This is a genomic window from Ruegeria sp. CJ9 (genome assembly GCF_056536625.1).
Genome location: NZ_JBQFPY010000008.1, coordinates 172,009 through 212,968 on the forward strand (window position 1 = coordinate 172,009; position 40,960 = coordinate 212,968).

At 56.7% G+C, this 40,960-nt stretch carries 25 protein-coding genes, 1 pseudogene and 1 riboswitch; of the genes and pseudogenes, 16 read left to right on the forward strand and 10 right to left on the reverse strand.

What is annotated here, in order from left to right:
- Positions 1 to 153 precede the first annotated feature (153 nt).
- Positions 154 to 945 carry an inositol monophosphatase family protein gene (locus ACR0AJ_RS16730; RefSeq protein ID WP_170352087.1) on the forward strand — a complete coding sequence of 264 codons (792 nt, stop codon included), beginning with the start codon at positions 154 to 156 and terminating at the stop codon, positions 943 to 945.
- 3 nt (positions 946 to 948) lie between these two features.
- Here the strand turns inward: ACR0AJ_RS16730 and ACR0AJ_RS16735 are convergent, their stop codons facing one another.
- The 4 genes from ACR0AJ_RS16735 to ACR0AJ_RS16750 are packed head-to-tail and all read right to left on the reverse strand — an operon-like array spanning position 949 to position 5,825.
- Positions 949 to 1,515 (reverse strand): histidine phosphatase family protein, encoded by a 567-nt coding sequence (locus ACR0AJ_RS16735; protein ID WP_480664483.1) that lies wholly within the window; start codon positions 1,513 to 1,515, stop codon positions 949 to 951.
- Positions 1,516 to 2,586, reverse strand: a complete 1,071-nt coding sequence (locus ACR0AJ_RS16740; RefSeq protein ID WP_170362835.1) for an ABC transporter ATP-binding protein — start codon at positions 2,584 to 2,586, stop codon at positions 1,516 to 1,518.
- Entirely contained in the window at positions 2,583 to 4,799 is a 2,217-nt protein-coding gene (locus ACR0AJ_RS16745) for an ABC transporter permease (protein WP_480648290.1), read from the reverse strand. Before ACR0AJ_RS16745 ends, ACR0AJ_RS16740 begins: the two co-directional genes overlap by 4 nt.
- On the reverse strand, positions 4,800 to 5,825 hold the full coding sequence (locus ACR0AJ_RS16750) for an ABC transporter substrate-binding protein (protein ID WP_170352083.1): 1,026 nt from the start codon (positions 5,823 to 5,825) through the stop codon (positions 4,800 to 4,802).
- Between the two features lie 351 nt (positions 5,826 to 6,176).
- On the opposite strand from ACR0AJ_RS16750, the gene ACR0AJ_RS16755 reads away from it, so the two are divergent.
- The 6 genes from ACR0AJ_RS16755 to ACR0AJ_RS16780 are packed head-to-tail and all read left to right on the forward strand — an operon-like array spanning position 6,177 to position 11,404.
- On the forward strand, positions 6,177 to 6,986 hold the full coding sequence (locus tag ACR0AJ_RS16755; RefSeq protein ID WP_480648289.1) for a DeoR/GlpR family DNA-binding transcription regulator: 810 nt from the start codon (positions 6,177 to 6,179) through the stop codon (positions 6,984 to 6,986).
- Positions 6,987 to 7,045: 59 nt separating this feature from the next.
- Positions 7,046 to 8,020 (forward strand): phosphate/phosphite/phosphonate ABC transporter substrate-binding protein, encoded by a 975-nt coding sequence (phnD, locus tag ACR0AJ_RS16760; protein WP_170352081.1) that lies wholly within the window; start codon positions 7,046 to 7,048, stop codon positions 8,018 to 8,020.
- Positions 8,021 to 8,080: 60 nt separating this feature from the next.
- Positions 8,081 to 8,875, forward strand: coding sequence for a phosphonate ABC transporter ATP-binding protein (phnC, locus tag ACR0AJ_RS16765; protein WP_170352080.1), 795 nt, complete (start codon positions 8,081 to 8,083; stop codon positions 8,873 to 8,875).
- Complete coding sequence (gene phnE, locus ACR0AJ_RS16770; RefSeq protein WP_170352079.1) at positions 8,872 to 9,687, forward strand: phosphonate ABC transporter, permease protein PhnE; 816 nt, start codon at positions 8,872 to 8,874, stop codon at positions 9,685 to 9,687. Before phnC ends, phnE (ACR0AJ_RS16770) begins: the two co-directional genes overlap by 4 nt.
- Positions 9,687 to 10,502 carry a phosphonate ABC transporter, permease protein PhnE gene (gene phnE / locus ACR0AJ_RS16775; RefSeq protein WP_480741401.1) on the forward strand — a complete coding sequence of 272 codons (816 nt, stop codon included), beginning with the start codon at positions 9,687 to 9,689 and terminating at the stop codon, positions 10,500 to 10,502. The genes phnE (ACR0AJ_RS16770) and phnE (ACR0AJ_RS16775) overlap by 1 nt, the downstream gene beginning before the upstream one ends.
- On the forward strand, positions 10,409 to 11,404 hold the full coding sequence (locus tag ACR0AJ_RS16780; protein WP_480741402.1) for an HAD-IIA family hydrolase: 996 nt from the start codon (positions 10,409 to 10,411) through the stop codon (positions 11,402 to 11,404). The genes phnE (ACR0AJ_RS16775) and ACR0AJ_RS16780 overlap by 94 nt, the downstream gene beginning before the upstream one ends.
- 177 nt (positions 11,405 to 11,581) lie before the next feature.
- Here the strand turns inward: ACR0AJ_RS16780 and ACR0AJ_RS16785 are convergent, their stop codons facing one another.
- Entirely contained in the window at positions 11,582 to 12,217 is a 636-nt protein-coding gene (locus tag ACR0AJ_RS16785; protein WP_480648285.1) for a glutathione S-transferase, read from the reverse strand.
- A gap of 413 nt (positions 12,218 to 12,630) precedes the next feature.
- On the opposite strand from ACR0AJ_RS16785, the gene ACR0AJ_RS16790 reads away from it, so the two are divergent.
- The 8 genes from ACR0AJ_RS16790 (at position 12,631) to ACR0AJ_RS16825 (ending at position 21,431) form a co-directional block, all read left to right on the forward strand.
- Positions 12,631 to 13,587: an isopenicillin N synthase family dioxygenase gene (locus ACR0AJ_RS16790; protein WP_170352075.1), complete on the forward strand. Its 957-nt coding sequence runs from the start codon at positions 12,631 to 12,633 to the stop codon at positions 13,585 to 13,587.
- Between the two features lie 372 nt (positions 13,588 to 13,959).
- Positions 13,960 to 15,081, forward strand: a complete 1,122-nt coding sequence (locus ACR0AJ_RS16795) for an aromatic ring-hydroxylating oxygenase subunit alpha (protein WP_480648283.1) — start codon at positions 13,960 to 13,962, stop codon at positions 15,079 to 15,081.
- Positions 15,078 to 16,613: a choline-sulfatase gene (betC, locus tag ACR0AJ_RS16800; protein ID WP_170393428.1), complete on the forward strand. Its 1,536-nt coding sequence runs from the start codon at positions 15,078 to 15,080 to the stop codon at positions 16,611 to 16,613. Before ACR0AJ_RS16795 ends, betC begins: the two co-directional genes overlap by 4 nt.
- The gene (locus ACR0AJ_RS16805) at positions 16,610 to 17,404 is read left to right on the forward strand and encodes an SDR family NAD(P)-dependent oxidoreductase (RefSeq protein WP_170352072.1); all 795 of its coding nucleotides are present in this window, start codon (positions 16,610 to 16,612) and stop codon (positions 17,402 to 17,404) included. The genes betC and ACR0AJ_RS16805 overlap by 4 nt, the downstream gene beginning before the upstream one ends.
- Positions 17,404 to 18,336 carry a 3,5-dioxohexanoate:acetyl-CoA acetone transferase gene (kce, locus tag ACR0AJ_RS16810; RefSeq protein WP_170393431.1) on the forward strand — a complete coding sequence of 311 codons (933 nt, stop codon included), beginning with the start codon at positions 17,404 to 17,406 and terminating at the stop codon, positions 18,334 to 18,336. The genes ACR0AJ_RS16805 and kce overlap by 1 nt, the downstream gene beginning before the upstream one ends.
- 10 nt (positions 18,337 to 18,346) lie before the next feature.
- Positions 18,347 to 19,765 carry an aminobutyraldehyde dehydrogenase gene (locus tag ACR0AJ_RS16815; protein WP_480741403.1) on the forward strand — a complete coding sequence of 473 codons (1,419 nt, stop codon included), beginning with the start codon at positions 18,347 to 18,349 and terminating at the stop codon, positions 19,763 to 19,765.
- Positions 19,765 to 20,499: an SDR family NAD(P)-dependent oxidoreductase gene (locus ACR0AJ_RS16820; protein WP_170352069.1), complete on the forward strand. Its 735-nt coding sequence runs from the start codon at positions 19,765 to 19,767 to the stop codon at positions 20,497 to 20,499. The genes ACR0AJ_RS16815 and ACR0AJ_RS16820 overlap by 1 nt, the downstream gene beginning before the upstream one ends.
- A complete protein-coding gene (locus ACR0AJ_RS16825) occupies positions 20,499 to 21,431 on the forward strand; it encodes a 3-hydroxyacyl-CoA dehydrogenase NAD-binding domain-containing protein (protein ID WP_480741404.1) in 933 nt (310 codons plus the stop codon). Before ACR0AJ_RS16820 ends, ACR0AJ_RS16825 begins: the two co-directional genes overlap by 1 nt.
- Here the strand turns inward: ACR0AJ_RS16825 and ACR0AJ_RS16830 are convergent.
- A complete protein-coding gene (locus tag ACR0AJ_RS16830; protein WP_226688868.1) occupies positions 21,409 to 22,257 on the reverse strand; it encodes a GlxA family transcriptional regulator in 849 nt (282 codons plus the stop codon). The two genes, ACR0AJ_RS16825 and ACR0AJ_RS16830, sit on opposite strands and share 23 nt — an antisense overlap.
- 947 nt (positions 22,258 to 23,204) lie before the next feature.
- A riboswitch (TPP riboswitch) is annotated at positions 23,205 to 23,324 on the forward strand.
- Between the two features lie 108 nt (positions 23,325 to 23,432).
- On the opposite strand from ACR0AJ_RS16830, the gene thiC reads away from it, so the two are divergent.
- Positions 23,433 to 25,223, forward strand: a complete 1,791-nt coding sequence (thiC, locus tag ACR0AJ_RS16835) for a phosphomethylpyrimidine synthase ThiC (protein ID WP_480648276.1) — start codon at positions 23,433 to 23,435, stop codon at positions 25,221 to 25,223.
- Between the two features lie 61 nt (positions 25,224 to 25,284).
- Here the strand turns inward: thiC and ACR0AJ_RS16840 are convergent, their stop codons facing one another.
- The 4 genes and pseudogenes from ACR0AJ_RS16840 to ACR0AJ_RS16855 form a co-directional block, all read right to left on the reverse strand.
- Positions 25,285 to 25,764: an invasion associated locus B family protein gene (locus ACR0AJ_RS16840; RefSeq protein WP_170352065.1), complete on the reverse strand. Its 480-nt coding sequence runs from the start codon at positions 25,762 to 25,764 to the stop codon at positions 25,285 to 25,287.
- 18 nt (positions 25,765 to 25,782) lie between these two features.
- Positions 25,783 to 39,102 carry a hypothetical protein gene (locus tag ACR0AJ_RS16845; RefSeq protein ID WP_480741406.1) on the reverse strand — a complete coding sequence of 4,440 codons (13,320 nt, stop codon included), beginning with the start codon at positions 39,100 to 39,102 and terminating at the stop codon, positions 25,783 to 25,785.
- Between the two features lie 261 nt (positions 39,103 to 39,363).
- On the reverse strand, positions 39,364 to 39,876 hold the full coding sequence (gene thpR, locus ACR0AJ_RS16850; RefSeq protein WP_480664505.1) for an RNA 2',3'-cyclic phosphodiesterase: 513 nt from the start codon (positions 39,874 to 39,876) through the stop codon (positions 39,364 to 39,366).
- Between the two features lie 123 nt (positions 39,877 to 39,999).
- Positions 40,000 to 40,596: pseudogene (locus ACR0AJ_RS16855) on the reverse strand (LuxR C-terminal-related transcriptional regulator).
- Positions 40,597 to 40,960 lie beyond the last annotated feature (364 nt).

Genomic DNA, 40,960 nt, shown 5'->3' on the forward strand with positions numbered 1-40,960 from the left:
GGTTGTTTGCGGAAGAGATCATCAACACTAAACCTTTTAGGTTTGCAGCATGGAATTGGCTCTCGAAAACAAACGAAATGACTCTTTGATTGCTAGGCATTCGATTAGCTTGCAATGTTGCGTGGCAGCTCTTTAATCGGAAAAGGACCTCTCATGTCTCGACTTTCAAAACGCAGAGATTTTGCCATCGAAGTTTGTGAGGAGGCTGGGGCAATTGCCGAAGAGTATTTCGCGGATCGGGGTAATCTTGTCGTTGATCAAAAAGGCGCTCAGGACTGGGTTAGCGAGGCGGATAAGAATGTTGAAACCTTTATTCGTCAGAGGATTGCAGAGGTGTTGCCCAATGATGGAATTTTCGGTGAAGAGCACGGCGCTACTGTTGGTAAGAGCGGTTTTGACTGGGTGATTGACCCAATTGATGGGACAACGAATTTCGTCAACGGCATACCTGCATGGACTATTGTTCTGGCTGGCGTCACGGAAGGGCATACTGAGATCGGTGTGATACGTGATCCAAATGTGGATGAGACCTTTGTAGCGATTCGCGGAGAAGGTGCGACGCTTAACGGATCACCAATGCGCGTCGCGTCAGGGGTGGCGCTGCGGGACGGAACAGTCGCCGTGGGATATTCGAACCGGATTGAGACCCGGCATATTTTACCTATTGTCGAGAACCTAATCGAGTACGGGGCTATGTTTCACAGAAACGCCAGCGGAGCGCTATCATTGGCCTATGTCGCTGCTGGGCGACTCTTGGGATACATGGAAGAACACATGAATGCCTGGGATTGTCTGGCTGGGCAATTGCTGGTCTCGGAAGCCGGTGGCATTGTTGAGGATCAGAACGCCGATGTGATGATCCGCGAAGGTGGGCGCGTAATCGTGGGTACACCAGATGTGTTCGAGACCTTGGTTGAAATCGCAGAGAACGCTTGGAACGACTAGGGTCTATGCCAACGAAACCCAGCCCGAATAGGGTTTGAGTGTCAATAGATCTGCCTGCCAGAAATGGCCTTGTGAGGGCTGATCGTACTTGCGGTCTATCGAACAATCCGAGAGTGCGCACCACAGCAATGTGCCGACCGCGCCGTGTGTCACGATTGCAATATCTCCGGCGCCATGCATCCGGACAATCTCGGTGACTGTCCGATAAATACGAATCTGCGCCTCGACAGCTGTTTCCCAACCGCGATAGCGCGTTTCCGGTTGAGCAAAGAAAGCATTAGCTGCTGCCTCAAATTCGTCCCGAGGCAAATAACCGGTGCCGCTGCGGTCGTTCTCACCAAGACCCAAGTGGTAATTTACAGGTAGCGTTCGGGATGCGGCAAGAATCTCGCCTGTTTCGCGGGCCTTTCGCTCGCCACTGGTCCAAATTTGCGTGACTTTCGATAAGACTTCATTGGATGCAAATTCAGCAGCGCGTTTGCGGCCCGTCGCACTCAAGCACCACTCTGTTATCGGAATGACCGGATCGATAGAGACCTCGGGGTGTGTGATGATCGTAAGATTCGGCATTTAGTCAGGCAAAAGCACGGGCCCTTTGTCAGCAAAACCCATCATGATTTCAGTGCCGGGTTCTAGCGGTGCATCGACATCATCTTGAACGGCAAAAACCTGGCCGAATGCACCTTTCAATGTGTATTCCATCCGAACGCCAACATAGGTCGCCTTGGCCACTGAGGCTGGAATACCTTGATCTGAACCGATCACCAAACGTGAGGGTCGCACGGCGATGGTTGCCGGTCCTTCGGACAGACCGCGGCGTGGCAGCGTGTGGCGGTAGCCTTCGACTTCGATGGTTGCCATATCGCCATCAATACTTACGATTTGGCAGCTCAGAAGGTTTGCCTCACCTATGAAATCGGCGACAAACCGGTCATTCGGCGCATCGTAAAGCTGGCGCGGAGTGCCTATTTGAGCGATCGCTGCGTTACGCATAACAACTATCTCATCCGAGACTGCCAGTGCCTCTTCCTGATCATGGGTAACGTAAACAACTGTTAAGCCAAGGTCTTGCTGAATTGCCCGAATATCTTCACGAACTTGACGGCGAAGCTTGGCGTCGAGGTTGGATAGCGGCTCGTCGAACAACAGCACTTGCGGCTCAAGAACCAGTGCGCGCGCCACGGCGACACGCTGCTGCTGGCCGCCCGATAACTCTGAGGGAAGGCGGTTGTCGAACCCCTGAAGGCCAACCAGCTCCAAACCATACAAGGCGCGACTGCGGGCCTCGTCCTTCGCAAAGCCCGAGAATGTGAGGCCATACTTCACATTCTCCAATACGCTCATATGAGGGAACAACGCGTATGACTGAAACACCATAGATACATCACGGTCGGTGGCTGGCAGTTTGGTCACGTCCCGATCACCGATCAGGATCTTGCCCGAACTTGCCATCTCCAACCCTGCAATCATGCGCAGTGTCGTTGTTTTTCCGCAGCCTGACGGGCCAAGCAGCGTAACGAGTTTTCCTGCGTCTACGTGAAGGTTGATGTTATCGACGGCGACCACATCCTTGCCGAACACTTTCGACACGTTCTCAAACCGTACCGGGGCGGCCTTGGAACCGATTTTGGTGTCGGTCATGGCGATGTCTCCGTTCCGTGCTGGGTGCGTCGACCAATCTGAACCCGGCCAACGAGAAGTTGCAATAAGCCGACCGTCGCGAGCATCACGAAGATCAGCGTCGTCGAATAGGCGATAGCAAGGCCATAGTCGTTATTCTCGACCCGACCGATGATATAGCTGGTTGCCATGTCATACTCTGCGCTGACCAGAAAGATGACGGCTGAGATTGCCGTCATGGCACGAACAAAACTGTAGACAAGAGCAGCAAGTATCGCAGGGCGCAACAGCGGCAGGATGACATTCCGGAACGTCTGCCACGAGTTTGCGCCAAGGGTCAGCGAGGATTCATCAAGGCTGCGGTCAAGCTGTGACATGCTCGCAATGCCAGCGCGAACACCAACTGGCATATTGCGGAAGATGAAGCTGACAACGAGGATGACACCTGTGCCGGTGATTTCGATTGGCGGAACGTTGAAGGCAAGGATGTAGCTAACGCCAATTACCGTGCCGGGGATGGCGAAGGACAACATTGTTCCAAACTCAAAGGCGTTCTTGCCTGCAAAGCTTTGCCTGGTCAGCAGATAGGCAGTTACTAGCCCAACAGCGGCAGTCAATGGCGCTGCTATGGCCGCGATGGTTATTGTGGTCCAGAAACTGTCCCAAGCGGCTCCGGTCCAGCGTATACCCTCTTCTTCGAAGCGGACTGAGAATGCAGTGATGTAGTGCTTGATCGTCAGCGAATTATCGACTCCCCACAGCTCAACCACACTGCCGTAGATGATCATTGCATAGACAATAATTGTGAATAGTGCCCAGCCCAGGGCGATGAGCAGTACAGGCACCGAAAGGCCGGTTGGCATTAGAGGATGCACCCCCGCATCACCCTTGCCGGTGACGGTAGTGTAGCTCTTCTTTCCCAGCCAGACACGCTGCGCGTAAAAGGCGGAAAGGGTAAAGAACAGCAGCACCATTGCCAGAACCGCAGCACGGCCTTGATCGTATTGAGCGCCGACAATTGCGAAGAAAATCTCAGTCGACAGCACGTCGAAATTTCCACCCAATACAAGCGGGTTCCCAAAGTCGGCCATGCTTTCGATGAAGCCCAGAAGAAATGCATTTGCAAGACCGGGCCGCATCAGGGGCAAGGAAACCGTCTTGAACGTCTGCCATCTGCTGGCCCGGAGGGTCTGGGCCGCTTCCTCCATCGAAGGTGAAACACCTTCCACCACGCCTATTAGTACGAGAAATGCAATGGGAGTGAACGCGAGTGTCTGCGCGATCAGAATGCCTGGCATTCCGTAAAGCCAGCGTGTCGGTTGTGTGCCAAATAGCTCGGCAAAGAACCGGGTTACAGAACCGGACAAGCCAAAAAGTAGGATAAGCGCCAAGCCGATCACGAATGGCGGGGTGATTATTGGAAGAACAGTCAATGCTCGCAGCGCCCGCTTATAGCGAAAGCCTGAGCGCGTCACGACCAACGCGAAGCACAGACCCAGACCCGTGGTGATGACGCCTACAAGGATGGCTAGGAACAGTGAATTCCACGCAGCACCGCATCGCGCACCTTGTAAACACCCCAATCCCCACAACCGGTCGTCGAAGAACTTCGAGAAGAAAACCGCAATGGAATAAGCGCCGTCTTCGGTGATGAAAGCAGCAAAAAGCATCTTGGCGATGGGGAAAAAGACAAAAGCGGTAACGATGGTAATCACACCGCCAATAGCGCTTACGACGAAGACATCACCATTAATAGCACCCCTCGCCGCGATACCTTGAGTGAGCAGGAACAGAAAGCTTGATGCGCAGATCATCGCGCCATAGCCCATTCCGAACTGACGGTCGCCAAGCTCACCAAACAACGCATCCAACCAATCGAAGTTGAAGCCTCTGATACCGATGCTGAACCCCTGAGCGATCAGCCAGCTGAACCCCAGCGCGCCGGACAGTATCAGCATACGGGCGTAAAGCGGATCAGATTTGGTACGCTTCAACACCAAAAGCGGCAGGGCGAGGGCGATAAGGAGCGGAGCGAGCCACAGCTTCTCACCTTGTCCAATCAAAAACGCAGCGGGGGCATAATCCTCATCGAACGGGTAGCCGTCCACGAGCCACCCGAACGACCACAGGCCGCCGTCGACCATGTACCAGGGCAGCAGGCAGAATCCGACCCACCCGGCGATGATCCAGAAGATAAGGACCGGATGGGTCGTTTTTGATGTAGTGTCAGCCATTTACTGCGGCAGAACCGAAACCTCTTCATCCCATTTCTGCAACAGACGCTTCCGTTCGTCTGAGGAGCCATATTTTTTGAAGTCATAGTCGATCAGCTTGATCTGACTCATGTCAGGCGCGCTATCCGAAGTTTCCGCGCCCTTGTTCGATGGCACCTGAAACGCGTTAACTTGAAGAGCAAGGTTCTGAGCTTCGGGCGACAGGGCCCAGTCATAGAACTTCTTCGCTTCTTCTTCGTTACGAGCCCCGTCTATAATCGACATTGAGCCAATTTCGTAACCGGTGCCTTCGCATGGCGCGACGACTTTGATCGGGAACCCCGAAACGGCCTGCTTTACGGCGTCATGCATGAAGACGATACCAATCGTGTTCTCGCCACGACCGGCGGCCTTGATCGGCGCCGAGCCGGACTTGGTGTACTGGTTGATATTCGAGTGCAGGCCCTTCATGAACTCAAAGCCTTCATCCTCGCCGAAGATCTGCACCATTGAGGCCAGCGTCGTATAGGCCGTACCCGACGAGTTCGGGTTCGCCATCTGAACGTGTCCTTTGTATTCGGGCTTCAAAAGATCCTTCCAGCAGGCAGGTTCGGGCAGGTTGTTTGCAGCGACAAGGTCGGCATTGTAGCCATACCCAAGCGCGCCTGAATAGATGCCGATCGTCTTGTTGCCAGCACTTTCAGCCTGAGATATCGCCCAATCATGAAGCTGGTCGCGCATTGGGGACATGTATTCCATCGTCAGGCCTTCTTCAGCGGCCTGCAGATGCGGGTCGCCCGTACCACCCCACCAAACGTCACCTTTCGGGTTCGAGCTTTCGGCACGGATTTGCGCAAATGTCTCGCCCGAGGACTTTCGGGTCATGTTAACGTCGATGCCAGTTGCATCTTCGAAGCTACGTGCCATCAGTTGACACCAATCCTCTTGAGCTGAGCAATAGAAAGTCAGCTTATCGGCATGCGCTGCGGACAATGACGCGGTCAAGGCAATCAGTGATCCCACGGCAGTGGATGTCAATTTCTTCATTATTTTTCCTCCCTTAGGGTTTAATTCGTCCGGGTTTCCCGGATCTATTTTGCCCTTCCTCATGCAGCCTTACGAAATTTTTCTTAGAGTGTTGAGGCTTCCTAATTATCTGTCAAAACCTTTGGAAAATGCGTCCGGATACTTTTACAACCACCAACTTCACCAAGAGAAAACCGACGATGCGCCCGGCCTTTCTTTTTGAAATTGATCAGCCTGCGTATATTGCTCTGTCCCTTGAAATCTTTGATGTCATGTGAATTTTCACAACGGAATGAGGATTATGCAACAAAAAATATTGCAAAATGCCCGAAACCCCACAAAATTAAATTCTGAAAATATTCGAGTCGTTGAATGTCCAAAACCAAAACGCGCGGCAAGAAATCTGAAAAGAGTCCGGGTCGGGTAAAAAAATCCGACAGACGCCAGCAAATCCTGCTGGAATTGAAACTGCGCCCGCACGTTCGCATCAACGAGTTGGCACAGCGTTTCAACGTTTCGAATGAGACCGTGCGCCGGGATTTCGAAGCCCTGTCCAATGAAGGCCTGATCGCGCGTGCGCACGGTGGGGCATCAGCCCCAGTGCAAGGGCATTACCCAAGTCTGGAAGAACGGACCAGCGCGCAGATCGAGGAGCGCGAGCGTATAGGTATCAGCGCGGCGGGGCTTGTTCAGGACGGCGAAACAATCATGGTCGATTCCGGCTCGACGACTGTCGAGATGGCACGCGCGCTGGCATTTCTCGATATCCATTGCACGGTGATCACGAATTCAATCCCCGTAGCGATGACCCTTGGCCATGGTACTGCCCAGGTCTTGCTGTGCCCCGGAGAATACCTGGCAGCTGAATCTGCAACGATCGGAACCGAGACACTGGAATTCCTTTCTCGTTTCAACGTTGACAGGTGCATGATCGGTTCTTCGGGTTTCTCAGTAGAAGGCCCGTCAGAGACGGTAAGGGGCTTTGCGGCGATCAAGAGGATGATGCTGACGCGTGCTGCGAAACGCCACCTTCTTATCGATTCCGGGAAATTTGGCCGCAAGGGTCTGGCTCAGGTAGGCGATCTTGCCGAGTTGGATTCCATAGTCACCGACACAAAACCAACCGGGGAACTGCTCAATGTAATAGATGGTGCCGAGGTCGATATTCTCGTCGCCGGTTAAGAACGAAAAGGAATGACTAACAGCGGCTGATAAATGCTGCACATAACTGGGAGGAAAACATGAAGATTGACATCAAATTATTGGTTGGGGCTTCCGCAATTGCGCTATTGTCGCTGTCGGGGACAGCCTCGGCGCAGGATTGTCCACGCGGTGACCTAGACGAGCGTTTTTGTGACGCCGATGGGGATTTGATCGCGGATATTCCAACAGATGCCTCCGAGCAAATTGATCCAGACACCTTGATTTTTGCATATACACCAGTCGAAGACCCGGCCGTTTACAAAACCGCATGGTCAGACTTTCTTGAGCATTTGAAGGCGGAAACCGGCAAGGACGTCGTCTTTTTTCCGGTTCAGAACAACGCAGCTCAGATCGAAGCGATGCGTTCGGGGCGTTTGCATATTGCGGGCTTCAACACCGGTTCCAACCCACTGGCTGTAAACTGCGCCGGGTTCCGGCCATTCACGATCATGGCTTCGAAAGACGGTAATTTTGGCTATGAGATGGAGATTATTACCTTTCCTGGTTCGGGCATCGAAAAGGTTGAGGACATCAAAGGCAAGCAACTGGCCTTTACGTCCCCCACATCCAACTCAGGTTTCAAAGCGCCATCAGCAATTTTGAAGAGCGACTTTGATCTTCTGCCGGAACGCGATTTCGAACCTGTCTATTCGGGCAAGCATGACAACTCGATCTTGGGCGTGGCCAACAAGGATTACCTGGCGGCTTCGATTGCAAATTCGGTAAAATCACGGATGATCTTGCGTGATGTCATCAACGAAGACGACGTTGTTACGATTTATAAATCGCAGACTTTCCCGACCACAGGATTTGGCACCGTTTACAACCTGAAGCCCGAGCTGCAGGAGAAAATCCGCAATGCTTTCTTCAATTTTGACTGGGAGGGCACGACACTTGAAGCTGAATTCTCGAAGTCGAACGAAGGCCAGTTTCTTGAAATGACCTATCAGGAATTCTGGGATGTCATTCGTAAAATTGACGCAGCAAATGGCGTCTCCTACGCCTGCCAGTGACCCTTGGCCAATACTGCGGGCCCGAAAGGGCCCGTTATTCAACCTAATCTGGGGCATTTTATGCTGCGTCTTCAAAAGCTGACGAAAACATACAAGACCGGAGATCAGGCGCTAAAGGCCATCGATCTTGAGGTGCCCAAAGGACAGGTGCTTGCGTTGATCGGACCCTCGGGTGCAGGCAAGTCGACCATGATCCGCTGTATTAACCGCTTGGTCGAACCCACAAGCGGCGGCGTCCTTCTGGATGATGTGGACCTGACAAAACTCGGCTCGGGCGCTTTGCGGAAAGCGCGCCGCGAAATGGGTATGATCTTTCAGGAATATGCCCTGGTCGAACGCCTCACGGTGATGGAAAATGTTTTGTCCGGCAGGCTGGGATATGTGGGATTCTGGCGCAGTTTCCTACGGCGATATCCGCAGTCGGACGTTGACGAGGCTTTCCGCCTGCTTGATCGGGTGGGGTTGTTACACATGGCTGACAAACGCGCCGACGAGTTGTCAGGGGGGCAACGCCAAAGGGTTGGCATCTGCCGCGCCTTAATTCAAAACCCAAAATTGCTGCTGGTCGACGAGCCAACAGCATCGCTCGACCCGAAAACCAGCCGTCAGATCATGCGACTTATAACCGAGCTGTGTCAGGAGCGCGGATTGGCGGCGATTATCAATATCCATGACGTGGCACTTGCCCAGATGTTCGTTCCTCGCGTCGTGGGCCTCCGCTTTGGCGAAATCGTCTATGATGGTCTTCCAACAGGCCTTACCCCCGAAAAGCTGACCGAGATTTATGGGGAGGAAGACTGGGAAGCGACCATCGAAAAAGTGGACGAAGATGAAGATGTCGAGGCTGCAGAATGAGCCATCGAGAGTTAGACGACATGCTGGGAAAAGGCTGGCGTAAACCGGCCTTTGTAAAACACCCTTTGCTCCGCTGGGTATTGATCCTGGGCTTTTTCGCCTACCTGATCGCGGCCTTCATGACCATCGATGTTGATTGGGGCCGTGTCTATGAAGGGCTGGATCGGGGGTGGGCATTTGTACTTGCGTTTACCAGCCCGGACTTCGTTTCGCGGTGGTCAGACATTTGGAGCGGTCTTCTGGAGAGTATCATTATGACCGTGGCTGCGTCGGTCGTGGGTATCTTGATCTCGATCCCAATAGGGTTGGGCGCGGCACGAAATATCGCCCCTTTACCAGTCTACATGATTTGCCGGGGCATTGTTGCCATCAGTCGAGCCTTGCAAGAAATCATCGTGGCCATTTTGCTGGTGGCTATCTTCGGTTTTGGTCCGCTGGCCGGATTTCTGACCCTTTCCTTTGCGACCATCGGGTTTCTCTCAAAACTTCTGGCCGAAGACATCGAAGCGATGGACAAGGTTCAGGCCGAGGCGATCAAGGCTTCTGGAGCGCGTTGGCCGCAATGGATCAACTATGGCGTTCAGCCACAGGTTATGCCGCGACTTGTGGGCCTTTCCATGTACAGGATCGACATCAATTTCCGAGAAAGTGCAATTCTTGGTCTGGTCGGTGCCGGCGGGATTGGCGCGACGTTGAACACTGCGTTCGATCGATATGAGTACGACACAGCGGCGGCCATTCTCATCCTGATCATCGGGATCGTCATGGCACTTGAATACCTTTCGGGAATTATCCGCGCGAGGGTTCAGTAGTGCCTGTTCTTGAACAAAACGATACGCAGATCTGGCGCAGACGGACGACGGGTCAAAGTCTTGTTCGCTGGTTTGGCTGGCTTTTGGGTGTGGCTGTCTTTGTTTATTGCTGGCAGTTCATCTCGGAATCGACGACCTGGTTTTTCGTTTGGGATGCCCCCCGCATTGCCAACGATATCTGGACCCGCGCAACGCCTCCCAAATGGGACTACATCACACAGCTGGGCCGCCCGATTTGGGATACGCTGAACATCGCCACCCTAGGTACAATCATCGCCTTGTGCATGGCAGTGCCGGTTGCCTTCTTGGCCGCGCGCAACACCACACCGTCGACATTGTTCATTCGACCCATAGCGTTGTTGATCATTGTCTCGACCCGCTCTATCAACTCGCTGATCTGGGCGCTTCTATTGATCGCAATTATTGGCCCAGGCGTCTTTGCAGGTGTTGTTGCAATTGCCATCCGTTCAATCGGGTTCTGCGCAAAGCTTCTGTATGAAGCCATAGAGGAAATAGATCACACTCAGGTCGAAGCGATCACGGCGACCGGTGCGTCGCGCTGGCAGGTCATGGCTTACGGGATTGTTCCACAGATCCTGCCCGCTTTTGCAGGCATTGCCGTTTTTCGTTGGGACATAAATATCCGCGAGTCCACGGTTCTGGGTCTGGTTGGCGCCGGAGGTATTGGATTGCAATTGTCAGCTTCGCTCAACGTTCTGGCTTGGCCACAGGTCAGCCTGATCCTGATTGTGATTCTCGTCGCGGTTTTGATCAGCGAATGGGTCTCGGCAAAAGTTCGAGGGGCGATCATTTGACCGGGTTCTCTGCGCAGGAGGCTTTTGATGCCTATGAAGCTGTACGACATCGCCTTCCGGAAGCCAGACCTACTGAAGTGACATATCGTCAGGTTGAAACGCTTGATGACATAGCTCATGAGTTCGATGTATTCCTCCTCGACGCCTTCGGGGTTCTTAATATAGGCGACACGGCAATCCCGGATACACCGGATCGGGTCAGGTCACTGAAAGCCGCCGGCAAACGTGTTTTGGTCGTTTCAAATGCTGCTGGGTTTCCTCACACAACTCTGTTGGAAAAATATTCTAGGCTTGGTTATGACTTCGCGCCCCGAGACGTGATCACCAGCCGGGCCACGTTGCTATCAGAAATAAGCGGTCAAAGTGGGTTGCATTGGGGCTTGATGGCGACCCCCAGCGCCGGTCTTCGCGATTTGGAAGGGCTGAAACTATCCTACCTCGAGGATGACCCGAAGCCCTACGAAACCGTTGACGGGTTTCTAATGATAGGATCAGCGGTTTGGACTGAATCGCGTCAAGCTATGCTAGAGACTGCCTTGCTTGAACGGCGTCGCCCGGTAATGGTCGGCAACCCTGATATCGTCGCGCCCCGCGAGTACGGGTTTTCAAAAGAGCCCGGTCTTTTCGCGCACAGGCTGGCAGACCGGACAGGTGTTGTTCCTCAGTTCTTTGGAAAGCCTTTCGCCAACATCTATGACCTTGCTTTCCAACGTCTCGGGCACATCGACAGGTCCCGGGTTCTGATGGTTGGCGACAGCCTGCACACCGACATTCTGGGCGCATCCAGCGCTGGCATAGATTCGGCACTCATTTCCGGATATGGATTCTTCGCAGGGCATGATGTTGAAGCAGCGATCAAGAAGGCGGGGATAGTGCCAAACTTTGTAGTAGGCCGGCCTTGAGTTTAGAGCATTCGTTTTCGATAAGTATCCCGTTCAAATCGAATGTCCTGCAAGCCCGCATTTCGAACATGCTGACCATGGAAATACTGCGCTGTGCACCAACGGCAGCTTTGCCCCCTCGCGGCAAAGCGACCCCCGGTCTAAAGTCTGGATTGGGCTGGATGCGACGTGTCGGGCTCAGCCGTTGAACCAAATCGGAGCATCGCCTTCAGACCAAGTTGTGTACTTTCGCATCACCAGCAAAAATACTTCACTGTCCAGGAATTGATCTAGCCACGCCACTAAATTCGGCCACTCCTGTGCGTCAAACCACGCCCGGTCTATGTGCGCAAACTGGCGAACAAATGGTAGAAGCGCCAAATCGGCGAGAGTGGGGCGATCTCCAAAAAGCCAGGACCTCCCGACTAACCGCTCGTCGAGGTTGAGCAAGTAGCTCGCCGCTTTCCTGCGCTCCTTTTGGACGTCTAAATCCGGATACCGCACGACGTATTTTGTGTGATCTAATGCATCCTTGAATGGACCATCATTTGCCGCGATTAGGCCCCAACCTTCTTGAGGCATATCCAAAAGTCGCTGCGGATCATTTTGTTGAAGCGCCCAAATCATGATTTCCAGGCTTTCATCTATTACTTTGTCTGGAAGTCGAAGCGCGGGCACTGTTCCGGACGGGGATGTTTGTAAGAAAGCCTCTGGTTTGTCCTGCAAAAGAATCTCGCGCAGCTCGACTGTGACTCGTGAACTCGCCAATGCGAGACGGGCCCTTATGGCGTATGGGCAGCGACGGAACGACCATAAGATAGGGTATTGAGCCATACGAAGATATATCTCCAATCTACCAGCGTGGTTGAACCTCCCGTCGTTTCCCAACTGTTACTTCTGCTTGAACGCTGTCTGATACTATCGGATGGGCCATTGCTTCACAAACATCGGCCTCAGTAGCCGTCTGGTTTGGAGATTCGGAACGAGAATATGCGGAATTGAGTACAAGTGACTTGTCTTGTGAAGTTGCAACGCGAAAGTCCCCGAGATCTTAGAAATTGGCCCTGGGCCGGTCGCGGTGGTTATGGATTGATCGAAGAATTAGTCTGTCATAGCTTGCAGCATATGCCCAAGTTTCTCCATCTTGTCGTCTTAGAGCGCCACAGCGCTCATCGCCGAAAACGTTTTGCCGGATAGCTGGTCTTCCATTTGTGACCTAGCCAGTAAAACAATTTTGGAGACCTCAGATGACTGAATTCACTGAAATCCCGGTGCTTGATCTTGCACCGCTGATCAATGGAGAGGATACGTCCAACCTCGCCTTGGAATTCGCCGAAGCCTATGGAAAAACCGGATTTGGCTATGTTGTTAATCACGGCGTTGATCCTGACTTGCGCGCTGCCGTGTTTGCCGCCTCGACGGAATTTCATGCACTGCCGGAGATCGAAAAACAGGCAATTGCATTAAATAAATGTCATCGTGGCTACATCGCGATCAACACCTCCACGGACGTGAACTCTGACCTGGCCAAGGTGACTAAACCCAATCAGTCCGCATCGTTCATGATGATGCGCGAGGATGCCGAGGTCGACCCTGCCGTCTATCTGTCCGGACCAAATCAATGGCCCGCCCTGGAAGGTTTCCGAGAGGCCTGCGAGGCTTATGCCGACGCGATGACAAAACTGGGTTACAAACTCATGGGTCTTGCCCTTGACGCTGTTGGCGCCGCGGATCGTTCGATCCTCAGTGCATTCCAGACGCCAACGATTTGGCTGCGCCTACTCCACTATCCACCACAACCGCCACAGGCTTTGGGTGATCTTTACGGATCTGCACCCCACAAGGACTTTGGATGTCTTACATTGCTTGCACAGGACAATGTTGGTGGTTTGCAAGTCCAGACGCCTGAGGGTCATTGGGTGGATGCACCGCCTATCGACAATGCCTTCGTGGTTAATGTAGGCGATATGCTGCACAGACTCTCTAACGGAAAGTTGTTGTCCACCCCGCACCGGGTTATCAATGCGACCGGACAACAGCGCTATTCCGTACCGTTCTTCTTCGACCCACATGTCTCCGCTGAAATCGCGCCGCTCCCTGGGACAGGGACTGCGAGATTCGATCCCCTGAAGTTTGGACAGTTTTTGAGAGGAGAACTGGAAGCAAGCTACGACGCACATCAGGTTGGCCATTCGGATACCTAAAAGCACGCTGCGTTGGCAGTGACATTTCACTGACCGATATGAAACGAACGTCCGCATTGCAGTTGCTGCGACGCAGCTGTGCGGCTTCAGATCAAAATCCTCAATGGGCCGTTTCGGTACATGTGAGTAACGTCTGCCGTCCGGATGCTGCGTTCGGTCCGATGTCCGTATTGAGCCCATACTCACCGATGCTGCGCTTTGAACAAATGACCGCTCCGTAGTCACCAGTGAAATCTGGACCCGCAAATGCAACCAATGTCTTGACTATGATTTCGGCCGTCCGGCTCAATCCAAAAACATCAAAATTCTGACCAATTATGCATATCTCAGATTCGCAAATGGAATACTCTATGCCAACACTGGAGGAACCACATGACAGATTCTGATACGATTTCTCTTGGCTATGATCACGATCCATCGCGTTCCAGTTCACTGCGAGCGGAGGCCTACACGGAAGAAAAGTGGTTTGACGCTGATCTCAAGGTCATCATATCCAAGACTTGGCAGTGGGTCTGTCATGTGGAAAAAACCCGCGAGCCAGGGTCCTACGTTACAATCGAGATTGCAGGGAAGCCTATTGCCGTTGTGCGCGACAAGGAGGGCACGTTGCGCGCTTTCTACAACGTCTGCAAGCACCGCGCCCACGAACTGCTTTCTGGCGAAGGAAACACAACTCGGATCATGTGCCCTTACCATGCTTGGGTTTACAAGTTGGACGGGCAGTTGGCCCGCGCGCCCCACACCGAGAACCTAGAAGATTTTCGCACCGATGAGATTAGCCTCGACGCGGTGCAAGTCGAAGAGTTTTGCGGATTTGTATTCGTCAATCTGGACCCAAAGGCACCCTCTTTGGCGCAGCAGTCAGGCAATCTGGAAACTGAAGTGCGCCACTGGGCACCGGACGTGGATCAACTGACCTTCGGGCACCGATTGACCTATGACATCAAATCAAACTGGAAGAACGTCGTTGATAACTTTCTTGAGTGTTATCACTGCCCGACGGCGCATAAGGATTTCTGTGATCTTGTTGACATGGATACTTACAAGGTCACAACCTATGGCATTTATTCCAGTCACATGGCCGATGCGGGAAACAGCCCCAATGCCGCATATGACGTGTCGAACGCTACGGTCAAAACCCATGCGGTTTGGTGGCTTTATCCGACAACTTGTCTGATGCGGTATCCGGGTCGGTCCAGCATGATCGTGCTCAACGTCATCCCTGTCGGGCCGGACCGGACGTTGGAGACCTATGACTTTTTCCTCGAAACGCCTGAGCCCGACGCGATGGAGCTGGATGCCATTCGCTATTTGGATGAGGTGCTGCAGGTTGAAGACATCAGTCTTGTCGAATCCGTGCAGCGCGGTATGAGCACACCTGCTTTCACCCAAGGCAGGATCGTCAATGACCCGGATGGGTCGGGCAAATCCGAGCATGCGGTGCATCACTTTCATGGGCTGGTTCTGGATGCCTACGCCAGGGGTGCAACGTGACGCGGCCAAATATCCTTGTGATCATGGCGGATCAGTTGGCCCCGCATTTCACGGGGGCCTACGGACATAAGGTTGCCAAGACCCCGCATCTTGATGCGCTAGCGGCGCGCGGGATGCGCTTTGATGCGGCCTATTGTAATTCGCCGCTTTGCGCGCCGTCGCGGTTCGCCTTTATGTCGGGCCAACACATCTCCCGTATCGCGGCCTATGACAATGCATCAGAATTCAAGGCGTCTGTTCCTACCTTCGCGCATTACCTAAAGTCGCTGGGCTATCGCACGTGCCTGTCAGGTAAGATGCACTTTGTCGGCCCTGATCAGATGCACGGGTTCGAAGACCGCGTGACGACCGATATTTACCCGTCGGACTTTGCATGGACGCCCGACTGGGAAGCCCCCGATGAGCGGATCGATAAGTGGTATCATAACATGCAGACCGTCAAGGAAAGCGGTCTGGCGCATGCGACGTTCCAGATTGATTACGATGATGAGGTTGGCTTTGCCGCCAAACGGTGGCTTTTCGATGCGGCACGTGACAAAGCGCTAGGGCATGATGCGCCCTTTGCGATGGTTGCCAGCTTCATTCATCCGCATGATCCATATGTCGCCCGCCCCGAATGGTGGAACCTCTATTCAGACGACGACATCGACATGCCGGCCTTTACGCCTGCTTTGGATGATCAGGACCCGTTCTCGCGCCGCCTGATGGATGGGATCGAAGCGTCCTATGTGCCGCTGACAGAGGAAGAGGTGCGCCGCGCGCGCCGCGCATATCTGGCGAATGTCAGCTACTTTGACAGCAAGATCGGCGAACAGGTTCAAACGCTCGAAGAGATTGGAGAACTGGACAATACAATCGTGATCGTCACGGCAGATCACGGCGACATGCTGGGCGAACGTGGGCTGTGGTACAAGATGAATTTCTTTGAACATTCGGCCCGCGTGCCGTTGGTCATGGCGGGACCTGGCGTGGCGGTTGGGACAGCGCGAAACGCTGTGTCGCTCGTGGATATGTTGCCGACGTTTATTGAGATCGCTGGCGGTAGTGAAAGCATGATCGGCGAACCTATAGATGGCCGAAGCCTTATGCCCTTGGCGCGGGGCGAGGACGACCCCGTTGATGAGGCAATCGGCGAGTATTGCGCTGAAATGACGGGCTTTCCCGTCATCATGATCCGGCGTGGTTCATTGAAATACATCCACTGCGATAGCGATCCACCACAGCTGTATGATCTGAGCGTTGATCCGTTGGAGACAAGAAATCTGGCCTCCGACCTCAGTTACAATGAGGCCGCTCAAGCCTTTGCTGATGAAGTAGCCGCGCGGTGGGATGGCAAGGCATTGCGTACAAAGATCATTGCAACCCAAAAATCCCGCCGCGCGCTGCATGCCGCGATGGAAGCAGGCGCAAGTGTGCCTTGGGACTACAACCCACCATCCGACGCGAGCAAGCAATATGTGCGTAACGATATGGATTGGACCATTGCGGCCAAGCGTTACCGTTATCCCCCATTGAAGGACCAATACCAATGATGCTGAATGGAAAAATTGCCCTTGTTACAGGGGCAAGGGGTGGAATCGGACGTGCGATTGTGGCGCGTTTCGTCAAAGAAGGTGCGACAGTTTACGCCGCAGACCTGACGCTCGAAGGGTCACTGGACAGGCATGACGATGACGGCAGCCACTTTGTAAAGCTCGACGTAACACAGGAGGCGGACGCAATCGCCGCGATGGATCAGGTCCGCAACGCTCATGGCAAGCTTGACGTCTTGGTGAACGCGGCAGGGATCGAGATTGAAAAGACGGTCGAAGACACCACGCTGGAGGAATGGAACCAAAGCTTTGCGGTGAATTCCACGGGTACTTTTCTAACCTCAAAATACGCCATTCCATTGATGCGCGAAGCCGCGAAATCTGGCAACAGCGCTAGCTTGATCAACTTTGGGTCTTACGATGGGTTCATCGCTGACCCCGGCCTTGCCGCTTATTGTGCAACCAAGGGGGCGGTGCATGCGCTAACCCGGGCAATGGCCTGCGACCATGGCCCTGAGGGTATCCGCGTCAATGCGATCTGCCCCGGCTATATTGATACTCCGATGCTGCAGAGTTTCTTCAACGGTGACGGATCTGGCGGCGGGGGGGGCAACATCGAAACACTTCAAAAAGCTGTCCGAGACGTGCACCCGATGCGTACCTACGGAACGCCAACGGACATTGCCAATCTGGTCAATTGGCTGGCCAGCGACGAGGCGCGCTATGCCTCTGGTCAGCTTTGGGTTTTGGACGGGGGGCTGTCTGCGCAAGTGCAACAGATGAAATTGTAATGCCCAAGTCAGTCATCATCACCTGTGCGCCAACGGGCGGCATTCACACGCCGTCAATGTCGCCCCACCTGCCGATCACACCTGCCGAAATTGCAACAGCAAGCATTGAAGCGGCAGAGGCTGGCGCGTCTATCATCCATCTGCACGCGCGACATCCCGAGACCGGCAAGCCAGATCCCAGACCTGAATTGTTTCAGCAATTTCTGCCTGTGATCAAACAATCCACTGACGCGGTGGTGAATGTCTCAACCGGCGGCGGATTGGGCATGTCGATGGACGAACGTCTGTTGGCCGCGACTTCGACGAGCCCGGAAATGGCCTCGCTCAATATGGGCAGCATGAACTTTGGCATCTTCCCGATGCTTCAGAAATACACGGAATTTCAGCACGATTGGGAACGTCCATTCCTTGAGATGACGGAAGACTTCATTTTTCCCAACACGTTCAAGACCATTCGATATGCGATTGAGAAACTGGGGGGTGATCATGGCACCAAGTTTGAGTTTGAATGCTATGATCTGGGCCATCTCTACAACGTCAAATGGTTCGTGGATCAAGGGCTTATCAAACCGCCGTTCTTCATCCAGATGGTCTTTGGCATTTTAGGAGGCGTTGGCGCTGACCCCGATCATCTGACCCATATGCACAATACGGCGGACAAACTTTTTGGCGCTGAAAACTATGAATGGTCTGTACTGGCAGCAGGGCGGCACCAAATGCCTTTCGCTACACAAAGCGCAATGCGCGGTGGCAACCTGCGTGTCGGGCTCGAAGACAGTCTCTTTATCGGCAAGGGAGAGCTTGCCACATCGAATGCCGAGCAAGTGAGCCGCATTCGCACAATCATCGAAAATTTGGGCCTTTCAGTTGCGACACCGGCAGAAGCACGCGAACGCCTCGCACTAAAAGGCGGCGATCGGGTTGGGTTTTAGAGAGGATTACATGCAGACAAAGATGTTAATCAATGGCGAAATGGTTGAAGGGGGCGGAGCGCCGATCTTTGTCGTGAACCCAGCCACGGGCGAAGAGATTTGCAAGATCAATTCCGCGACGTCCGAACAGGCAAGCGCTGCGGCCGCAGGGGCCCACGAAGCCTTTGAGACATTTGGCCAGACCAGCCCTGCAGAACGTTCTGAGCTTTTGACCAATATCGCAACTGTCTTGGAAGAGCATGTCGAGGAACTGGCAGAGCTGGAAAGCTTGGATGCCGGTAAGCCCTGGCCCTCGGCTTTGGATGACGAAATGCCGTTGACGCTGGACACATTCAAGTTCTTTGCCGGTGCGGCGCGCACGATGTCTGCCGTTGCTGCGGGCGAATATGTGGCCGGTCATACCAGCATGATCCGCAAAGATCCGGTTGGCCCCGTAGCCGCGATTGCGCCATGGAACTATCCGCTGATGATGGCGGCCTGGAAACTGGCAGCGCCATTGGCAGCTGGCTGCCCGGTCACGCTGAAGCCCTCGCAGCTGACGCCGCTTTCCACGCTGAAAGCCGCCGAGCTGATCGCAGGTGTTGCGCCCAAAGGGGTGGTAAACGTGCTGCACGGCCCCGGTCGTGAGATTGGCGAGCAGATGATCAACGATCCACGGACCGAGGCGATCTCGATCACGGGTTCCAACGCGACGGGTTCTGCCGCGATGGCTGCAGCCTCTCGTCAAATCCGCCATGTGCATCTGGAACTGGGCGGGAAAGCCCCGGTCATTGTTTTTGACGATGCTGATATCGATGCGGTTGCCGAAACTGTGCGCTATGGTTCGTTCTTCAACGCCGGTCAGGATTGTGCACAGCCCTGCCGTTTGCTTGTCGCTGATGAGGTTTATGACAAGGTCGTTGCCGCCGTTGTTGATCAGGTCAGCCAGATCAAAGTTGGGGCTCAAAAGGCCGAAGGCACCGAAATGGGGCCGATCATCTCGGCCGCGCAACGCAACGCTGTAGCGGGGTTTGTCGACCGAGCGCGCGATAACTGCGACGTTGTATTGGGAGGCAACATGATCGACGGACCAGGTTTCTTTTTTGAACCCACCGTGCTGATCAATGTGGCGCATGATGCCGAGGTATTCTGCAACGAGATCTTTGGTCCTGTCGTAACCATCTCGCGGTTTGGCGACGAAGAAGAGGCGCTCAAGGTGGCAAATGCAGGCCCGTTTGGTTTGGCCTCATCCGTCTGGACCAACAATACCGGTCGCGCGATGCGGATGTCTTCGAAGTTGCGCTATGGCTTTACGTGGGTGAACACGCATGGTGTTGCCACGCCTGAAATGCCTTGGGCCGCGATGAAGAGCTCTGGCACTGGTTGTGATATGTCGGTCTACGCCTTGGACGCTTATACCGCCGTGCGCCATGTGATGGTCGCGCACTGATGCGGTTGGCTGGCAAACGCGCTTTCGTTACAGGCGGCAGGCAGGGCATTGGGCGCGCTATCGTAGAGGCCTTCATGGCCGAAGGTGCGGACGTTATCACCTGTGGTCGGGGACCAAAGCCGGATGGTTTGAGTACTGATTGGATATCTTTGGATGTGTCAGATGCCGCCGCCGTTGGCGAAGCTGCGCAAGAGCTGGGTGTATTGGACGTCATCGTAAACAACGCTGGCGTCCAGGTTGAAAAGACTGTTGTGGACAGCACTGATGCCGATTGGGATTTGGTTATGGGAGCGAATGCAAAGGGCGTTTTCAATGTCTGCCGGGCACTCATTCCGCAAATGCAGGAGGGTGGCTCCATTATCAACCTCGGGTCGATCTCGGGCAATGTCGCGGACCCGTCGATGGCACTCTATAATGCGTCAAAGTCTTTTGTGCACGGGCTCACCAGGTCCATCGCGGTTGATCACGGACCGGCAATTCGCTGCAATGCGATCTGTCCGGGCTGGATTGAAACCGGCATGCTAGATGCAGGGTTTGAGCTTGCCCAAGACCCTCAGAAAGCGAAAGCCGACGCATTGGCACGGCACGCGGTCAAACGCTTTGGCAAACCTGCTGACATAGCAGCAATGGCTTTGTGGTTGGCCTCTGACGATGCATCGTTTGCAACGGGCCAATTGTTTACTGTTGACGGTGGCATGACAGCGGCCTCTCCTCTTAATCCGGGGTTGTTCTGATGTCTCAGATTGAAAGAACTGCCATTCTTGGAGCCGGCGTGATCGGGGCAAGCTGGGCCGCATTGTTCCTCGCCTCGGGCCGGAACGTAACTGTCTTTGATCCTGACGAAAACGCTGAGAACACCGTGCGTTCCTACGTTGAAAACGCATGGCCTGCGCTGGAAGACCTAGGCCTAACTGAGCGAGCGACACCTGACGCCATCACCTTTGTGGCGACCGCTGCCGAGGCCGTCACAGAGGCGCAATTCGTTCAGGAAAACGCGCCTGAGCGGTTGCCCATCAAACATGCAATCTATGCGGAGATTGAGCCCGCGCTGGCTGCTGACGCAATTGTCTCCAGCTCGACATCGGGTCTGACGCTCGAAGCGCTCCAAGAAGGGTGGCGCGATCCCGCGCCGCTTATTCTTGGCCACCCCTTCAACCCGCCGCATCTGATCCCGCTGGTGGAACTGACAGCGAATAAGGCCACCGGATCAGACATTCTGGACCGCACAGAAGCGTTCTACAATGACATCGGGAAAGTCACGATCCGCATCAAGAAAGGCATGCCGGGGCATGTAGCCAACCGGTTGCAGGCCGCAGTTTGGCGAGAGGCCGTTCATATGGCCGTTGAAGGTGTTGCCAGCGTCAAAGACATAGACAAGGCGATGTGGGCCGGACCGGGATTGCGTTGGGCCGCAATGGGGCCAACCACTCTTTTTCACTTGGGCGCGGGCGCAGGCGGTTTGCAGGCTTTTTGTGACCACTTCAAAGACACGTTCAACAGCTGGTGGGACGATCTTGGTGATCCACGCTTAGACGATGATGTGATCAGAAAACTGGTCGATGAAATGACAGCGCATGCACACGGGCAAAGCACCGAGGAACTCTCAGCGCGGCGTGATGAGATGCTCACAGCTATGCAGAAGGCTACGAGACACCTTCGGACCTAATGTCAGGCTTGAACATTGGCCAGGCGCGAAACTCGAACGGCACACGACCTTCAATGCGATCAGCAGTGGGCGTCAGGCCGAACCGGTTGCGGTAAGCGCGGCTGAAATGCACTTGACCGTTGAACCCCGACGCCTCTGCAATCTCGCTGAATTTCAGCTCGGTTTGCGTGACGAGGCCACGCGCTCGATCAAGGCGGATATCTCGGTAGTATTCGACGGGTGACTTTTGGACATACTGCCGGAACAATCGGCCTAGTTGCCGCTGCGAAACGCCTAGCTGTTGAGATATAGCGGGAATTGACAACGTGGTCTCCAAATGCGCTTCCATAAGGTCGATCGCATCCCGGACAACGCCAGATGTGACATACCCAAGCGGCTCCACATCCTTGGGGTTTTGTGACTGACCTTCCCCACGCACATCATGGTGAAACAGATACCGCGCTGAGGCGTTTGCGATGCTTTCGCCAGCGACGGAATGGACAAATCTCAAACCAAGGTCGGTTGCCGCTGATCCTCCACAACATGTGAAGATCTTGCCATCTGTTACAAACATGTTCTCAGATACCGTCGTGTCCGGTGCAATTTCGGCGAAGGCATCGATGTGCTCATAATGGACCGTCGCAGTTTTGCCCTTTAGCAATCCAGCCTGCGCGAGCACAATTGCACCCGTATCCAACCCACCAACTATTGCACCGCCTGCATCCCATTTTTGAAGAGCCGCCTTGAACTGGCGTGTCCCGTGGCGTTCAGGCGTCCAGCTTGTACTTACGAGAACGAGCCAAGGCTTGCCCCTGACCACGTTTGCCAAAGGAGCAGTATCAACCACCAGGCCGCTGCTGGATTCGATGTGACCACCAACCTCCGAAACATAGGTCCAGGAAAACCGCACCAATCCTGACAGGTAATTCGCAGTTCTAAAAGGATCGATGAAAGATGTCGTTGCCGAAACATTGAAATGCGGGCTCACCAAAACTACGATGCCTAACGTTTGATCAATTGATTTCGCCATGGCTGATTTTGTAAAGTATGGTCCAAAAATATCAAATCGATTTCTTTTCTTTCATTTGTTTGGTGTCTTTTGGAGCTCCAAAACCAACAGCTTGCCGGGGACAGAAAGCAGTCCTGCGGTAGTTTAGAAGCACCACAAGCAGACCTTGGCGCAAATTTGACGAAGGCCCGCTTCGTCCGCAAACTGTAAATTCACCCATCTTTTGATTGCGCACTTGCAGCGAATGTCCGTAATGTCGAGCCGCACTGCAGAATGCTGAACGACCGACTAAAGTCCGGTAAGGGCCGGAAGTGATCAGGGCAGGGCACTTAGTCGCTCAACATTGTTCAGCACAAAACCTTACGCTGTGAAGCTTTCGGTCTGCGAGTTGTGTCCGCTCTCGGAAGTTCCCAATGCGCGTCGCAGTCGACGATCGTATTGCTGCAGTCTGAGACAAGCTTGATAAGTCCAAGTCAGCGAAATCCACCAAAATGCATGAAAATCTTAAGTCGTTGAATTATGGGGAAGACAAGTCTCATTAATTACGTACTCCGACAATTCTCCCTCAAAAGAGGCAATATTTCTATAATACGTCTTATGTTAAATAACAGCGTTTAACTTACCGTCGATGTGCGGAGTATCTGTCGAATAGGTCGGCCCGCACATCAGATAGCGACCGTATTTCTGGTGACGTGCTGCACCGAACGGAAGGTCCCGGCCGTTCGAGAAAATCTGAAACAAATGAATTTTGGTGCTTGTTTAAGCCGTGAACCTCAAGCTAAACCACCTATACGCAGGGGAGTCCCACCAAGGGGACTGAGAGGCTGACGGGGCAATGCCCGGCGACGCGACCCTTTGAACCTGACCCAGTTGATACTGGCGTAGGAAGCTAGGGCGCGCAGGCCACAATACCGGGCAAGCGCACTCCGAACAGGGGCTGTCTGCCTTCTCGTTTCCCCAAGCCAAAACTCATCTGGTGTCTTTTTAAGTTGAACTGCTTGAGGAGCACCAACATGAACGTCCCTAACCCCAAAATCACCGCCGGTGAACTGCCCGCATCGCGCAAGATCTATGTAAACGGCACAGTGCACCCGGATGTGCGCGTGCCAATGCGTGAAATTTCGGTCCACCCCACGGCGGGGGAGCCACCCTTGCCCGTGTATGACAGTTCAGGGCCGTATACCGATCCGCAGGTGATGACGGACATTCGGCAAGGTCTGGCGCCGCTGCGTCGCAAGTGGATTGAGGCTCGAGCAGATGTCGAAGAATATGATGGACGTGAGATCAAACCGGAAGACAACGGTTTTGTCGAAGGTGATCGGCTAACGCCCGAGTTCCCTGTGCGCCCGCGCCCTCTGCGCGCCAAGGATGGAAAGGCTGTGACGCAACTGGCCTATGCTCGCGCCGGCATCGTCACCCCGGAAATGGAATTCATCGCCATCCGTGAAAACCAACTGCGCGAGGCTGTCGTTGAACAGCGCGACGGCAATGATTGGGGTGCAAACATCCCTGATTATGTGACCCCGGAATTCGTGCGGGACGAGGTCGCCGCTGGTCGCGCCATTATCCCTGCGAATATCAACCACCCTGAAAGCGAACCGATGATCATCGGGCGTAATTTCCTGGTCAAGATCAACGCCAATATGGGTACCTCGGCTGTGACCTCTTCGATGGAAGAAGAGGTCGATAAAATGGTCTGGTCGATCCGTTGGGGTGCTGATACCGTCATGGACCTGTCGACCGGCCGCAACATCCACAACACCCGTGAATGGATCATCCGCAACAGCCCGGTGCCGATTGGCACCGTGCCGTTGTATCAAGCGCTGGAAAAGGTCAACGGCATTGCCGAGGACCTGACATGGGAAGTGTTCCGTGACACGCTGATCGAACAGGCCGAACAAGGCGTCGACTATTTCACCATCCATGCAGGCGTGCGCCTGCATATGGTACCGATGACGGTAAAACGGGTTACCGGTATTGTGTCGCGCGGTGGGTCGATCATGGCCAAGTGGTGCTTGCATCACCACAAGGAAAGCTTCCTCTATGAGCATTTCGACGAAATCTGCGACATCTGCCGGGCCTATGATGTGTCGTTCAGCCTAGGCGATGGTCTGCGCCCCGGCTCTATCGCCGACGCCAATGATGAGGCACAATTTGCCGAGCTTGAGACGCTGGGTGAGCTGACCAAAATCGCGTGGGCCAAGGATTGTCAGGTGATGATCGAAGGCCCCGGACACGTAGCCATGCACAAGATCAAAGAAAACATGGACAAGCAATTGGAGTGTTGCCACGAGGCGCCCTTTTACACGCTTGGCCCCCTGACCACCGATATCGCGCCGGGCTATGACCACATCACCAGCGGTATTGGTGCTGCGATGATTGGCTGGTTTGGTTGTGCGATGCTCTGCTATGTCACGCCGAAGGAACATCTGGGGCTGCCGGACCGGGATGATGTGAAAACTGGGGTTATCACCTATAAGATAGCGGCTCATGCCGCTGATCTGGCAAAGGGTCTGCCGGGCGCACAACGTCGTGACGATGCGCTGTCCCGCGCCAGGTTCGAGTTCCGCTGGGAAGATCAGTTCAACCTGTCGCTGGACCCGGAAACGGCGCGGGAATTCCACGACCAAACCTTGCCCAAACAAGCGCACAAGGTGGCGCATTTCTGTTCCATGTGCGGGCCGAAATTCTGCTCGATGCGGATCAGCCACGACATTCGAACTGAAGCGCAGAAAGAGGGGATGGAGGCCATGGCCGCCAAATTCCGTGAAGGCGGCGACCTTTACATGCCCGTGAAAAACTAAACACCGCGGCGGAGCCGATCCTTTCGGCTCCGCACGCTCTTGCATTGAAGGGAAACTACTCTCAGGGCAATAGATCGGATACTTTGCTGAACCCAGTCAAATCGAAGCCAAATGAAATTGGCTCTCCGACCCTGTTTTTAGCGTCGATCTGCAATTGATTACCTGCCCGCATCGCAGACATCCATTCCTGGGAAACTGGCGAACGGGCAAAACAACCTTGTGCCTCGCATGTCAGGAACTCCAGACGGGCGACCTCGGCATCATCCACCTTTGCAACCAGCCCTTCCGAGAACAAAAGACCGAATGGCAGGGTCAGCACGGTCTCAGTCTCGTCCTTACCTGCAGCCTTTATAAATGCGATGGACGTAAGCCTTTGGTTGTTTTCGGTCAAAACGATGCTTTGGGTCATTTCGCAGATCAACTCGGACCCAACGGCCCGATTGCTGCAATTGACCGACCATGGCGGCGCTGCGCCTTCCTGCGCAGCAAGGGGAGTTGCCAATCCCAATGTGACCCCCAAAGCGCTTATCCAAGTTTTCATCCTGCTGTCCCTCATCGATTAGAATTGTAGTCCAAGGCCAAGACCTACCTGTAGGGCCCTGGTTGAGTCTCCGAACAAATGATCGAGGCTCAGATTGACAAAGCTGCTGTCATCCAGCGCAAACAGCCCCAACCGGGCCGAGACCAAGCCATGCGCGTCGCCGACAAAGCTGGTGTTTGAAAACCCACCGTCAGCGGTGCTCGCTCCGTTGAACCCGGCGGTGACCGATACGGTATCATCCGACGAGAGAATGGCACCAACCTGAAAACTTGCGCGAAGCTTCTGCGAGGCACTCAGGGTTTGCTCGGTTCCGATTTCCAGCGAAGGCGTGAACGAATAGATCATCTCGCTATCGTCTTGCAGAACGACCCCCGCTAGGGTTGCATCGCCATTGCTTTCGGTTGCCAGACGTGTGGCATCAACGGCTACCTCAGGGCGCAGATAGGAACTGCCGCCCGCGAACCTGTGGTCATAAGCAAGGCTGAGACGCAGGTTCTGATGGTTCATCTTGTGCTTGATCTCGCTGACACCAACGGTGCTTACGATTTGACCGTTGGGCAACACGCCACTGATCCCGCCCGCGCTGAGCGTATCATAGTCTGACCAACCGGCCGACAGCTGGGCTGCAAACTCCCACGCGCCGGTGTATTTGGTCAGCGAGGCACCCAGATTGAACCGATCACCCGTTGCATTGTAATTCGACCCGTTCCGTAGGCTCATCTCGTCATAGCCTACCGCGAACCCAGCGAATAGCTCATCCCCAACCGGCAGACGGACACCAGCCGACAGGTTGGTGTCGTTGATGTCCAGCTCTTCGTACATGCCGGTCTGATCGCGGTCATAAAAAGACCGCCCGCCTGAGAACCAGACACAATTGCGCGGGTCATCCCCGAACTGGTAATCGGTAAACCGTTCGCAATTGTGCAGTGTGTCCGCAAATACCCGGGTGCCATAAAGCGCATCCACGGCATCGGCGGCATAGTCGGCAGTCGACAGGCTTTCGATTGCGGCGATGACATCGGCCTCGGACTGCATGTTGCCGATCAAGGCGAACAGTTGGCCTTGGGCAGCCGATCCCTGCCCGTTCAGAACTTGGTTGATGTAATCCCCGATGGCCGCCTGATTGGCGTTCATGCCGGGGGTCGAATAATCCGGCGTGATCACCAGGTCGACCGAACTGCCGTCAGAGGTGGAGCCGTTCAGGCCGATGGAATAATCCAGCACCACAGTGTCTTCGATCAGTGTGCCCGCGTCTGCGGCGGTTCCATCAGGATTGATGATGACAAGCGGCAAGGCCCTTTCCAGCGTATTCAGCAGTGGCACCAGCGTACCGCCCATGGTGGCATTACCGGTGGCATTAACCAGGTCGCTGTTGCCACCCGATGCCCCAGAGGTCAGGAAATACACGTCGAAGGTTGACGTTGCCGTTGCTCCAAAGGCCAGGCTTCCGGTCAGGTTCAATGTCTGGCTGACATTGCCGCTGAAGGTAAAGTCACTGGCCGCAACCGTCGCCGTCAAATCTCCGTCCAGACCCAGATTGGCCCCCAGTACAAAATCACCGTTCACCTGCATGAAGCCGTCAGCACCCAGATTGACCGTATCCAACGCATAGAAGTCCGCGCCGTCTTCGACGGTAAAGCCGTTAGTGCCTGCGCCAAGATCCATGTTGCCAAGGGCCGTACCCGCAAGCGAGATTTGTTCGTTGCCGTCGCCCCCATTCACCAATTGATCGTTGCCGGCGATCAACAGGGTATCTTTAGACAGGGTCAGCACATTGTCGGTGCCGCCGTCCACAACGATTGATGCGACTGACCCCGCCTCACCAGTGCCGCCCATGACGACGCCGTCAAAGCCAAGTGTGATCGCGTCTGCGCCATCGCGCCCCTCGGATTGTGCCAAGACGCCGATGCCGCCCTCGCCCACCGACAGGATGTTACCATCAAGCGTCATGTCGATGGCGCCACCAGAGCCCGCACCACCGGCAGCCCCGCGATAGACCGAGTCCACCATGCCACCGCCGCCGCCAAGCGACTGCGCCACAACACCAATCGCATTTTCGCCCGTCGTGACGATGTTGCCGGATTGCGAGAATCCGATATCGCCGCCATCACCGCCATTTGCAGCAGACAGGTTTACCGTGATCCGGCTGGCCTCCATATCGGTTGAAACGAGACCGCCGCCGCCACCGATACTTTGGATGACGAACCCGTGCGATCCAGTTCCACTGGTAGTCATGTCCCCGATATTTGCAAAGCCGACATCACCACCGTCACCGGTTGAATCGTCTTGCGCGCCCAGCGTTACATCCGCACGCCCAAGACCCGAGATGACAACTTCGCCCCCACCGGCACCGATACTCTGAACGCTTTGGCCAAAGGATCGGTCACCACTTGTGAACACGTTGCCGTCCAGCAAAAGGTCGATATCGCCGCCATCGTTGTTGAAGCTGGGATCAGAACCCAGGATCACAGACGCGGCCTTTTGGATCCCGGCTTCGCCATCCGTATTGCTGTTCAGCACAAGCTTACCGCCGCCGCCGCCGATGGATTGCGCCGCACCGGCCGATGAGAACGCGCCATCGGTGCCAACATCACCGGTCCGGCTTCCGTCCACGTCTCCGCCGCCAGCGTCGTCCGTGTCAATCGCACCCAGACGTGCGGTGATGTCGATAGCGTCACCGTCTTGAACATCCACCGTGGTCGCGGATGTACCGCCGCCGCCACCGACACTCTGAAGCATCAGGCCGGTCGAGCGATCGCTTGTGGTGGCAATGTTACCGTTATGGGCCTGCGTGATCTGGTTGCCCGCCATACCCGACACGTCATCGCCACCAAGGGCGATATCGCTGCTGACGACCGAGCCGGTCGCGCCAGCGGTCGTGGTGGTGAAATCGACAGAGGCATCAGTATTGCCGCCGCCGCCATTCACCGATTGGACAAAGACCGCTTCGCTGCCCACGCCATTGACCAGAATATCTCCGGTCGAATTGACAGTTACAGTGCCCACCGAACCGGTGGATCCCTCCCGAGCCCCCAGCGCCTGCGAGATTGTGTAATCCAGCACCGAGACCAGCGGGGACGACACCGAATAACCCGCGTTGCCGCCGCCGCCGCCAACGGATTGGGCATAGATGCCAAACCCGTTTTCGGCATTCACAACAATTGTGCCAGTGTGGTTGACCGTGACGTCTCCTCCATCAGAACCCGATCCGCCTGATCCGCCAATGGCGATCTTCGAATAGGATTTGCCCGTCATTGTGTTCTTAAGGTCGTTCACGTCCATCGCAACGGCCAGACCGCCATTGCCGCCGCCGCCACCGACAGATTGTGCAAAGATGCCGTAGGCGCCTGTGCCATCCACTTGAACGTCTCCGGTGTTGGTGACGACCACGTTGCCGGCAACATTGCCGCTGCCGCCCGATCCGCCGATATTCAGCTGCGCGGTCGGAGAGCTGCTGTCCCCGGTCTTTAGCCGCAATGTCCCCGTGATTGAGCTGCCGCCATTGCCACCGCCGCCGCCGACGGATTGGGCAAAGATACCATGCGCACCGGCACCCGTTGTCACGATCGTACCGGCATTGGTCACCGCGACATTGCCGCCCGTGCCACCCGTACCGCCTGATCCGCCCAGACCAAATTGCAGCGCCCGCCGCGTAGTGGCCTCGGCCCCGCCATAGCGCCCGTCAACCGAGATGGTCGAGCCGCCATTACCGCCGCCGCCACCGATGGACTGGGCAAAGATCCCGTGACTTTCCGTACCATCGGTCAGGATCGTGGCATCGGTTTCGTTTACTACGGTTACCGTGCTGCCCGCGCCGCCAGTGCCACCAGTTCCGCCGATCAGAATGGCGTTTGTCGTTGATCCTTCCGAGGATCGGCCCAAGATGATGTTGCGTACCTGTTGCGCGTCGCCTCCGCCACCGCCAACGGATTGCGCATAAATACCGATAGACTTGTCACCTGTTGTTGCGATGACATCGCGGTTAGTGACCGACACTGCCGCAGACATCGCACCGGTGCCGCCATTGCCGCCAATCGAAATTGTCGCTGTGTTGCCGATCTCTTTGCGCAGGTTGATGATGCGGTTTTCCACCAGGCCACCCATGCCGCCTCCGCCGCCGACGGATTGCGCATAGATGCCGTGCGCCATCGTGCCCGCCGTGGTGATCATGCCGTCATTCACAACGGTCACAATGTCCGACGTCATGCCGTCCCCGCCAGTGCCTCCGATGTTGATCGAGGCTGCCGTCCCCACGGTTGATGGGTTAACGAAGGATTTGATCGTATCAAGGTTTCCTTGACCTGCCTGCACCATGCCGCCGGTGCCACCTGCACCGCCGACCGATTGCGCCAGCAACCCGATTGAGCGTTCCCCCAACGTTGCGATCCGTGCGGTATTGGTGACATCGACCGTGCCACCTACGCCGCCAGAGCCACCGGTGCCACCGATGGACAGTGATGCCGAAATGCCACCACCGGCCGAGTTGCTGGCCTTGCCGCCATTACCGCCGCCGCCGCCCACGGATTGCGCGAAAACCGCATGGGCATCGTCGCCCTGGGTGACCACGATACCCGCGACCACAGAGGTCACGTTACCTGCCGCACCACCAGTGCCGCCCGCCAAACCAACCGACACGCTGGCCTTGTTACCCTTGCTGTCGCCGGTCTTTGGCGTGCCAATGCTGACCGAGGTTGACGAAGAATTGCCGCCGCCGTTGCCAATAGATTGGGCAAAGAACCCGTAAGATCGGTCGCCCGCAGTGCTGATGATACCGTCCGAGCTGGCATAAACATCACCGCCACTGCCGCCGGTACCGCCGGTCCGGCCGATCTGAATGTTGACGTTGCCGCCATCCACCGAGGTCGAGGCCGAGTTATAGCCCGCGTTGCCGCCACCGCCACCAACGGATTGAGCGAACAGCCCATGGGAATCCGCACCGAGCGTTGTGATGTCGCCGGTATTGCGCACGTCGACTGTCCCACCGATGCCGCCCTGACCTGTCCCGCCGCCAACGGCCAGGCCAAAACCCTTGTTGGTTTGGTCCGAGGCAAGTTCATAGGCAAAGGCCAGGTTCAGGGCTGCGTTACCGCCGCCGCCGCCAATCGATTGGCCGAATACCCCATGGCTACTGTCTTGTTTCGTGAGAATATCGCCGTAATGGTCAATATCGACCGTCCCACCATCCCCAGCGGTTCCGGCATCACCGCCAATGGCAACCACAGCTGACATGCCGGTTTTGTTGCCAGAAGAATCCGCTGGATTAACTTTGCCTTCAAGCTCATCCAGCACGTTGTTGTAATTGGCAATTACCGAGTCATCCACACCCGTGTTGGTTGGTGTCTTGCGGTCGGTTGAATCGCCCGTGCCGCCGTTGCTCTGACTGCCGTTGGTCTTGCTGATACCCACAACCGCGTTGACCCCGGCGTCGCCGCCACCGCCGCCGATGCTGGAAGCTTCGATCCCGTGCGCGCCGACACCGTCTGTCGTGATGGTGCCTGCTGCCGCTAGGGCGGTTCCACTCATGACGGTCACGTCCCCAGCGTCACCACCGCCGCCACCAAAGCCGCCGATGCCCATGGCAATGGGTGAACTGTCCTTGGTGCCGACAAAGGTCGCGTTGATCCCGCCAGTACCGCCACCACCGCCGATGCTTTGGGCAAAGATGCCACGCGCGTGATAGCCATTGGTCGATATATTGCCGGTTTGCGTAACAACGACGTTGCCCGCATCTGCGCCGGTGCCGCCATGACCGCCCAGACCACCAACGATGCTCAGGTCGGTTTTGCCGTCGGAATTGTTGGAATCGCCATAGTTCAGCTGCCCGGTCACATTCAGCGCGCCGTTACCGCCGCCGCCCGCGATGGACTGGGCCAGAACGCCGTGCTTCCAATTGCCCGCAACGGCAACCGATCCGGCATGATCCACGGTCACATCGCCCGAGACATTGCCATTGCCGCCGAAACCACCGACACCAAATGTGACCGAGGGGATCTTGCCATCCTTGCTCAGCGCAATCCCGCCCGACACGTTCAGGCCACCATTGCCACCGCCGCCGCCGATGGATTGCGCCATCAAACCGGCCGAGCCATCGGTATCCGGCTTTTCTTCGTTGAAGACCCCCATGTCGATGAACAGACGCTCCAACCCATAGGTCGAGGCCAGCTCTTCGGTCTGATCCACGATGGTATCGCCCAGGAAATCGCGCAACTTGTCTTCAAAAGTTGTGGTGTCAGGGATCGAAATATCGTCCGGGTCCGTCGTGACCGTGATATCCGCCTGCGACGTGACTGTGACATCGCCCGCCTGGCCACCGTTTCCTGCGAACCCCCCAACACCCACGATCAGCGAGCTGTCGGACACGATCCCGCCCGACACGTTCAAACCGCCATTGCCACCGCCACCGCCAACGGATTGCGCCAGCAGACCGGATTGGCCGGTGCCATGCGCCATGATCGTGCTGCCGGAGCCAATGTTTACGTCTACGTTCCCGGCATTGCCGCCACCCCCGCCAAAGCCGCCGACCCCGACAACGACTGCATAGGATTTGCTGCTATCCGTTTGCCCCGCCCCTGGTTTGCCGCTGATCGCGATTCCGCCAGAGACATTGGTGCCGCCATGACCACCGCCGCCGCCCAGCGATTGCGCGATAATTCCGCTGGCGCCTTTGCTTTCATCGACGGCGAAAGTTCCGTCGGATTGCAGCACCATCGGCACCGCCTGCACGTTGCCGGTGTAATCCAGGTCGACATCACTTGCGTCGCCGCCTGATCCACCAAATCCACCCACGCCCGCTGCAACGGAAAAGATCGTGTCAGACCCCGACGGTTTGGTCAGCGCCAATGAGCCCGAGATATTCACACCGCCGGTACCGCCACCGCCGCCAAGGCTTTGGGCGAAGATACCATGCGCCCCGTCGCCTGCGGTCACTACGTCGCTTTGAACGTCCAGCGTTACCGTACCGGCATCACCGCCACCGCCACCAAAGCCACCAAGGCCCAATGCGACCGCTGCACCGGATTTGCCCGTCAGGTTCACCGCGCCCGAAACATTCAGACCGCCATTACCGCCGCCGCCACCAACGGATTGCGCCATCACACCGATGCTGTCGACGCCCGTCGTGACCACCGAAGTTGTGCCACTACTGTCCGTACTGGAACGCAGGGTGCTGATAACGTCGCCAGCATTGCCAGCCCCGCCGCCAAAGCCGCCCACGCCCAGGCTGACCGAACCGCCGTTTTGCTGGGTGATACCCAGCGTGGCCGAGATGTTCGTGCCGCCATTGCCACCACCGCCGCCAAGGCTTTGTGTCAGAATGGCCGTGCTGCGATCGCCAGCAGTCAGAACCCCTCCTGTAACGGTCGATTGAACCAGCGCACCGGCATCCGCGCCGCCACCGCCGAACCCGCCGACGCCAATGCCTACGGCCGCATTGGTCGAGCGGGACAAGGACAAGGCCGCCGAGATGTTGGTGCCGCCGTTACCACCGCCCCCGCCAAGGCTTTGTGTCAGAATACCGACTGAGTCATCGCCAGCCGTGGTGACATTGCCGGTGACTTGCTGGGTGACGTTGTCCGCTGTGCCGCCGTCTCCGCCGAATCCGCCAACGCCGATCCCAAGACCGCCCGAGAAATTGCTGGCCAGAGAAATCGCGCCGGAAATATTCGTGGCCCCATTACCACCGCCACCGCCCAGGCTTTGCGCCATGACGCCAGCCGAGCGCGCGCCCGAGGTGCTGACGTTGCCCACAAAGGTGTTGTCGACCACGCCGCTGGTGCCTCCGCTGCCGCCAAAACCACCAACACCGATCCCCGCCGCGCCGGAACCTGTCCGCGCAATGCTAAGCGCCCCCGAGATGTTGACGCCGCCATTGCCACCGCCGCCACCGACGGATTGCACCAGAACACCGGTTGCGTTTTCGCCGCCCGTGGTGACATCACCGGTGACCGAGCCGGTGGCTGAACTTGCATTGCCACCATCCCCGCCGGACCCGCCAATGCCAACGCCAACAGCACCACCGCCAGTACCCGAAAAGTTCACGGCGGCCGAGACATTCAGCCCTCCGTTACCGCCGCCGCCTGCCGCGGACTGCACCAGAACGCCGCCTGAATTATCGCCAGCCGTGGTGACGTTTCCAACAACCGTACCGCTCGCCGTGTTGGCGTTGCCACCATCGCCACCGCTGCCGCCAAGCCCGACCGAGGCACCACCGCTGCCGGTTCCGGCAACCGTGACTGTGGCGGAGACATTCATACCGCCATTGCCACCGCCGCCGCCAAGGCTTTGGACGATGACGCCGCCGGACTCGCTCCCTTGGGTCGATACATCACCGGTTAGCGAGGCTTCGGCGGTGCCGCCGACACCGCCCGTACCGGACGCGCCGCCGAGACCCACCGAGGCACCGCCCGATCCCGTGCCTGCCGCAGCAACCGCAACCGAGACGTTCAGGCCCCCATTACCGCCGCCGCCGCCGACGGACTGCGCTAGCAATCCTGTCGAAGTGTCACCCAACGTAATCAGATTGCCCGTGACATTTGCCGTAACAGCCGAGGCATCGCCGCCACCTGTCCCGCGGCCACCCAGACCTACAGCCGCCGCGCCGGAGCCTGTACCTGCACCGCCCACGGATGCCGAGACATTGAACCCGCCATTGCCGCCGCCGCCGCCAATGGATTGCGCAACAACTGCGCTGGACTGCGCGCCTTCGGTCTGAACATTATTTGCGACGATCAGACCCACGATGCCACCCGTGCCACCGCTGCCACCCGAGCCGCCCAGACCAACGCTGATCGCTCCTGACCCGGTGCCTGCGCCCGCCAAAGCTGGCGATACGTTAAAACCACCATTGCCACCGCCGCCGCCGACAGATTGTGCCAGAATACCAACCGAGGCGTCGCCCTTGGTGACCACATTTGCCGTTGTGCTGGCGGTAACCTGGCTACCGTCACCCCCACCCGCACCCGAACCGCCCAGCCCAACCGAGACTGAGCCCGCGCCCGTACCTGCACCCGAGACTGTGGGGGACACATTGAACCCACCATTGCCGCCGCCACCACCGATGGACTGCGCGACGAGTCCGCTTGAGGCAAACCCGTCTGTCAGAATGGTTCCGTTCGAGGTCAAGGTGACGTTGCCACCCTGCCCGCCGGTATCACCCGACCCGCCAAGCCCGACGCTGACCGCGCCGCTGGCCGTGCCCGCGCCCGACAGGACCGGAGCAACATTGAACCCGCCATTGCCGCCGCCACCGCCAATCGATTGCGCCACAACGCCCGAGGACTGGTCACCGCGTGTTTCAACTGCATTGTTGGATGTGGCGATGACGGTGTTGCCATCTCCGCCACCTGCGCCGTCGCCGCCCAGGCCAACGGATACTCCGCCCCCCGCTGTGCCCGATCCCTGAACCGCCGCACTGACGTTAAAGCCGCCGTTGCCGCCGCCGCCGCCAATCGATTGCGCCAGAAAGGCTGTGGCTGAATCGCCCTGCGTCAGGATCGTTCCGTTTGAGGTCAACGTGACTGCTCCACCATCACCGCCACCATCGCCCGAGCCACCCAGCCCAACGCTAACCGCGCCAGAGCCGACACCCGCGCCCGCGCCAGTACCAGAGATATTGAAGCCCCCATTGCCGCCACCGCCGCCGATGGATTGTGCAACAACGCCAGACGACCGGTCTCCGGCGGTCACAATAGAATTCGTCGTGGTCAGGTTGACCGTTCCACCCACTGCACCACTGCCGCCATCGCCGCCCAGGCCGACGCTGACAGCGCCGCTACCAACCCCTGCACCTGCGAGCGAAGCGCTGACGTTGAACCCGCCGTTGCCACCGCCGCCGCCGACGGACTGTGCCAGAACAGCAGTCGAATCCGCTCCGCCTGTGCTGACGGTGCCGGAGACTGTGCCAGCGACCGATTTTCCAATCCCGCCGCCCGAGCCACCGCCGCCAAGGCCAACTGTGACAGCACCGCCACCCGCGCCAGCCCCCGCGACCCCGGCCGTTACGTTGAACCCGCCATTACCGCCGCCGCCGCCAATGGATTGGAACACAACACCACTTGAATTGTCGGACAGAGTTGTGACGTTCCCAGCAACCTGAGCCTCGACCACGCCGCCGTCGCCGCCGGTCGCTCCGTTTCCGCCCAGCCCGACGCCGATTGACCCGGCACCAGCACCCGCAGCGGCGACTCCTGCGGTGACGTTAAAGCCACCATTGCCACCGCCACCACCAATGGATTGAACCACTACACCTGTGGACCGCAAGCCTTCGGTTCTAACATCCCCATTGACGCGAACGCCCGTGACAGTTCCGCCAACGCCACCACTGCCGCCGTCACCGCCAAGGCCCACACCGATGGTTCCGGCACCAGCACCCCCGGCGGCAAGACCCGCCGCAACACTGAAACCACCATTGCCACCGCCGCCACCGATGGATTGCACGACCACAGCACCGGAATCGTCTCCGCGTGTGGTGACATTGGCGTCGACAGTGGCCGTTACGGTTCCCCCTGCCCCGCCACCGCCGGATTTACCGCCAAGACCAACGCTGACCGACCCCGCCGCAGCACCGCCGATATCGGCACTGGCACCGATGGCATAACCGCCATTGCCGCCACCGCCACCGACGGATTGCGCCACAACGCCGCTGGAAAACGCGCCGCTGGTCTCAATCGACGTGCCGCCCGCAACCAGAGTCACATCGCCTCCGGTTCCGGCACCGCCACCGTTACCGCCGACGCCGACATTGATGCCAATCGCAGCAACACCACTGGCACTGACCCCGGCGGCGATGCTGCCGCCGCCATTGCCACCGCCGCCGCCGACGGATTGCGCGATGATCGCGCTGGAGTTCGTGCCCGTCGTGGTAACGTCCGCATTGGTATAGACTTGAACGGTCCCACCATTGCCGGCGCTGCCCGCCTGCCCGCCGATCCCGACGGAAACATTGCCGGAAAACAGTGCCGAAGCACCGCCGGTTGCTGCAACCGCCAGACCGCCATTGCCGCCACCGCCACCAACGGATTGGAAAAGCATCCCTGTTGAGCGATTTCCAGTGGTGACAACAGTGCCCTCGAACCCTGCGACCGTCGCAACCCCGCTGCCATTGAACTGGCCGACCGTTACGTCTCCGCCTTTGCCACCCGTGCCGCCATCACCGCCGACACCAACTGCCAAAGATCCAGAAACCGGGCCGCCGGACACCGCAACCGAGACAGCATAGCCACCGTTGCCGCCGCCACCGCCAACCGATTGCAGCATGACACCGACGGAATCCTCTCCTCCGGTTTGCACCGAAGCTGAGCCGCTGCCGCTTAGCGTGACGTCGCCACCGTCACCACCATTACCTGCCGATCCGCCGACCGAAACTGATGCCGCACCAAAGGCCCCGACGGCCACCGAAACAGCACCGCCGCCATTACCGCCACCGCCACCTACGGATTGGGCAAACACACCTGCCGAGCGGTCGCCAGAGGTTTGGATCGCCGAAGGCTGGCTACCGTCGGTGTTGGACAGGGTCACATCAACGTCTCCGCCGGTGCCACCTGCCCCGCCATCACCACCGATGGCCACGCCGACAAATGCACCAACAGACCCGGACGAGCCACCGTTGCCGCCACCGCCGCCGATGGATTGGGCCAGAACGCCCATCGCGTCGTCTCCGGTCGTGGTAATGATGCCGTCGTTCACGATCGTCACGGTCGAACCGCTGCCACCGCCATTACCATTGCCGCCGACCGAAACCATGCCGCCAGACGATCCGCCGTCCCCGCCGCCACCGCCGATGGATTGCGCGATGATGCCGCGCGCGCCGTCGCCGCCCGTTACGATGCTCCCGTAATTGCTGACGCTGACTGCTGCGCCCGTGCCACCCCGCGACCCGGTGCCACCAATGGCTACCAAACCATAGGAATTCGCGCCCGTGCCACCGCTGCCACCGATGGACTGAGCCATAACCCCGTCAGAGCCTTCGCCTGACGTCAGAATGCTGCCGCTGCCCTGGACTGTGACGGTCACAGTGTCTCCGCTACCGCCGTTTGATCCGACCCCGCCCAGAGACAATGCAACCAGCCCCCCTGCAGTGCCCCCCGAACCGCCACCGCCGCCAATGGATTGGGCGACGATTCCGCGCGCGAAATCCCCTTGCGTCTCAATCGCCCCGCCATGCGAGACCGAAACCGCGCCGCCATTGCCGCCATTATCTGCGCCACCGATCAATGAAACCAGCAAGTTGCCACTGGTACCGGCCGAGCCACCGGACCCGCCGATGGACTGGGCATAAATCCCGTTGGCGTAATCTCCTGTCGTCAAAATGCTGCCGCTTGATGTTGTGTTGACTGTGACCGTACCACCACTGCCACCATAGCCGCCGTCACCTGATGCGCCGACCAACCCCCATTGCGAGCCACCATTGCCACCATTGTTCGATACACTCAGAGCATAGATGCCATCGGCCGAGTCTCCGGTCGTTGAAATCGACCCGCTCTGGTTGACTGTGACATTGCCCCCATCGGCTGAATGCCCACCGGTACCACCGCCCGGTGCCGCGAAACCGCTGCCGCCATTACCCGCTTCACCGCTACGGCTAAATGCAAATATGCCGTCGTTATCGGAGCCTGATGTTTGGATTGTGCTGCTGGAGTTTTGCGTTGCGGTGACTGTGCCACCTTTGCCACCATCACCGCCGTCGCGCCCATCCCAGAAACTCAGATACGAGTCGCCCCCGTTGCCGCCGTCGCCCCCGACGCTGCCGATCTCCCAGCCGACGTTGCTGGTGGCGTTGACATCGCTGGACAGAGATTTTGTCTGCGTTGGGCCATCATCACCATCACCGCCCGATCTTGGCGGAACGACCAAGGCGCCGTCCCGTCCGTTGCTGCCATTCTGTCCGTATACAACTTGATTTACTCCGTTGGGCCCAGAGACATTCACTGGCGGTGTGACGGTACCCGGAGTGTCCGAGCTGTTGAAGTTGCTGTTGTACTGGGACAGCGTCAATTGCGTCGACAGGCTGGATGTACCGGTCGCCCCGGAATTGCTGATCTGCGCCGTTGTTCCGCTAATGGAGACAATATCAAATGCAAGCGGTGGATTGTCCGAATTATAGATTGTGTCGCCCGCACTTTTAACGAGAAAAACATATCCGTCAGCCGTTTCCACAAAAGCGGTTGTACCCGCTGTTGGCGTCGAGGCCGGATCCACAATTAGCGCGCTTACGGTCGTATCCAGACCAGTCACAGGGTTGGTGACTGTGTCGCCAACTTTGGAAGCGGCTGTTGGCGCAGCAAGCAATGGGTTTGAAATCAAAACAAAAAATGAAATCGCGAGCAGCAGATTTGATTTCATTGTCACCCTCGAACCTCGCAACCGACATAGTCAGAACACATGGCAATCGGGTAAAGTCCCGAAAAACAGTTACCTGCAATTCGGCATTTCCCCATCACCATTTCGGGCAGAATACGCGCAAGCTAAAGGAGATTAATTTCCTAAAATTCACCTATTAACAGTTTCGTGAACCGTATTGCCTAAATGCAACATTTTTAATGCGCCAATAGGCTGTCACACGGTTTGAACAGGTAAACCACCTAAGGTGAGACAGCAGCCCTATTAAAACGTGAAATGTGCCAAGGCGACATGACGGGCGCCTTCCGGACGAAGAGTGGATTCGTATAGGGTAAAGCCGGTCACAAGCATCTCTGGCAACGTATTCACCGTCCAATCGTGGGGAATGTGAGCCGCCTGATGACGTTCGTGTTTAAGCCGCGCGATCGTTACATGTGGGCGAAAACGTCGGCGGGGCAACACAATTCCGGCACGCCGTGTTGCGATCTGTATCTTGCGATGCAGCGCAACAAGTGGCGCGCTGTCCTTAACCCCAATTGCCAATGCACGCCCGAAACACTCGATGCCAAAAAACGTGATGTGAAAAGGTGCAGAGGAAAGCGCCAAAAGCTCGTCATGCAAAGCCTCCAATACCTGTTCGGGCTGATCATCCAGAAATGCCAGCGTCAGATGCAGGTTCTCAGGTGGCACCGGCCTGCCCGCGGGTAACGCGCGTTGTAGCGGCGCAAGAGCCACCTTCGCCTCATGGTTGAGTGATATGGCGACGAAGGAACGCAATTGACCCTCTTGCTGTGTCTATTGTTGAACGCACGTAAAGTTAACCGTTCATGCCCGCGATGTCAGGTCTTTGCGCGATCTGCATGAAAGCCCGAAATTGATGAATGACTGGCCCGAGCCGACTTATTCTCGGGCGATCCGGGATAAATAGAACTGGGTAATGGCTTGTGTTCTGTTTTTCACCCCAAGTTTTTCATAGATATTCGACAGGTGAAACTTGATGGTGTTAGTCGAAATCTGCAGCTCTTTTGGCAAATCCTACTGCGACATTCCTTGTGCCAACGCTTCAAGGATGACGCGCTCTTTACGAGACAGGCTTTGAATCGGGTCCTGCTGCATTTTTCGTACGTCGATAAACGGAAATACCATCTTACCTGCCGCCAAATTGGCACAGGTTTCCAGCAGGCCTTCGACCTCGCCGGACCGGGCGGCAAACCCTGCGGCCCTGGCCTGCATCGTCAGACGCGGTCTATCACCCGTCGCATCGCTATAGACCACAAGCCGCGGGGCGTTGGCCTGTTCGCGCAGCACTTCGATCAGTTTGGCTGCCCCCAGCACAGGCAGATTCCAGTCGATCAGGCCGAACTAAACGGGAATCCGCATAACAGTCCCAAGAAACCCTTCTGCCGTGGCAGATGTCGCCACCAGCGAGAATCGGGGGTCGCGTTCGGAAACTTCGGACATGGCGGGCAGGACCAGCGGATTGCTATCCGCCAGCATGACATCAATCGGCACTCCTGAGGCATCAACCATCTATTACTACCTTATTTTTGCTAAATACCACCCGGTTGGGTAGGTAGAAATTTGGTATACTGCGGTATTTTTACCATTGTGGGTGGGTTTTAGCCCATACTTTTAGCCATCCTAAAGCAGTAGTAAGTTACGTTGTGTCGTAAGACAAGGCCGCGTTTTCTATTCGGCAATGAAACACGACGGGCCGCAGCGCCCGGTCAACAGCCGAGAGTGTCAGACGATGACTTTTCAGATTTATCCCACGCTTGAGATCCCCGAGACACTGGCTGCTGGTCCGGGGCCGGGCAATACCGATGCTCGTGTTTTGCAGGCCTTCGCCAATGCCGGGGTT

What these genes read in the sequence shown, in the direction of transcription:
- ACR0AJ_RS16755 (WP_480648289.1), top strand. Translation starts at nt 6,177, where the DNA reads ATGTCCAAAACCAAAACGCGCGGCAAGAAATCTGAAAAGAGTCCGGGT.
- ACR0AJ_RS16820 (WP_170352069.1), top strand. Translation starts at nt 19,765, where the DNA reads ATGCGGTTGGCTGGCAAACGCGCTTTCGTTACAGGCGGCAGGCAGGGC.
- thiC (WP_480648276.1), top strand. Translation starts at nt 23,433, where the DNA reads ATGAACGTCCCTAACCCCAAAATCACCGCCGGTGAACTGCCCGCATCG.
- ACR0AJ_RS16730 (WP_170352087.1), top strand. Translation starts at nt 154, where the DNA reads ATGTCTCGACTTTCAAAACGCAGAGATTTTGCCATCGAAGTTTGTGAG.
- ACR0AJ_RS16785 (WP_480648285.1), bottom strand. Translation starts at nt 12,217, where the DNA reads ATGGCTCAATACCCTATCTTATGGTCGTTCCGTCGCTGCCCATACGCC.
- ACR0AJ_RS16750 (WP_170352083.1), bottom strand. Translation starts at nt 5,825, where the DNA reads ATGAAGAAATTGACATCCACTGCCGTGGGATCACTGATTGCCTTGACC.
- ACR0AJ_RS16790 (WP_170352075.1), top strand. Translation starts at nt 12,631, where the DNA reads ATGACTGAATTCACTGAAATCCCGGTGCTTGATCTTGCACCGCTGATC.
- ACR0AJ_RS16795 (WP_480648283.1), top strand. Translation starts at nt 13,960, where the DNA reads ATGACAGATTCTGATACGATTTCTCTTGGCTATGATCACGATCCATCG.
- ACR0AJ_RS16825 (WP_480741404.1), top strand. Translation starts at nt 20,499, where the DNA reads ATGTCTCAGATTGAAAGAACTGCCATTCTTGGAGCCGGCGTGATCGGG.
- phnE (WP_170352079.1), top strand. Translation starts at nt 8,872, where the DNA reads ATGAGCCATCGAGAGTTAGACGACATGCTGGGAAAAGGCTGGCGTAAA.
- phnD (WP_170352081.1), top strand. Translation starts at nt 7,046, where the DNA reads ATGAAGATTGACATCAAATTATTGGTTGGGGCTTCCGCAATTGCGCTA.
- ACR0AJ_RS16845 (WP_480741406.1), bottom strand. Translation starts at nt 39,102, where the DNA reads ATGAAATCAAATCTGCTGCTCGCGATTTCATTTTTTGTTTTGATTTCA.
- ACR0AJ_RS16805 (WP_170352072.1), top strand. Translation starts at nt 16,610, where the DNA reads ATGATGCTGAATGGAAAAATTGCCCTTGTTACAGGGGCAAGGGGTGGA.
- ACR0AJ_RS16745 (WP_480648290.1), bottom strand. Translation starts at nt 4,799, where the DNA reads ATGGCTGACACTACATCAAAAACGACCCATCCGGTCCTTATCTTCTGG.
- kce (WP_170393431.1), top strand. Translation starts at nt 17,404, where the DNA reads ATGCCCAAGTCAGTCATCATCACCTGTGCGCCAACGGGCGGCATTCAC.
- ACR0AJ_RS16840 (WP_170352065.1), bottom strand. Translation starts at nt 25,764, where the DNA reads ATGAAAACTTGGATAAGCGCTTTGGGGGTCACATTGGGATTGGCAACT.
- ACR0AJ_RS16815 (WP_480741403.1), top strand. Translation starts at nt 18,347, where the DNA reads ATGCAGACAAAGATGTTAATCAATGGCGAAATGGTTGAAGGGGGCGGA.
- ACR0AJ_RS16740 (WP_170362835.1), bottom strand. Translation starts at nt 2,586, where the DNA reads ATGACCGACACCAAAATCGGTTCCAAGGCCGCCCCGGTACGGTTTGAG.
- ACR0AJ_RS16735 (WP_480664483.1), bottom strand. Translation starts at nt 1,515, where the DNA reads ATGCCGAATCTTACGATCATCACACACCCCGAGGTCTCTATCGATCCG.
- phnC (WP_170352080.1), top strand. Translation starts at nt 8,081, where the DNA reads ATGCTGCGTCTTCAAAAGCTGACGAAAACATACAAGACCGGAGATCAG.